Annotated in this window: 55 protein-coding genes, 1 other RNA gene and 1 riboswitch (1 of these 57 only partly in view); of the genes, 32 read left to right on the forward strand and 24 right to left on the reverse strand. The window is 65.3% G+C overall.

Annotated elements, in window-relative coordinates; all coding sequences use genetic code 11:
* On the reverse strand, positions 1–441 hold the 5' portion of the coding sequence (locus OKW26_RS30875; protein ID WP_184050828.1) for a MarR family winged helix-turn-helix transcriptional regulator. It extends 3 nt beyond the left edge of the window; only the first 441 of its 444 coding nucleotides appear in the window; it begins with the start codon at positions 439–441; its stop codon lies beyond the left edge, outside the window.
* Between the two features lie 205 nt (positions 442–646).
* Here OKW26_RS30875 and OKW26_RS30880 point away from each other — a divergent pair, with 205 nt between their 5' ends.
* Positions 647–2,116, forward strand: coding sequence for a DHA2 family efflux MFS transporter permease subunit (locus OKW26_RS30880; RefSeq protein WP_260321050.1), 1,470 nt, complete (start codon positions 647–649; stop codon positions 2,114–2,116).
* 23 nt (positions 2,117–2,139) lie between these two features.
* Here the strand turns inward: OKW26_RS30880 and OKW26_RS30885 are convergent, their stop codons facing one another.
* Positions 2,140–2,853, reverse strand: coding sequence for a FadR/GntR family transcriptional regulator (locus tag OKW26_RS30885; protein WP_429356120.1), 714 nt, complete (start codon positions 2,851–2,853; stop codon positions 2,140–2,142).
* 180 nt (positions 2,854–3,033) lie between these two features.
* Here OKW26_RS30885 and dgoD point away from each other — a divergent pair, with 180 nt between their 5' ends.
* Both dgoD and OKW26_RS30895 read left to right on the forward strand, forming a co-directional pair.
* A complete protein-coding gene (gene dgoD / locus OKW26_RS30890) occupies positions 3,034–4,182 on the forward strand; it encodes a galactonate dehydratase (protein ID WP_090801766.1) in 1,149 nt (382 codons plus the stop codon).
* A 247-nt stretch (positions 4,183–4,429) separates the two neighbouring features.
* The gene (locus OKW26_RS30895) at positions 4,430–4,732 is read left to right on the forward strand and encodes a hypothetical protein (RefSeq protein ID WP_090801767.1); all 303 of its coding nucleotides are present in this window, start codon (positions 4,430–4,432) and stop codon (positions 4,730–4,732) included.
* A gap of 135 nt (positions 4,733–4,867) precedes the next feature.
* On the opposite strand, the gene OKW26_RS30900 is transcribed toward OKW26_RS30895, so the two are convergent.
* On the reverse strand, positions 4,868–5,797 hold the full coding sequence (locus OKW26_RS30900) for a CopD family protein (protein WP_090801769.1): 930 nt from the start codon (positions 5,795–5,797) through the stop codon (positions 4,868–4,870).
* Positions 5,794–6,171 carry a copper homeostasis periplasmic binding protein CopC gene (gene copC / locus OKW26_RS30905; protein WP_090801770.1) on the reverse strand — a complete coding sequence of 126 codons (378 nt, stop codon included), beginning with the start codon at positions 6,169–6,171 and terminating at the stop codon, positions 5,794–5,796. Before copC ends, OKW26_RS30900 begins: the two co-directional genes overlap by 4 nt.
* 394 nt (positions 6,172–6,565) lie before the next feature.
* On the opposite strand from copC, the gene OKW26_RS30910 reads away from it, so the two are divergent.
* The 4 genes from OKW26_RS30910 to OKW26_RS30925 all read left to right on the forward strand — a co-directional run bounded on the left by OKW26_RS30910 (position 6,566) and on the right by OKW26_RS30925 (position 11,178).
* A complete protein-coding gene (locus OKW26_RS30910; protein WP_429356121.1) occupies positions 6,566–7,297 on the forward strand; it encodes a c-type cytochrome in 732 nt (243 codons plus the stop codon).
* Between the two features lie 21 nt (positions 7,298–7,318).
* Positions 7,319–8,620 carry a c-type cytochrome gene (locus OKW26_RS30915; protein WP_429356122.1) on the forward strand — a complete coding sequence of 434 codons (1,302 nt, stop codon included), beginning with the start codon at positions 7,319–7,321 and terminating at the stop codon, positions 8,618–8,620.
* 132 nt (positions 8,621–8,752) lie between these two features.
* Positions 8,753–9,373, forward strand: a complete 621-nt coding sequence (gene trhA / locus OKW26_RS30920) for a PAQR family membrane homeostasis protein TrhA (RefSeq protein WP_035471054.1) — start codon at positions 8,753–8,755, stop codon at positions 9,371–9,373.
* A 224-nt stretch (positions 9,374–9,597) separates the two neighbouring features.
* Positions 9,598–11,178: a DEAD/DEAH box helicase gene (locus OKW26_RS30925; protein WP_429356123.1), complete on the forward strand. Its 1,581-nt coding sequence runs from the start codon at positions 9,598–9,600 to the stop codon at positions 11,176–11,178.
* A 59-nt stretch (positions 11,179–11,237) separates the two neighbouring features.
* Here the strand turns inward: OKW26_RS30925 and OKW26_RS30930 are convergent, their stop codons facing one another.
* The 4 genes from OKW26_RS30930 to ggt form a co-directional block, all read right to left on the reverse strand.
* Positions 11,238–11,771, reverse strand: a complete 534-nt coding sequence (locus tag OKW26_RS30930; protein ID WP_090801778.1) for a hypothetical protein — start codon at positions 11,769–11,771, stop codon at positions 11,238–11,240.
* 138 nt (positions 11,772–11,909) lie between these two features.
* The gene (locus OKW26_RS30935; protein WP_026226031.1) at positions 11,910–12,737 is read right to left on the reverse strand and encodes a ferritin-like domain-containing protein; all 828 of its coding nucleotides are present in this window, start codon (positions 12,735–12,737) and stop codon (positions 11,910–11,912) included.
* A gap of 363 nt (positions 12,738–13,100) precedes the next feature.
* Positions 13,101–14,471: an MFS transporter gene (locus tag OKW26_RS30940; protein ID WP_429356124.1), complete on the reverse strand. Its 1,371-nt coding sequence runs from the start codon at positions 14,469–14,471 to the stop codon at positions 13,101–13,103.
* Positions 14,472–14,645: 174 nt separating this feature from the next.
* A complete protein-coding gene (gene ggt, locus OKW26_RS30945) occupies positions 14,646–16,286 on the reverse strand; it encodes a gamma-glutamyltransferase (RefSeq protein WP_429356125.1) in 1,641 nt (546 codons plus the stop codon).
* A 319-nt stretch (positions 16,287–16,605) separates the two neighbouring features.
* On the opposite strand from ggt, the gene OKW26_RS30950 reads away from it, so the two are divergent.
* From OKW26_RS30950 to OKW26_RS30960, 3 genes are all read left to right on the forward strand, one after another.
* A complete protein-coding gene (locus tag OKW26_RS30950; RefSeq protein WP_184022964.1) occupies positions 16,606–17,385 on the forward strand; it encodes a DeoR/GlpR family DNA-binding transcription regulator in 780 nt (259 codons plus the stop codon).
* Positions 17,386–17,691: 306 nt separating this feature from the next.
* Positions 17,692–17,889 carry a hypothetical protein gene (locus tag OKW26_RS30955; protein ID WP_167368606.1) on the forward strand — a complete coding sequence of 66 codons (198 nt, stop codon included), beginning with the start codon at positions 17,692–17,694 and terminating at the stop codon, positions 17,887–17,889.
* 195 nt (positions 17,890–18,084) lie between these two features.
* Positions 18,085–18,738, forward strand: coding sequence for a TetR/AcrR family transcriptional regulator (locus OKW26_RS30960; protein WP_429356126.1), 654 nt, complete (start codon positions 18,085–18,087; stop codon positions 18,736–18,738).
* 28 nt (positions 18,739–18,766) lie between these two features.
* Here OKW26_RS30960 and OKW26_RS30965 read toward each other — a convergent pair whose 3' ends face one another.
* A complete protein-coding gene (locus tag OKW26_RS30965) occupies positions 18,767–19,141 on the reverse strand; it encodes a hypothetical protein (protein WP_184050855.1) in 375 nt (124 codons plus the stop codon).
* Between the two features lie 198 nt (positions 19,142–19,339).
* Here OKW26_RS30965 and glpD point away from each other — a divergent pair, with 198 nt between their 5' ends.
* The 3 genes from glpD to OKW26_RS30980 all read left to right on the forward strand — a co-directional run bounded on the left by glpD (position 19,340) and on the right by OKW26_RS30980 (position 23,412).
* Positions 19,340–20,869 (forward strand): glycerol-3-phosphate dehydrogenase, encoded by a 1,530-nt coding sequence (glpD, locus tag OKW26_RS30970; RefSeq protein ID WP_429356127.1) that lies wholly within the window; start codon positions 19,340–19,342, stop codon positions 20,867–20,869.
* Positions 20,870–21,128: 259 nt separating this feature from the next.
* Complete coding sequence (gene glpK, locus OKW26_RS30975; protein WP_429356128.1) at positions 21,129–22,628, forward strand: glycerol kinase GlpK; 1,500 nt, start codon at positions 21,129–21,131, stop codon at positions 22,626–22,628.
* A 97-nt stretch (positions 22,629–22,725) separates the two neighbouring features.
* Positions 22,726–23,412: an HAD family hydrolase gene (locus OKW26_RS30980; protein WP_184058398.1), complete on the forward strand. Its 687-nt coding sequence runs from the start codon at positions 22,726–22,728 to the stop codon at positions 23,410–23,412.
* Positions 23,413–23,506: 94 nt separating this feature from the next.
* On the opposite strand, the gene ribB is transcribed toward OKW26_RS30980, so the two are convergent.
* The 4 genes from ribB to OKW26_RS31000 form a co-directional block, all read right to left on the reverse strand.
* A complete protein-coding gene (ribB, locus tag OKW26_RS30985) occupies positions 23,507–24,226 on the reverse strand; it encodes a 3,4-dihydroxy-2-butanone-4-phosphate synthase (RefSeq protein ID WP_429356129.1) in 720 nt (239 codons plus the stop codon).
* Between the two features lie 147 nt (positions 24,227–24,373).
* Positions 24,374–24,557: riboswitch (FMN riboswitch) on the reverse strand.
* Between the two features lie 142 nt (positions 24,558–24,699).
* Complete coding sequence (locus OKW26_RS30990; protein ID WP_429356130.1) at positions 24,700–25,404, reverse strand: helix-turn-helix domain-containing protein; 705 nt, start codon at positions 25,402–25,404, stop codon at positions 24,700–24,702.
* Between the two features lie 130 nt (positions 25,405–25,534).
* Positions 25,535–26,701, reverse strand: coding sequence for an MFS transporter (locus tag OKW26_RS30995; RefSeq protein ID WP_429356131.1), 1,167 nt, complete (start codon positions 26,699–26,701; stop codon positions 25,535–25,537).
* Positions 26,702–26,727: 26 nt separating this feature from the next.
* Positions 26,728–27,135 carry a VOC family protein gene (locus OKW26_RS31000; protein WP_429357144.1) on the reverse strand — a complete coding sequence of 136 codons (408 nt, stop codon included), beginning with the start codon at positions 27,133–27,135 and terminating at the stop codon, positions 26,728–26,730.
* Positions 27,136–27,245: 110 nt separating this feature from the next.
* Between OKW26_RS31000 and OKW26_RS31005 the strand changes: the two genes are divergently transcribed.
* The 7 genes from OKW26_RS31005 to lnt all read left to right on the forward strand — a co-directional run bounded on the left by OKW26_RS31005 (position 27,246) and on the right by lnt (position 35,102).
* Positions 27,246–28,211: a LysR family transcriptional regulator gene (locus OKW26_RS31005; RefSeq protein WP_184058406.1), complete on the forward strand. Its 966-nt coding sequence runs from the start codon at positions 27,246–27,248 to the stop codon at positions 28,209–28,211.
* A 131-nt stretch (positions 28,212–28,342) separates the two neighbouring features.
* Positions 28,343–29,728: a tRNA (N6-isopentenyl adenosine(37)-C2)-methylthiotransferase MiaB gene (gene miaB, locus OKW26_RS31010; protein WP_184058408.1), complete on the forward strand. Its 1,386-nt coding sequence runs from the start codon at positions 28,343–28,345 to the stop codon at positions 29,726–29,728.
* A gap of 43 nt (positions 29,729–29,771) precedes the next feature.
* Positions 29,772–30,854, forward strand: a complete 1,083-nt coding sequence (locus tag OKW26_RS31015) for a PhoH family protein (protein WP_429356132.1) — start codon at positions 29,772–29,774, stop codon at positions 30,852–30,854.
* A gap of 84 nt (positions 30,855–30,938) precedes the next feature.
* Entirely contained in the window at positions 30,939–31,400 is a 462-nt protein-coding gene (gene ybeY / locus OKW26_RS31020) for an rRNA maturation RNase YbeY (protein ID WP_184022954.1), read from the forward strand.
* A 41-nt stretch (positions 31,401–31,441) separates the two neighbouring features.
* Positions 31,442–32,101, forward strand: a complete 660-nt coding sequence (locus tag OKW26_RS31025; RefSeq protein ID WP_090801802.1) for a gamma-glutamylcyclotransferase — start codon at positions 31,442–31,444, stop codon at positions 32,099–32,101.
* 219 nt (positions 32,102–32,320) lie between these two features.
* Positions 32,321–33,226 carry an HlyC/CorC family transporter gene (locus OKW26_RS31030; RefSeq protein ID WP_184058413.1) on the forward strand — a complete coding sequence of 302 codons (906 nt, stop codon included), beginning with the start codon at positions 32,321–32,323 and terminating at the stop codon, positions 33,224–33,226.
* Between the two features lie 118 nt (positions 33,227–33,344).
* Entirely contained in the window at positions 33,345–35,102 is a 1,758-nt protein-coding gene (gene lnt, locus OKW26_RS31035) for an apolipoprotein N-acyltransferase (RefSeq protein ID WP_429356133.1), read from the forward strand.
* A gap of 82 nt (positions 35,103–35,184) precedes the next feature.
* Here the strand turns inward: lnt and OKW26_RS31040 are convergent, their stop codons facing one another.
* Positions 35,185–35,799 (reverse strand): glutathione S-transferase C-terminal domain-containing protein, encoded by a 615-nt coding sequence (locus tag OKW26_RS31040; protein ID WP_018421769.1) that lies wholly within the window; start codon positions 35,797–35,799, stop codon positions 35,185–35,187.
* 211 nt (positions 35,800–36,010) lie between these two features.
* Between OKW26_RS31040 and OKW26_RS31045 the strand changes: the two genes are divergently transcribed.
* From OKW26_RS31045 to purH, 5 genes are all read left to right on the forward strand, one after another.
* Positions 36,011–37,420, forward strand: coding sequence for an aminopeptidase P N-terminal domain-containing protein (locus OKW26_RS31045; RefSeq protein ID WP_429356134.1), 1,410 nt, complete (start codon positions 36,011–36,013; stop codon positions 37,418–37,420).
* A gap of 15 nt (positions 37,421–37,435) precedes the next feature.
* Positions 37,436–38,707 (forward strand): UbiH/UbiF/VisC/COQ6 family ubiquinone biosynthesis hydroxylase, encoded by a 1,272-nt coding sequence (locus tag OKW26_RS31050; protein WP_429356135.1) that lies wholly within the window; start codon positions 37,436–37,438, stop codon positions 38,705–38,707.
* A 188-nt stretch (positions 38,708–38,895) separates the two neighbouring features.
* Positions 38,896–39,972, forward strand: coding sequence for a tRNA dihydrouridine synthase DusB (gene dusB, locus OKW26_RS31055; protein WP_090801809.1), 1,077 nt, complete (start codon positions 38,896–38,898; stop codon positions 39,970–39,972).
* Positions 39,969–40,202 (forward strand): Fis family transcriptional regulator, encoded by a 234-nt coding sequence (locus tag OKW26_RS31060; RefSeq protein WP_008919619.1) that lies wholly within the window; start codon positions 39,969–39,971, stop codon positions 40,200–40,202. The genes dusB and OKW26_RS31060 overlap by 4 nt, the downstream gene beginning before the upstream one ends.
* A 55-nt stretch (positions 40,203–40,257) precedes the next feature.
* Positions 40,258–41,823 (forward strand): bifunctional phosphoribosylaminoimidazolecarboxamide formyltransferase/IMP cyclohydrolase, encoded by a 1,566-nt coding sequence (purH, locus tag OKW26_RS31065; protein ID WP_429356136.1) that lies wholly within the window; start codon positions 40,258–40,260, stop codon positions 41,821–41,823.
* 75 nt (positions 41,824–41,898) lie between these two features.
* Here purH and OKW26_RS31070 read toward each other — a convergent pair whose 3' ends face one another.
* Complete coding sequence (locus OKW26_RS31070) at positions 41,899–42,138, reverse strand: hypothetical protein (RefSeq protein WP_429356137.1); 240 nt, start codon at positions 42,136–42,138, stop codon at positions 41,899–41,901.
* A gap of 130 nt (positions 42,139–42,268) precedes the next feature.
* Here OKW26_RS31070 and ruvC point away from each other — a divergent pair, with 130 nt between their 5' ends.
* The 4 genes from ruvC to OKW26_RS31090 all read left to right on the forward strand — a co-directional run bounded on the left by ruvC (position 42,269) and on the right by OKW26_RS31090 (position 45,562).
* The gene (gene ruvC, locus OKW26_RS31075) at positions 42,269–42,811 is read left to right on the forward strand and encodes a crossover junction endodeoxyribonuclease RuvC (protein WP_090801813.1); all 543 of its coding nucleotides are present in this window, start codon (positions 42,269–42,271) and stop codon (positions 42,809–42,811) included.
* Positions 42,812–42,887: 76 nt separating this feature from the next.
* Complete coding sequence (ruvA, locus tag OKW26_RS31080) at positions 42,888–43,469, forward strand: Holliday junction branch migration protein RuvA (RefSeq protein ID WP_184022945.1); 582 nt, start codon at positions 42,888–42,890, stop codon at positions 43,467–43,469.
* A gap of 30 nt (positions 43,470–43,499) precedes the next feature.
* Positions 43,500–44,561, forward strand: a complete 1,062-nt coding sequence (gene ruvB / locus OKW26_RS31085; protein ID WP_090801816.1) for a Holliday junction branch migration DNA helicase RuvB — start codon at positions 43,500–43,502, stop codon at positions 44,559–44,561.
* Positions 44,562–44,584: 23 nt separating this feature from the next.
* Complete coding sequence (locus OKW26_RS31090; protein WP_429356138.1) at positions 44,585–45,562, forward strand: oxygenase MpaB family protein; 978 nt, start codon at positions 44,585–44,587, stop codon at positions 45,560–45,562.
* A 36-nt stretch (positions 45,563–45,598) separates the two neighbouring features.
* Here OKW26_RS31090 and OKW26_RS31095 read toward each other — a convergent pair whose 3' ends face one another.
* The 3 genes from OKW26_RS31095 to tyrS form a co-directional block, all read right to left on the reverse strand.
* Positions 45,599–46,267, reverse strand: a complete 669-nt coding sequence (locus OKW26_RS31095) for a histidine phosphatase family protein (RefSeq protein ID WP_184022942.1) — start codon at positions 46,265–46,267, stop codon at positions 45,599–45,601.
* A 102-nt stretch (positions 46,268–46,369) separates the two neighbouring features.
* The gene (gene dtd, locus OKW26_RS31100; RefSeq protein WP_184022941.1) at positions 46,370–46,828 is read right to left on the reverse strand and encodes a D-aminoacyl-tRNA deacylase; all 459 of its coding nucleotides are present in this window, start codon (positions 46,826–46,828) and stop codon (positions 46,370–46,372) included.
* Entirely contained in the window at positions 46,825–48,075 is a 1,251-nt protein-coding gene (gene tyrS, locus OKW26_RS31105; RefSeq protein ID WP_184058432.1) for a tyrosine--tRNA ligase, read from the reverse strand. Before tyrS ends, dtd begins: the two co-directional genes overlap by 4 nt.
* Positions 48,076–48,254: 179 nt before the next feature.
* Between tyrS and OKW26_RS31110 the strand changes: the two genes are divergently transcribed.
* Complete coding sequence (locus OKW26_RS31110; RefSeq protein WP_429356139.1) at positions 48,255–49,385, forward strand: anhydro-N-acetylmuramic acid kinase; 1,131 nt, start codon at positions 48,255–48,257, stop codon at positions 49,383–49,385.
* A gap of 122 nt (positions 49,386–49,507) precedes the next feature.
* On the opposite strand, the gene erpA is transcribed toward OKW26_RS31110, so the two are convergent.
* From erpA to rplM, 3 genes are all read right to left on the reverse strand, one after another.
* The gene (gene erpA / locus OKW26_RS31115) at positions 49,508–49,873 is read right to left on the reverse strand and encodes an iron-sulfur cluster insertion protein ErpA (protein ID WP_027198818.1); all 366 of its coding nucleotides are present in this window, start codon (positions 49,871–49,873) and stop codon (positions 49,508–49,510) included.
* Positions 49,874–50,107: 234 nt separating this feature from the next.
* The gene (gene rpsI, locus OKW26_RS31120; protein ID WP_011489810.1) at positions 50,108–50,500 is read right to left on the reverse strand and encodes a 30S ribosomal protein S9; all 393 of its coding nucleotides are present in this window, start codon (positions 50,498–50,500) and stop codon (positions 50,108–50,110) included.
* Between the two features lie 11 nt (positions 50,501–50,511).
* The gene (gene rplM / locus OKW26_RS31125) at positions 50,512–50,946 is read right to left on the reverse strand and encodes a 50S ribosomal protein L13 (RefSeq protein ID WP_090801822.1); all 435 of its coding nucleotides are present in this window, start codon (positions 50,944–50,946) and stop codon (positions 50,512–50,514) included.
* 637 nt (positions 50,947–51,583) lie between these two features.
* Here rplM and OKW26_RS31130 point away from each other — a divergent pair.
* Entirely contained in the window at positions 51,584–52,006 is a 423-nt protein-coding gene (locus OKW26_RS31130; RefSeq protein ID WP_026226035.1) for an OsmC family protein, read from the forward strand.
* Between the two features lie 86 nt (positions 52,007–52,092).
* Here the strand turns inward: OKW26_RS31130 and rnpB are convergent.
* The 3 genes from rnpB to pyrC all read right to left on the reverse strand — a co-directional run bounded on the left by rnpB (position 52,093) and on the right by pyrC (position 54,544).
* An RNA gene (rnpB, locus tag OKW26_RS31135) (RNase P RNA component class A) lies at positions 52,093–52,506 on the reverse strand.
* 35 nt (positions 52,507–52,541) lie between these two features.
* Positions 52,542–53,471: a DUF3025 domain-containing protein gene (locus OKW26_RS31140; RefSeq protein ID WP_429356140.1), complete on the reverse strand. Its 930-nt coding sequence runs from the start codon at positions 53,469–53,471 to the stop codon at positions 52,542–52,544.
* Positions 53,472–53,482: 11 nt separating this feature from the next.
* Positions 53,483–54,544 carry a dihydroorotase gene (gene pyrC / locus OKW26_RS31145; RefSeq protein WP_429356141.1) on the reverse strand — a complete coding sequence of 354 codons (1,062 nt, stop codon included), beginning with the start codon at positions 54,542–54,544 and terminating at the stop codon, positions 53,483–53,485.
* Positions 54,545–54,707: 163 nt separating this feature from the next.
* Between pyrC and OKW26_RS31150 the strand changes: the two genes are divergently transcribed.
* A complete protein-coding gene (locus OKW26_RS31150) occupies positions 54,708–55,667 on the forward strand; it encodes a class II glutamine amidotransferase (RefSeq protein WP_184050901.1) in 960 nt (319 codons plus the stop codon).
* Positions 55,668–55,726: the final 59 nt, after the last annotated feature.

A 55,726-nucleotide genomic window follows, 5' to 3' on the forward strand; every position in this document is an offset into this window, starting at 1 on the left:
GCGATCCACCAGCCGGCTCAGATTGCCGCGCACCCGCTGCAGCAGCGCGATCAACTGCGCCGCTTCTTCATCGCTGAAACCATTGAGCGCTTCGAGCGCGACCTCGTCGCCGACCTTGCGCGCCTTGCCGAGCGTGCGCTCAGCCTTCGGCGTCATGCGCACCTGGCGCTCGCGGCGATCCTGCGGATTCGCGGTCCGCTCGATCCAGCCGCCCTCCTCCATCCGGTCGAGCAGCCGGCCCGCCGAGATCGGCGCGACCTCGAGCAGATCCGCCAGCCGGGCCTGATTGATGTCGCCGTAGTGGCCGAGATAGGCCAGCACGCGACACTGCGCGCGCGTCAGATCGACCGACGACCTCGCGAGATCGTCGAACCGCTTGCCCGCCAGCCGGCCGACGTCGTAGATCAGAAAGCCGAAGCGCTCTTCGAATTGGGTTTTCATGCGCGGATTATACGGAAGCACTTCGGCGTACAGCGCGACTGCGTATGCGTTCTATCCTCAGCACAACTCCCGATAGCGCCAACCCGTATTGACGATATACTAAGCATGCTTACTATTTCGACCCTCCCCACCATTCATGTCTTCCGCCTCCACGTCGACGAGCGCCACTGAGCTGCTCAACCGGCCGATGATCACGATCTCGATCATGCTCGCGACGCTGATCCAGACGCTCGACAGCACGATCGCCAACGTGGCGCTGCCGCATATGCAAGGCACGCTGTCCGCGTCGCAGGACGAGATCACGTGGGTGCTGACCTCCTATATCGTCGCCGCCGCGATCGCCACGCCGCTCACCGGCTGGCTGGCGGATCGCCTCAGCGTGAAGCGGCTGCTGCTGATCGCGATCGGCGGCTTCACCGTGTCTTCCGCGTTGTGCGGACTCTCCGAGACGCTGTCGCAGATCGTCGTGTCGCGTCTGTTGCAAGGGATCTTCGGCGCGTCGCTGGTGCCGCTGTCGCAGTCGATCCTGCTCGACATCAACCCGCGCGAAAAGCAGGGCCAGGCGATGGCCGTGTGGGGCATGGGCGTGATGGTCGGGCCGATCCTCGGTCCGACGCTCGGCGGCTGGCTCACCGATAGCTACAACTGGCGCTGGGTGTTCTTCATCAACGTGCCGATCGGCGCGATCGCGCTGTTCGGCGTCGCGAGCTTCCTGCCGACGCGCGAGCCGAAACACGACGTGAAGTTCGACGCGTTCGGCTTCATCACGCTCGGCCTCGCGATCGGCGCATTGCAGGCGATGCTCGATCGCGGCGAGCAGCTCGACTGGTTTTCGTCGACCGAGATCGTGATCGAGGCGCTCGTCGCGGCAATCAGCTTCGCGTTTTTTCTCGTGCACACGGCGACGATCGGCGAGCGCTCGTTTTTCAAGTACAAGTTGCTGAAAGACCCGAACTTCGCGACCGGCACGTTGTTCATCTTCGTGATCGGCGCGGTGATGTACGCGACCCGTGCGCTGCTGCCGCCGATGCTGCAAAACCTGATGGGCTATCCGGTCGCGACCACGGGCCTCGTCACCGCACCGAGCGGCGCCGGCACGATGGTCGCGATGCTGATCGCCGGCCGGCTGCTCAAGCGCGTCGACGCGCGGCTGCTGCTGCTCTGCGGTTTCCTGATATCAGCGTTCGCGCTGTGGCAGATGATGCAGTACACAATCGTGCTATCGGCATCGGACATCGTGTGGCCCGGCGTGATCCAGGGCTTTGGACTCGGCCTCGTGTTCGTGCCGCTGTCCACGCTGACGTTCTCGACGCTGTCGCCGGAGCTGCGCGCGGACGGCACCGCGACTTATAGCCTGATGCGCAACATCGGCAGCAGTATCGGCATTTCGATCGTGCAGACGCTGATGACGCGCAACACGCAGATCTCGCACGCGGACCTCGCTGCGAACGTCACCGCGTTCAATCCGGCGCTCCAGTCGATGCTCAACAGCGGCTCGAACTATGACATCGCGGCGCTGAACGCGTCGATCACGCAGCAGGCGGCGATGGTCGCGTATCTGAACGACTTCAAGCTGATGTTCGTGGCGACGCTGCTGGTCATCCCGCTGTTGCTGCTGATCCGGCCGTCGCACAAGGCACCGGATGCGTCGATCGCGCATGCGGCGATGGATTGAGACCGAATGCGCCGACGTCCACCTCAGCCTTCGATTCGCCCGCGCGTCACGCCGAGCAATGACGCCATCGCCGCGTACGCCGCGGCGGCATCGCGCGCGCGGATCGCCTCGAACACCGCCGTGTGTTCGGCGAGCGACGCGTTGAACACATCGGCGCGTTTCGCATTGAGCCGCAATTGTGCCTCGAGCGTGCGCTCGATCAGCGCGCCAAGCGGGATCAGCAGTTCGTTGCTGCACGCGGTGAGCACGCGCAGGTGGAACTGCAGATCCGCGCGCACCCATTCGTCGACGTTGCGCGCCGCCACCATCGCGGTATGCGCGGCCGCAAGCGCACCCAACGTGTCGTCGGTGTGCGCGGCGGCCGCGAGGCCGGCGGCATAAGGCTCGACCATCTCGCGCATTTCCTGCAGCTTGAGCGCGAACGCCATCGGCTCGGCGACGCGTGAATACCAGTCGAGCAGATCGGCATCGAGCAGATTCCACGCGGACTTGACCCGCACGCGCGTGCCCACGCGCGGCCGCGATTCGATCAGCCCTTTCGACGTCAACGTGCGCAGCGCCTCGCGCAGCACCGTGCGGCTCACGCCGAACATCTCCATTAACTCGGCTTCACGAGGCAGGATCGACTCCGGCGCATAGTCGCCGCGGAGAATCGCGGTCGCCAGCAGTTGGGCGACTCGCCCGTGCAGATCGTGCGTAATGGTTTTCTCCTCGCGGTTGATGATCCCGTCGCGCAACGTGGCGGTAAGTCGGCAGATCTCACCACTATGTGACAAATAGTACTATTAATAGTATTTTAATGCAGTTTTGTTGTAGCATGGAATTCCCCGAAATTTTGCATGCCCGCAGACCTGCTTTGCATGGGTTCGGAGTAAGCGCCAAAGTGCCAACTCCGATCGACACCGGAGACACACACCATGAAAATCACCAAGCTCGAAACCTTCATCGTCCCGCCGCGCTGGTGCTTCCTCAAGATCGAGACCGACGAGGGCATCGTCGGTTGGGGCGAGCCGGTGGTGGAAGGCCGCGCGCATACGGTCGCCGCGGCCGTCGAGGAGCTGTCCGATTATCTGATCGGCAAGGACCCGCTGTTGATCGAGGATCACTGGCAGGTGATGTACCGCGCGGGCTTCTATCGCGGCGGCCCGATCACGATGAGCGCGATCGCCGGCGTCGATCAGGCGCTGTGGGACATCAAGGGCAAGCATCACGGCGTACCGGTGCATGCGCTGCTCGGCGGCCAGGTGCGCGACAAAATCAAGGTGTACTCGTGGATCGGCGGCGACCGTCCGAGCGATGTCGCGAACAACGCACGCGCGGTGGTCGAGCGCGGCTTCAAGGCCGTCAAGATGAACGGCTCGGAAGAGCTGCAGATCATCGACACCTTCGACAAGGTGCAAGGCGTGATCAACAACGTCGCGGCGGTGCGCGAGGCGGTCGGGCCGAACATCGGAATCGGCGTGGACTTCCACGGCCGCGTGCATAAGCCGATGGCGAAGGTGCTCGCCAAGGAACTCGACCCGTACAAGCTGCTGTTCATCGAAGAGCCGGTGCTGTCGGAAAACGCCGAGGCGCTGCGCGACATCGTCAATCAGACCAACACGCCGATCGCGCTCGGCGAGCGTCTCTATTCGCGCTGGGACTTCAAGCACATCCTGTCGGGCGGCTACGTCGACATCATCCAGCCGGACGCGTCGCACGCTGGCGGCATCACCGAGTGCCGCAAGATCGCCGCGATGGCGGAAGCCTACGACGTCGCGCTCGCGCTGCATTGCCCGCTCGGCCCGATCGCGCTCGCAACCTGTCTGCAGATCGACGCGGTCAGCTACAACGCGTTCATCCAGGAACAGAGCCTCGGCATCCACTACAACCAGGGCAATGACCTGCTCGATTACATCAAGAATCCGCAAGTCTTCAAGTACGAAGACGGCTTCGTGTCGATTCCGCAGGGCCCCGGACTCGGCATCGAGGTCAACGAAGAGAAAGTGCGCGAGATGGCGAAGGTCGGTCACCGCTGGCGCAATCCGGTGTGGCGTCACGCGGACGGCAGCGTCGCCGAATGGTGATCTGAACACCTGAGCGAAGCAGGCGGAACGCCGCCGGCGGGCCACGGGACGCGCGGGCCGTCGCAGTAACGTAACTTCCCGGACCAGCCGGCTCGAACCGGCGTTCGAGCGCTGCCGCCCCGACCTGCATCACTCCCCGCCGAGCCTTATCCCGCCTGGCTTTCGCGACGTTTGTTCGGTATCGGACATACGTATGGCCTGCTCCTTGCTGAAATGCATGCCAACAACGCATGCAGCGAGGAGCACCATGGGCGAATTCGTTCCTGACTATCTGATCCGCGAACAGGCGGCGGTCGGCGCGCTGGTTGCGTTTGGCGTGCTGCGCATCATCGGCGCGATGCTCGCGTACGAGCGCGGATGGAACATCTCGGTAGTCGGCAAATGCTTTATCGCCGCGGCGGTGCTGTACTGCCTGCCGCAGGTCTTCGATCTGCTCACGCAGATGGTCGGCTCGCACGCGGCCGGCGCCGAACTCGAAGGCAAGGCCGCGGGCTGCGCGATCGCGTTGTTCTGCGCGCCGATTCTCGGTCATCGCCTCGGCTTCGAGTAAGCGGGCTTCGCAGTGCGGCGCTTTTTTACGCGGCGCGCATCCGCGGGTGCTGTCGTAGAACTGACGCACGATGGACGCGCGCGGCCGTCGCGCATCCATCGCCGATTGGTCAATCGCCTATGCCGCGCCGCGCGTTCAACCGAGCGCAGCGAACGCCGGCACGGTGTGTGACAACGCGGCCGCGACGACGAACACGCCGATCATCACGAGCGCTTCCAGATACATCACGTTGACGAAGGTGTGCGCATCCATCGTCGATGCGGTGCGACGCAGGCGTGGCAGCGCCGATGTGCGGTTCAGCGCGCCGAGCACCAGCGCGAGCGCGACCAGCACGAGCTTCAACGTCAGCACATGACCCCACGTGCTCGCCTGAATCGCTTCGAACGAACTGCCCGAGTCGCGCACCGCATTGAAGACGCCCGACAGCAACACCAACGCGACCGCGACGATCGACACGTTCGACACCTGGGTCGCCGTGCGGATCAGCATGCCCCGCGCGGTGGATGCCCCGAGCGCCGGCAGCACCGCCAGGCCGGAGGCCATCGCGAGTCCGCCCCATACGCTCGTTGCGAGCACATGCAGCGTCTGCATGCCGATCGCGGCCGAGACCACGCCGGCATCGGCCGCGTGACCGAGCGACGCCTTACCCGCCGCGATCGCGAGCACCGCGAGCCACAGCAGCGTATTGCGCAGCATGCCCGTGCCATGGCTCAGCGCGGTGCCGAGCAGCACCAGCGCGCCGCCGAACGCGACGCTCCAGCCATAGCCGACATGCGTTTGCGTCAGCACCGTCGGCACCACGCCGAACGCCGCGGACAACCCGACGCCGCTCATCGAGGCCGCCTGATACAGGAGCCAGCCGAGATCCGCGAGCACCAGCACGATGGTGGCCGCGAGCATCGAGCGTTGCGCGCGCATCCAGCCCGGACGCGCCGGTGAAGTGCGCTGGAGCCCGTCCCTCGCGAGCCATGCGCCGAGCAGCGCCGAGCCGACGGCGAAGCCGAACGAGACGTTCATGAGCGTGGCCATTGCGACCTGCCCGATCCACAGTCCGTCGAAGTTCATTTGACGTTGAACGCGAAGTCGCCATGGGTACGATGGCCGTCGGTGGCCACCGCGATCCAGTGCACCGCATAGCGGCCGCTCGTCAACTGAGGCAGCGCGAGGTGCATCACGCGGGCGTCCGCGCTATCGACCGTCGACGCGCCCGGCGTCGCGGGCTTGCCGCTTGCATCGGCGAGTGTGATCTTGCTGAATGCGGGCTCGAGCGGCTCGGTGAAATGGATCGTCAGGTCGGTAGGCGCGACGGCGTCGGCGTTCGCGGCCGGCACGCTCGAGATCAGATGCGCATGCGCGAACGCGGTGGACGACATGGCCAGCGCCACCGCGCCGGACATCAACGCTCGCAGCGTCGACGAGGAGAAATCGAATAGCTTCATGTAAGGCCGATAGCGGATGAGAACGAACGGAACATAGGCGGGCCGGCGAGGCGCATCGTCTGCACGACGGCCGGCGAGCCCGGAAGTGTACGCTTCGATGGCGCGCGCGGGGATCGGTTCAACCTGGCTTGATCGAATGCGTCACGCGGCATCACGCTTGCAGCGACGGCGCCGTGATTATTTTTGAGGCAAAGACGTCGACCACGATCCGTGACGCAACCAAAGTCCGAAACCGGCATAACGCGACATACTGTCGCATGGCGGTCACACCTGGAACCGTCTCTAATGCGGCAAATAGTCACGATTACCCTTCGATGATAGAATGCTGCGTCGCCGCAGCGACGGCTGTCCTTCACACCGAGCCGCCCGAAGTTCGGTCAGGTCCCCGATTCCGATGGAGTTACGCGTGTCTTCAAGACGCCTCTTCCGCCCGTTGCTTGCCCTTCTGTTGATCGGCACCGCGGGTGTCTATAGCGCAGCGAAAGCGCAGACTCAACCGAAGGCCCCCGACACGATGGAAGCGCGCGTGCAAGGCTGCACGGCCTGCCATGGCTCGCATGGGCAAGGTACCGACAACGACTACTTCCCGCGCCTCGCCGGCAAGCCGGCGGAATATCTGTTCAATCAGTTGCAGAACTTCCGTGAAGGGCGCCGCAGGTACCCGCCGATGAACTACCTCGTCACGTATCTCTCCGACGACTACCTGCATCAGATCGCCACCTTCTTCTCGCAACAACGCCCGCCGTATCCGACGCCGGCCAAGCCGACGGTCTCGGCCGCCACGCTCGCGCGCGGTGAGCAGATCGTGCTGCACGGTGATGCATCGAAGCAGGTGCCCGCTTGCGCGGCTTGCCACGGCAAGGCACTGACCGGTATGGAACCGGCAATTCCGGGTCTCGTCGGCCTGCACGCCGACTACATCAGCGCGCAGCTCGGTTCATGGCGCTCGGGCACGCGTCACGCGATCGCGCCGGACTGCATGCACACCATCGCCACGCGCCTCAGCGACGAAGACGTGAACGCCGTCGCGGCCTGGCTTTCCACGCAGCAGGCTCCGCAAAACCCCGTGCCGGCTCCGGCCCGCTCCTTGAAGACTCCGCTTGCCTGCGGCAGCGAACCGCAATAAGGCGCCGGGAGAGACATTCAAATGAAACACAAGTCTTTGTTCGCCCTCTCGGCAGTCGTCGTGGTCGCGGCCGCCGCACTCATTCCCGTCCTGTGGTCGGGCGGCGACAATCTGCATAGCAGCGGCGCAGCCGTGGCGGCAACGCCCGCGGACCAGGCCGACCTGATCAAGAAGGGCGAGTACCTCGCCCGCGCCGGCGACTGTATCGCCTGCCACACGGTGCGCGGCGGGCTGCCGTTCGCGGGCGGCCTGCCGATGGCCACGCCGTTCGGCACGATGTTCACGCCGAACATCACGCCGGACGACCAGTACGGCATCGGCAAGTGGACCCAGGACGACTTCTATCGCGCGATGCACACCGGCCGCTCGAAAGATGGCAGCCTGCTCTATCCGGGCTTCCCGTTCACGAGCTACACGAAGGTCACGCGCGCCGACTCCGACGCGATCTACGCATATCTGCGCTCGGTCGCGCCGGTCAACGTGCCGAGCCGTCCGCACGAACTGAAATTCCCGTTCAACCAGCGCAACATGCTGATCGGCTGGCGCACGCTGTTCTTCCGTGAAGGCGAGTTCAAGCCGGATCCGACCAAGTCGGTCGAATGGAACCGCGGTGCGTATCTGGTCGAAGGCCTTGGTCACTGCGGCATGTGCCACACGTCGATCAATGCGATGGGCGCCCCGGTCAACTCGGCCGCGTTCGCGGGCGGCCTGATTCCGCTGCAGAACTGGTATGCGCCGTCGCTGACGTCGAACCGCGAAGCCGGGCTCGGCGACTGGGACCTCAAGGACATCGCCGACCTGCTCAAGACCGGCGTGTCGAGCCGCGGTGCGGTGTTCGGTCCGATGGCCGAAGTGGTTCACAACAGCCTGCAGTATCTGTCGACCGAAGACATCAACGCGATGGCGACGTACCTGAAGACGATTCCGCAGAAGAGCGAAGCACCGGAACCGCTGCAGCTCGAAACCTCGGAAAAGTTCGGCGGCGAACTGTTGAAGCAAGGTCAGAAGATCTACGCTGACAACTGCGCGAAGTGCCACGAGGATAACGGTCTCGGCCGGCCGCCGGCATTCCCGCCGCTCGCGAACAACCAGTCGATCCAGATGCCGTCCGCGGTCAACCCGATCCGCATGGTGCTGAACGGTGGTTATCCGCCGAGCACGGAAGGGAACCCGCATCCGTATGGCATGCCGCCGTTCGCGCAGGCTCTGTCGAATCAGGAAGTCGCAGCAGTCGTGACGTACATCCGTATGTCCTGGGGCAACCACGGCACGGCCGTGTCGCCGCAGCAAGTGGCCGACTTGCGTTCGGCGCCGCTCGACTAAGCAGGGTTCGACGCACCCCGGGCGCGGCCTGCGAAATTCGCGGCCGCGCCCTTCGTTTTTTCAGGACCGGTATCATGTAGGGCTATTTGTGTTGGAGGTTGCCCTCGTGGGACCGTGCAGGAGGAAAGAGTTGTGCCCTTCGGTGAGCGTTTGAACAGCATCACCCATCTCGTCGGCGCCGTGCTGTCGGTGGTGGGGCTGGCGGCGCTCGTCACGATGGGCGCGCTCGCCGGCGACGCGTACAAGGTCGTCAGCTTCGCCGTATATGGTGCGATGCTGTTCGTGCTGTATGCGATCTCGACGCTGTATCACAGCGTCAGCCATCCGCGTCTGAAGGCGATTCTGCAGAAATGCGATCATTCGGCGATCTACCTGCTGATCGCCGGCAGCTACACGCCGTTCACGCTCGTCACGTTGCGTGGACCGTGGGGCTGGTCGTTATTCGGCGTGAGCTGGGGGCTCGCTGCCCTCGGCATCGTGCAGGAACTCACGCTCGGGCGACGCACCCGCAGCGTGTCGATGGTGCTGTATGTGTTGATGGGATGGCTCGCGCTCGTAGCCGTCCACCCGCTGGTGCAGGCGTTGCCGGCCGCGGGGACCGCGTGGCTCGTGGCCGGCGGCGTCATCTATAGCGTCGGCATCTATTTCTTCATCAACGACGAGCGCATCCGCCACGGACATGGTATCTGGCACCTGTTCGTACTGGCGGGCAGTCTGTGTCAATTCGTCAGTGTCGCGCGCTATGTCGCGTGACATTCCACGGCGACGAATTGCAACTTAAGGCCAGTCGACGTGTCTGCATAGCGCGTTGAAACATTCGGCACATCTGTGAGCGTGCCGCCGATTTCTCCGTGAACGGAACCGGGCCTCGGCCTCGAACACCCATGCGGGCGTGTCGATGCCGCGCTGGTTTTTCCGCGTTGGGGTCCTTTGGGCCCAGCGGGGCCGTTCGCGACACTGCATTGCAAAGAGCTTTTATGTCTTTTGATTCCCTCGGCTTGTCCGAACCGCTGGTCCGCGCTGTCAATGAACTCGGCTACACCAGCCCGACTCCGATCCAGACTCAGGCGATCCCGGCCGTGCTCAACGGCGGCGATCTGCTCGCCGGCGCGCAAACCGGCACCGGCAAGACCGCCGGCTTCACGCTGCCGATCCTGCAGCGCCTGAATTCGATGCCGCCGGCCGCCGGCGGCAAGCGCGTGGTGCGCGCGCTGATCCTCACGCCGACGCGCGAACTTGCCGCGCAGGTCGAAGAAAGCGTGCGCGCCTACGGCAAGTATCTGAAGCTGAAGTCGACCGTGATGTTCGGCGGCGTCGGCATCAATCCGCAGATCGATGCGCTCAGGCGCGGCATCGATATCGTCGTCGCGACGCCGGGCCGTCTGCTCGATCACATGCAGCAGAAGACCATCGACCTGTCGCATCTCGAGATCCTCGTGCTCGACGAAGCCGACCGCATGCTCGACATGGGCTTCATCCACGACATCAAGCGCGTGCTCGCGAAGCTGCCGCCGAAGCGCCAGAACCTGCTGTTCTCGGCGACCTTCTCCGACGAGATCAAGACACTCGCCGATGGCCTGCTCGACTCGCCGGCGCTGATCGAAGTCGCGCGCCGCAACACGACGGCCGAAACGGTCGCGCAGAAGATTCACCCGGTCGATCGCGACCGCAAGCGCGAGTTGCTCACGCATCTGATCCGTCAGCACAGCTGGTTCCAGGTGCTCGTGTTCACGCGCACCAAGCACGGCGCGAATCGCCTCGCCGAGCAACTGGCGAAGGACGGCATCAGCGCGCTCGCGATTCACGGCAACAAGAGCCAGTCGGCACGCACGCGCGCGCTCGCCGAGTTCAAGGACGGTACGCTGCAGGTGCTGGTGGCGACCGACATCGCCGCACGCGGCATCGATATCGATCAGTTGCCGCACGTGGTCAACTTCGATCTGCCGAACGTGCCGGAAGACTACGTGCACCGCATCGGCCGCACGGGTCGCGCGGGTGCGACCGGCGAGGCAGTGTCGCTCGTGTGCGTCGATGAACTGCAGTTGCTGAAGGACATCGAGAAGCTGATCAAGCGTCCGGTCCCGCAGGAAGTGATCGCCGGTTTCGAGCCGGACCCGACCGCGAAGCCGGAGCCGATCCTGCGACGCGGGCAGGGCGGCGGCGGGCGCTCGCCGCGTCAGGGACAAGGCGCGGTGCGTCGTGACGGCGGTGCTGGTGGTGGCGCACCGGCCAAGCCGGCTCAAGGCTCCGGTCAGCGTTCGGGACAAGGCACGGGTCAGCGTTCGGGCCAGCCTGCGTCGAACGCTCAGCCCACGCCGCGGCCACAAGGTGCGAAGCCGGCCGGCAATGGCAATCAGCCGCGTCGCGATACGCAGCGTCACGACGATCGGCCGCGTACCGCCGCGCATGATGGCGCTCCCGCGCACCATGCGCCGCGCAAGCCGCAGGGCAATCGTTCGCACAACGGCAATCCGGGCGCGTTGCTCGGCGGCGGCGCGAAGCGCAACGATGCGCCGCGTGGTGCGCAACCGTCGCGCAACGGCGCCCGTGGCCGTTAAGCGTCGCGCGGCCTGAAGGCTGCCCGCGCATCAGCCGTTAGCGCTTCCCTGCTCGAAGACTAACGGCTGCTCGCGGCGGCAGCCTGCTTCAAATGCTCGACCTGCCGTTCCCATCGCTCGAGCACCACACTCCCCTCTCCTTGCAATTCGAACGTGATGCCGCCCGTGAGGCGCGCATAACGGACGCTTTGCGCTTCCGCTGTGTCGATCGAGCCGAGCAGATAGACGAGGCCGCTGTCGTCGCCAGCAACACCGGGCAGCGGCGCGACACGCAACTGCACCTGATAGAACGCCGCATCGCAGACGAAGCTCAGCGCCGCGCGCCCGCTTTGCGCGATCGCGCGCGTCGCGCGCGCCTGCGGCCATAGCGCGATGCACAGCGTGCGCGAGTCGGGCGCATAGAGTTCGCCGACGCTCAGCAGAGATGTGCGCACGTGGCCGTTCGCATCGACGCTCAGTAGCGACGCGGTGAAGCCCAGCTTGTCCGCAAGCGACGAACCGTCGAACAACGCGCGCACGTTGGCCGGCCATTCGTCGAACACGATCTGTTCGAGCGGACGCGCGGACGTAGATGCGGAGGAGGAAGCGCTCATGCCATCGATCCAGTCGAAGTAGTCGGTAAAGCTCCATCATGCCTCGGAAAAACCAAAGCCCGCATGAGCGGGCTGCGGTTCGCTTCGTCAGGTCGTTGCAGCTGCATTCAGCCGATGCCTCGCGCAATGATCGATAGCTCAGCGAAAGAATACGTGCTGCGTGATCTTCGCGAGCGGATAATGCACGCCCGGCTGAATGCGCGCCGGCAGATCGAGCGGCTTGAGCAGCATCTTCACGCACATGTCGGCGGACAGATTGCGGCGCACCAGCTTGTTGATGCGCGCCGCGCGCTCGCGGTTATACGCGGAGTCGTGCACGCGCTCCGGATAGCGAATCGCGAACACGTGCCGCAACGCGATCTCCGAATCTTCGTTCTTGATTTCCATCACGCGACGCATCAACGCGCCCAGCACCGCGAGCCGACCGTTGCCCTCGATCCGGTTGTACTTCTTGAAGTACCTGAAAAAGTGCTTGTAGTGACGGACTTCGTCGGTGCGGATGTTGTCGGTGATCTGCTTGAGGACCGCTTCGTCCGAGCACTCGTTGATCGCGCGGTACAGCGTCGCGGTACCCGTTTCGACTACGCAACGCGCGACCATCTCCAGCGCGCGGGTCTTTTCGAAATCCTCGACCGAGCACGTGAGCGAATACTCGCCCATGAAATTGCGGAACGCGGTGTCCCAGTCGAACTCGGGCCATACATACGCGATATAGGTCTTCAGCGCCCGGCCGTGCTGCATTTCCTCGGGCTCCCACTCGTGGTTGAGCCAGGCCGAGACCTCGGGGTCGTCGTTGAAAAACGTACTCAGATTGCTGGTGTAGAGATCGGTGCCGCTTTCGATGAACGAAGCCGCGCACAGCAACAGCAGCAGGTCCTCGTTGGCCGCGGCCTTCTGACGGTCAATGCGCGTCAGATCGATGTCTTCGATCCGCCAGGGCATGACATGGTTCAGCTCTGTGTGCATCGTGTCTTGCTCCCATGCTGTACCGACCCGTGGAGTTCTTCGCAACTGCCACCGCGCTCGCCGTGATGTTTCTGCGTGTCGGATACAACGCCGTGAATTAGAGTTGGGCCCTTGTACTCTGCATCTTAGCCGGAGATATCCGACCATGCAGATCACACAGCACAGACCATGCCGCATCGACGCAGTTCCGATTTCAAGATAGTCGAAATCTTCCAACGTGTTAAAACGATGTGCGCAAGGCATAAAAAGCCAGCCCAAAAGGCTGGCTTTTCGGACAGACATCAGACCCGGCGGGGTTGGGGCACGGGCGGGCGCCCTACGCGGGCCCCTTGGGAGGCCCCCCTTGGGCGGGCCCCCTCTTCCTCAGGCAGGTTGGACGTCGCCCGGGATGGGACGCACGCGACGCATGCGCAGCGCGACGATGATCAGCGATACGCCCGAAAGCACCGCCGCAAGCAGGACGTAATAACTTGGCGCGAGTTTGTCGCCGGTCAAATGAATGAAGGTTTCGACGATGGTCGGCGCGAAGCCGCCGAAGATCGTCACACCGATGCTGTAACCGATTGAAAGGCCAGTCGAGCGCACCTGGGTCGGGAAGATCTCCGACATCAGCGCGGGCATCGGCCCCGAGTACGAGGCCTTGAAAATACCGGCGACGCCTTGCAGCACGAGCAGCCAGCCAATCGTCGGATGTGTCTGCAGCCATGCGAACATCGGATAGATCAGCAGGCCCATCAGGATCGACGTGCTCAGCATGATGCGAATTCGGCCGATGCGATCGGACAGCGCGCCCATGATCGGCGAGAAGATGAACTGCATGCCGCCGTTCAGCACGACGACGCCGAACGACGCAGCCGCCGCCATATGCAGCTGCTTGACCGCGTAAAGCGGCATGTAGAGCTGCAGCACGTACACGCCGACCGTCGACTGCGCAACCATGCCGATCGCGAGCAGCAGGTTGACCCACTGATTCGAGAACGACGCGTCCTTCGTTCCGCTGACGACCTTGTGCTCGCCAGCCGCCTCGCGAGCCGCGCGTTCTTCACGCAATGCGAGGAATTCGGGCGTCTCGTCGAGATGCGAGCGGATGTAGTAGCCGACCGGCCCGACCAGCAGACCGAACACGAACGGCACACGCCAGCCCCAGTTGTTCAGATGCTCGGCCGGCAGCCACGCGGTCAGCAGCGAACCGAAGGCCGCCGCGGTGATCGCCGCGAGACCCTGGCTCGCGAACTGCCAGCTCGCGTAGTAGCCGCGCCGAGTCGCGCTGTGCTCGACCATGAACGCGGTCGCGCTGCCGAACTCGCCGCCGACCGCGAAGCCCTGCACGAGCCGCGCCAGCAGCACCAGCAGCGGCGCCGCGAGACCGATCGTCGAAAACGGCGGCATCACGGCCATCGTGAAAGTACCGACCATCATCAGCGCGATCGCGAGCGTGAGCGCCGCCTTGCGGCCCTTGCGGTCGCCGTACACGCCGAGCACGATCGCGCCGAGCGGGCGCATCAGGAACGAGAGGCCGAAAGTGGCGATCGCGAGCAGCGTCGACAGCCACTCGTCCTGCATCGGGAAGAACTGTTTCGCGATGATCGTCGCGAAGTAGCCGTAGACCAGGAAGTCGAACCACTCGAGCGCGTTACCGATCGACGACGAGAAAACGATCCGCCGCACCATCGCTTTCGAAAGCGGCGCGGCGTGGGGGGAAGCGGTCGTCGAGTGCGACGCGGGGGTATTCATGATGGTCTGCTGCATGATAGCTGTGGTAGGTGCGCCACCGCCTGGGTCAGCGAGGCGGCTGGCGGGCGCGCAATAGCGCGGCATACGCCATGCCGCGCGTTCGTTACGTGTTACCCGGGTGTCGGACCTGAGTCCCGCTGCGAACCTCGGCCCCGGGCGTTGCCTCGTCGTGGCCTAGAAGCCGGCGGCGAGACCGTCGCGGCGGCTGTCGCTGGCCGCCACGTAGCCGCGCTCCGGCTCGTTGCGATCGAGTTTCCAGATGAACTGGCCGGAGCCGAAGTCCATGTACGGATCGTCGACCGACTTGATCGTGTGGCCGAGCTTCTGCAGGCCCTCGGTGGTCTTCGGATCGAGCGTCGACTCGATATCGACCGTGAAGTCGCGGTTGACCTTCCAGCGCGGCGCGTCGCACGCGGCCTGCGGCTGCTGAGCGTAATCGAGCATGCGCACCACCGTTTGCAGATGGCCTTGCGGCTGCATGTCGCCGCCCATCACGCCGAAGCTCATCACCGCTTCCTGCTGACCGTTCACCTGCTGCGTGAGGAACGCCGGGATGATCGTGTGGAACGGCCGCTTGCCGCCCTCGACGACGTTCGGCGACTTCGGATCCATCGAGAAGCCGCAGCCGCGGTTCTGCAGCGCGATGCCGCTGTCCGGCACCACCACACCCGAGCCGAAGCCCATGTAGTTCGACTGGATGAAACTGACCATCATGCCGCTCTCGTCCGCGGCCGACATGTAGATCGTGCCGCCCGCCTTCGGCATGCCGAAGTCGAAGTGCGTCGCCCGCTTCGGATCGATCAGCTTCGCGCGCGAGCTCAGGTACGCGTCGTCGAGCATCTGCTCGGGTGTGACTTCCATCGACCGCGGATCGGCCACATAGCGATACAGGTCGGCAAACGCGAGCTTCATCGCTTCGATCTGCAGATGCTGCGACTCGACGCTGTCGACCTTCAGCGACTTCACGTCGAACTTCTCGAGGATGCCGAGCGCAACCAGCGCCGCGATGCCCTGGCCGTTCGGCGGAATCTCATGCACGGTGTAGCCGCGATAGTCCTTGCCGATCGGCTCGACCCAGTCCGCGCGGTAGTTGCGCAGATCGTCGGCGCTCAGCGCGGCGCCGCCTTCGCGTGCGAACGCGGCGATCCGCTCGGCGATCTCGCCTTCGTAGTACGCGCGCGGGCCCTGCTCGGCGATCAGGCGCAGCGTCTTCGCGTGACCGGGCAAGCGCACCAGCTCGCTGACCTCAGGCGCGCGGCCGCGCGGCATGAAGGTCTGCGCGAAGCCCGGCTGATCCTTCAGTTCCGGCACCGCGGCCGCCCATTTGTACGCGACGATGCTCGCCACCGCGTGACCGCGCTCGGCGATCTCGATGGCCGGCTCCATCAGGTCGGCGAACGGCAGCTTGCCGAACTTCTGGTGCAGCGCTTCCCAACCGGCGATCACGCCCGGCACCGTGACGGCGTCCCAGCCACGCTTCGGCTGTTTCGCGAAGCCGTTTTCCTCGCCGTATTTGCGCTTGAAGTAATCGACGTTCCACGCAGCCGGCGACACGCCCGACGCGTTCAGACCATGCAGCTTCTTGCCGTCCCACACGAGCGCGAACGCGTCGCCGCCGAGGCCGCACGACACCGGCTCGACCACTGTGATCGCTGCGGCGGCCGCGATGGCCGCGTCGACGGCGTTGCCGCCCTTCCACAACATGCGCAGCCCAGCCTGCGCCGCGAGCGGATGCGAGGTCGAAACGATATTGCGTGCGAATACGGGCAGACGTTGGGTCGGATAAGGGTTTTGCCAGTTGCTGAAGCCAGTCATGTCGAACACTCTCGAAAGCGCGGGCCGGCACGAAAAAGTCGCCGGACATCATGGGAAAGGTTGTAAGGCAGGTAAATCGCGGAACGCAGGATTGCATCGCGAAGCGCACCAAAAAACAAATTCATTTATCAAATGAATAAATGCGTATTGCACCTGAATGAAGGTTCGGGCAGGTCCGGAGCGTTCGCGGCCAGTTGGCGGACAAGGGGCGCGATGGTTTTACAATAGCCGCAATCGCGTTCGTCGACGGCGGGCTTTCTGCCAGCCGCTCGATGATCGCGACGGACCACGCCGACACGACAGCCACCACCCAAGACACATGACACGAGACCCCCGCCTGACTCTCAACGCCCGGCAACAGGAATTGCTGGAGTGGGTGCAACGCGACGGCTTCGTGACCGTGGACGACCTCGCGAGCCACTTCGACGTCACCCCGCAGACGATCCGCCGCGACGTCAACTGGCTCGCCGATATGAATCTGCTGCGCCGCTATCACGGCGGCGCCAGTCTGCCGACCAGTTCCGAGAACGTCTCCTACACCGCGCGCCAGCGCATGTTTCATGAAGAGAAAAGACGCATCGCGGCGCTAGTCGCCACTCACATTCCCGATCAGGCATCGCTCTTCATCAATCTCGGCACGACCACCGAGGAAGTGGCACGCGCGCTGAACCGCCACCGTGGACTGCGCGTGATCACGAACAATCTGAACGTCGCAAGCATGATGAGCGGCTACCCGGATTGCGAAGTGCTGGTGACGGGGGGCATCGTGCGGCCGTGGGATAAGGGCATCGTCGGTGAACTGGCGATCGATTTCATCCGGCAGTTCAAAGTCGATTTCGCGATCATCGGCACGTCGAGCATCGAAACGGACGGTACGCTGCGCGATTTCGACACGCGCGAAGTGCGTGTCGCCGAGGCGATCATCGAGCACGCACGCACCGTGTTCCTCGCCGCCGATCACTCCAAGTTTGGCCGCCCGGCGCTAGTTCGCCAGGGACATCTGGAGCAGATCGACGCATTGTTCACCGACGCCGCGCCGGCCGCCGACATGGCCGAGGCGCTGAACGCCGCGAATTGTCAAATCTATATCGCCGGATAATTCCAGGCGATCTCCGCCATGCTGCGGTGCACGCAAAACCTCGCGTGAAATCAAGAATCTGGCTGCGGGGCCGGACCGCCTATCGCGCGACCAATTGTCAAATGGAAAATTTACGGGGACCAGGTTGGCGTTTCATCGGTGCTCGCCTACACTCCAGTTCCCCAACGTGCGTTGCGAGTTTCGCACGGCGTCGGTTTGTGAATCTGTCGTGTAAGCCGTACCTCCCGCCCTGATCCTTAGCGGACCCCGCCCCGGCCTGTCGGTCGACTGCAAGGCTGTCCGCAATTTGCTGACATGGAGAGAACGATGCTGAGTCCGCATGAATTCGCCACGTTGTTACTCGTCAAGGACGCCCCCAACCAGGTCGAAATGGACCGAGAAGAACTCGATGCGTTGCTCGAACGCCAACTGGTGCAACTCGAACGCCTCGCATCGGGCAACGAAGAATGGCGCGTGACCGAAACCGGCGACACCGCATTGCGGGCCATCAAACGTTTTTCCTGAGATTCCCTGTCGTTCGATTCGAGAGCCGTTGGCGGCGTATCCGCGCCGCCCTGGCGGATGCGCCGCGCGCTTCGCTCGAGACTACCGGTCTCGTATCGTTCAACTCCCCTGACAGCGGGCCGCCTTCGCGGCCCTTTGTTGTGCGCATCTCATTTACACAGTAAATTCACGCGACGGACTTCCCCGCCCTCGCGCATGCCCAAGACGCTCTCCGCCGACGACATCCAGCAGTTTCGCGAAGCCATGCGACGCGTCGCCGAAAACGCATTTGCGACCCGCGGCGCGCAAGGCGTGACGATGCGCGAGCTGGCGAAGGAGCTCGGCTGCAGCGCGATGACACCGTATCGCTATTTCCGCGACAAGGAAGAAATTCTGGCGATGGTTCGCGCCGCCGCGTTCAACCGCTTCGCCGCGCGCCTCGAAGCGGCCGCGCGCGGCATTCCCGCGAACGCCCCCGCCATCGATCACAGCGCCGTCGGCCGGGCCTACGTCGACTTCGCGCTCGATGAACCGCACGCCTACCGTTTGATGTTCGATCAGACGCCGCAACAGCGAGGCGCTTACCCTGAACTGGCCGCGGCGTCGCAGCGCGCGTGGCGTCTGCTGGAAGCGCACTTCGAGCGGCTCGTCGAGGCGGGTATTCTCGAAGGCGATCCGCGCCTGATCGGCTATGCGTACTGGACGAGCCTGCATGGCTTCACGATGCTTGCGCTCGCGAACCAGCTACCGCCGTCGGCCGCGCAACAGGCGGATTCCGCCGGCGACGGAGCGCGGCAGCCATCACGTGAAGCCGTGTTCGCGCAGCTTTTGCGCATGCTGTGGCGCGGAGCGTTGGCGCCGCAAAAGTGAACCGGCTCGCCGGTCAACCCGTTGCTGCTTACCCGTTACGCAAGGTCGGATCGGCACTCGCACGCCAGCTGATCGCCCTTGCGCGCTGCTCGTTGAAGAACTCGACCCACTGGTTGCGCACCTTCGGATCGCTGCTCGTCGCCTCGCTCGCATGGCGCTGCGCGATCGATGCCTGGAACGCGCAGAAGTCGTCGTTCGACAGCCGGCCGCGCCGGTTCGCCACATAGGCATCGAAGAACGTCTCATAGACGTTCTGCGCGTCGCTGCCGTAGTCGACGGTTTGCGGCGAGCACATCTTCTGTAACGCCTCGAACGACGTTGCGCCCCTCGTCCCTTCCAGACTCGGCGTACTCACGCATCCCGCCAGCAGCGCCGCCGCGCCGATCATCAAAAGTCCACGCATACATCACCTCGAAATGGCTGCTACCGAGAGTATCGTCCGCGGTCGCGCGTTGCGCCACTCCGTGCCATTCGACCCAGGCTCGCTCGGGTCGAAGCGAACTTTACTTTTTCGAATATGTTCATTAAAGTTCGAAAACGAACATGATTCGTTCAATCAGCTTTCCAACTTACTCCCAGATTCGATGCAGAGGCTCACCAGGTGACGCAAGGCACGAAATACGATTTGCTCGTCGTCGGTGGCGGGATCAACGGCGCCGGCATCGCCCGCGACGCGGCCGGCCGCGGCCTGACGGTGCTGCTGTGCGAGCAGGACGATCTGGCCGCGCACACCTCGTCGGCAAGTACCAAGCTGATCCACGGCGGCCTGCGCTACCTCGAGTACCGCGAGTTCGGGCTCGTGCGCAAGGCGCTGCAGGAGCGCGAGACGCTGCTGCGCGCGGCGCCGCACATCATCTGGCCGCTGCGCTTCGTGATGCCGCATATGCCGGATCTGCGCCCCGCCTGGCTGATTCGCGCGGGTCTGTTCCTGTACGACCATCTGGCCAAACGTGAGCTGCTGCCGGGCTCGCGCGGCATCGTGATGAGCCGGCATCCGGCCGGCGCGCCGCTCGTCGAAACGATCAAGCGCGGCTTCGTTTATTCGGACGGCTGGGTCAACGACGCGCGCCTCGTCGTCCTGAACGCGCTCGACGCGCACGAGCGCGGCGCGACGATCCTCACGCGCACGAAGCTGGTCAACGCAGAGCGCGCCGGCGGCGAGTGGCGCGCGCAACTGCAACGCGCGGACGGCACGACGCTCGACGTGCGCGCCGCCGCGATCGCGAACGCGGCGGGCCCGTGGGTCGGCGAGCTGCTGAAGGGCGCGCTCGGCCGGCCATCGGCGCATAGCGTGCGGCTCGTCAAGGGCAGCCACATCGTCACGCGGCGCCTATTCGAGCACGACCACGCGTACATCTTCCAGAACGCCGATAAGCGGATCATCTTCGCGATTCCCTACGAGCACGACTACACGCTGATCGGCACCACCGACCTCGAATATCGCGGCGACCCGTCGCAAGTCGCGATCGACGCCAACGAAACGCAATATCTGTGCGATTCGATCAACCGCTACTTCAGGCAGAAGATCTCGCCGGCCGACGTGCGCTGGAGCTATTCGGGCGTGCGCCCGCTGCTGGAGGACGAGAACGCGGACAATCCGTCGGCGGTCACGCGCGACTACTCGCTCGAACTCGACGCGCCCGCGGAACAGGCGCCGCTGCTGTCGGTGTTCGGCGGCAAGATCACGACGTTTCGCAAGCTCGCCGAGCAGGCCGTCGATACGCTCACCGACGCGCTGCGCCACGGCGGGTCCGCGTGGACCGTCGACGCGCCGCTGCCGGGCGGCGACATCGCACAGGCGAACTTCAATCGCTTCCTCGGTGAGTTCTCGCGCGAGCACGCATGGCTGCCGGCGTCGCTCGCGCATCGGCTCGCGCGCGCGTATGGCACGCGCGCGAATCGCGTGATCGGCCTCGCGCGCTCGCGCGCCGAGCTCGGTCCCGAGTTCGCGCCGGGACTGCACGAAGCCGAGCTGGTTTATCTGCGCGATACCGAATGGGCGCGCACCGCGCAGGACGTGCTGTGGCGGCGCTCGAAGCTCGGCCTGCACGTCGAGCCGGGCACGCTCGATGAGGTTACGCGCGATATCGACGCGTGGTTCGCGCGCGAACCGGCCCGGCAGAGCGCGTAGGCGGCCCGGCCGGGCAAACTGGCATGCCCCGACAAAAGCGGCGGCAAACACAACGCGGCGCCAATGCCGGGTGAAGCAAACGGCGCGAGCCCGTAGAAACGGCGCACACCATGCGCGCGTCCCCGCCCGGCCCCACCGCAGCTTCGGCTGGACGACACCGGCACGCGCCCTCACACTATGGCGGCCCGCTCACAACAACACGCCGCTCGCATCGCCGGCCAGCAAACCGGCGATCCGTAACATGCATGGAGAAGAGACAATGCTGGATCAGTACGTTCTCGCGCTTGACCAAGGCACCACCAGCTCGCGCGCGATGCTGTTCGACCGGCGCGGCAGCGTCGTGTCGACCGCACAAAAGGAATTCCAGCAGATCTACCCGCACCCGGGCTGGGTCGAGCACGATCCGCAGGAAATCTGGTCGACGCAGGCCGGCGTCGCCGCCGAGGCGGTCACGCGAGCCGGCATGAACGGCACGTCGATCGCGGCGATCGGCATCACGAACCAGCGCGAAACCACGATCGTGTGGGATCGCGAAACCGGCCACCCGATCTACAACGCGATCGTCTGGCAGGACCGCCGCACCGCCGACTTCTGCGACGACCTGAAAGCGCAGGGTCTCGAAGCGAGCGTGCGCGCGAAGACCGGCTTGCCGATCGACTCGTATTTCTCGGCGACCAAAATCCGCTGGATTCTCGACAACGTCGAAGGCGCGCGCGAAAAAGCGCGTCAGGGCCGGCTCGCGTTCGGCACCGTCGACAGCTGGCTGATGTGGAATTTCACGAAGGGCGCGCTGCACGTCACCGACGTGACCAACGCGTCGCGCACGATGCTGTTCAACATCCACACCCTGAAGTGGGACGACGAACTGCTCGCCGCGCTCGACATTCCGCGCAGCATGCTGCCGCAAGTACGGCCGTCGTCGGAGGTGTACGGGCCGACGGTGACCACCGTGTTCGCGTCGAAGATTCCACTCGCGGGCATCGCCGGCGATCAGCACGCCGCGCTGTTCGGCCAGATGTGCACCGAGTCCGGCATGGTCAAGAACACCTACGGCACCGGCTGCTTCCTCGTGATGAACACGGGCGCCAAACCGATCGAATCGAACAACAATCTCGTCACGACGATCGCCTGGCAGATCGGCGAGCGTATCGACTACGCGCTCGAAGGCAGCATCTTCATCGGCGGCGCCGTGGTGCAGTGGCTGCGCGACGGCCTCGGCATCATCAGGAACGCGGCGGAAATCGAAACGCTCGCGCGCGGCGTGCCGCATTGCGACGGCGTGTATCTCGTGCCCGCGTTCGCCGGCCTCGGCGCGCCGCACTGGAACGCGCATGCGCGCGGCACGCTGTTCGGCGTCACGCGCGGCACGACCTCCGCGCATCTCGCGCGCGCGGCGCTCGATTCGATCGCCTATCAATCGCTCGATGTGCTGAAGGCGATGGAAGCCGACTCGGGCATTCGCATCGGCGAGTTGCGCGTGGACGGCGGCGCCTGCGCGAACAATCTGCTGATGCAGTTCCAGGCCGACATCCTCGGCGTCGACACGGTGCGCCCCCAGGTGTCCGAGACCACCGCACTCGGCGCCGCCTATCTGGCCGGTCTTGCGGTGGGCTACTGGAAGGACATCGACGAGTTGAAAAGCCAGTGGAAGCTCGAGCACCGCTTCACGCCGGCACTACCGCCTGCGGAGGTCAGGACCTGCCTCGATGGCTGGCAGCGCGCGATCCGCGCGGCGAAGGCCTGGGCCGATACGCCGTAAGGCCGCGGTCCGAAAGTACGTATGATGACGCTTTTCATCCCGGCGCGCGGGCCCGCAACCCGCCGCCCGCGCGCTTTGCGCTTACCGTTTTTCAGGCATGATCGACCACCTCATCTGTGACTGCGACGGCGTGCTCGTCGACAGTGAAGTCATCGCCGATCGCGTGATGTTCGACACGCTGACGGCCACCTTCCCCGGCATCGATTTCGCCCCCGTCGTCAAAACCGCGTTCGGCCAGCAAACCTCGCGCTTTCTCGCCGGCCTCGAAACGCGGTTCGACATCACGCTGCCTGTGAACTTCCTCGACACGATCGAGCACCATGTCGAGCTCGCGCTCGCCGCGTCGCTCGGTCCGATCCACGGCGTGCGCGACGCGCTGCAGCGCGTGACGCTGCCGGCTGCGGTCGTGTCGAACAGCCGTATGTCGCGCGTCGCCGCATCGGTACGGCGCGCGGGTCTGCAGCAGATTTTCGGCGAGCGCGTGTTCAGCGCCGAGCAGGTCGCGCGGCCGAAGCCGTATCCGGACGTCTATCTGTTCGCGGCCACGACGCTTGGCGTCGTGCCGGCGCGTTGCCTCGTCGTCGAGGACAGCGTCGCGGGTTTGAACGCGGCGCGCGCGGCCGGCATGAAGACGATCGCGTTCGTCGGCGCGAGCCATATTCCGGACGGCTACGCGGATGCGCTGCGCGCGATGGGTATCACGCGAATCATCAAGCATATGGATGAACTGCCGGCGCTCATCGAGGCGGGCGTGCGCGGCGAATTCGGCGACGTGCAGTCGTAGCGGTTTTGCGCAACGCCGATAAAAAAGCCGGTTCTTCGGAAGAAGAACCGGCTTTTTGCGTCATGGCGTCGCGTGCCGCTCGATGGACGGCCCGTCAAGCCTCGGCAATCGCGCCCTCGCGCACCTGCGCGAGCGACTCGCGAAACTCGACCAGCTCGGCGATCGTCAGCATCGGCAGATCATGTTGCGCGGCGAAGCGCTCGACGTCCGCGCCGCGCGTCATCGTGCCGTCGGCGTTCATCAGTTCGCACAGCACGCCGGCCGGCTTCAGGCCCGCGAGAATCGCCAGATCGACGGTGCCTTCGGTGTGGCCGCGCCGCGCCAGCACGCCGCCCGGCATCGCGCGCAGCGGGAACACGTGGCCGGGGCGCACGATGTCGGCGGGTTTGGCCGTATCGGCGATCGCGGCGCGGATCGTGGTCACGCGATCCTGCGCGGACACGCCGGTGCTGACGCCTTCGCGCGCTTCGATCGACACCGTGAACGCGGTGCCGTGACGGCTTTCGTTGTTGACGGCCATCGGCGGCAGTTCGAGCGCGCGGATCTTGTCGTCGGGCAGGCACAGGCAGACGATGCCGCTGCATTCCCGGATCAGCAGCGCCATCGTTTCGACCGACAGGCGCTCGGCCGCGACGATCAGATCGGCTTCGTTCTCGCGGTCGTGGTCGTCCTGCAGCACCACGGCACGGCCCTCGCGCAGCGCCTGCAAGGCGGCGGCGATACGCGGCGGAACGGCTTCGGTGGCAAGCAGCGGGAGATCGGCGAAGGCATCGTCTGCAATCGTCGACGGAGCAGGAAAAGTAGCAAAGGACATGGTTGAAACGCTCATCGCAAAAGTTGGGCGAGAAACGTTTCAGGGCATTGCAAACAGACTGACACGCGCCGCCCAGGCGCCGCGCGGAAGCGGACGCTGATACGCCACCCGGCTACAGGCGGCGTCGCGGAACGCACATGACTATCTGCACATCTTCTTCCATCCGGACTATGACCGTCGGCTCTGGCTTCTGACCAGATCTGCTGACCCCGCTCCTGTCTGCGCTATGCCGAAGGCTAAGCGATGCGGGCGCTCGCGGGCTTGCCGGCTCACGCTGTCGCGCTGCCGGCCCACCGCCGGTGGGGAATTTCACCCCGCCCTGAAGACGCACTGATTGCCGGTTCGACCGGCGGGCGAAGCATACAACAGTCGCGCGAGCGCTGCAGCGCGACGAACAAAGACCCTACTCATTGCATTGGACCTGCCCTGCATCGACGCCCTGACCCGCGCTTGAACCTCGACGCCGTCGATTCTCAACCCGGCACACCTTTGCGTGCGGCTTCGTCGCGTGCGGCGCCCGCGGCCGGCACTTCCCAGCGCGGCGGCGTCTCAGCCCGCAGCGTCACGCGAAACGCGCGCGCCTCGGTGTCGCCGGGATTGCGCAGGCTGTGCGGCTGGTCGGCGTCGAACACGATCGCGTCGCCGGTCGCGAGCAGTTGACGCTGGTCGTGCACGCTGACTTCGAGCGTACCGTCGCTGACCACCAGATTCACCGTCGTGCCAGGCGCGCGGCGCACGCCCGCTTCGGTATGCAGCGGGGCGATCCGCAGTTCGTGAAACTCGGCGGCGATCGACTCGTCGTCGGGATAGAGCGGCCGCACCGAGTAGCGACCGTTCGCGCTGACCACGCGAGCCGAGCGCTCGGCCGGCAGATGCTCGAAGCCGTTGGTCGCGTGACGCCGCAGGAACGCCGCCACCGACACCTTCAGCGCCGCCGCCACCTTGCACAGCACCTTGATCGACGGCACGCTGCGCGCCGATTCGATCTGCGCGAGCATGGCGCGCGACACGCCTGACGCGCGCGCCAGCGCATCGAGCGAAAGCTGCCGTTCGGCGCGCAGCCGCGCCAGATTCACGCCGACCAGCTGTTCGAGCGCGAAGGGTTCGGCGGAGCGCGGCGCCGCGTCGGTGTCGGCATCGGCAGAGGGATCGCGGACCAGCGCGAGCGGGGAATGCATATTGGCCTCCAGAGCGCCGCCAGGCGGGGCAAGAGCAGTAAGTGGAAGCAAGATAGCATCGGCTTTGGCCGCGCCCAACGAAGTTATCTTCACACTGTTATCAGCATGGCGGAGGCAAGCAACTGACGATTCACGCGCTTTGCGCGAGCGCGCGCGCCGGCGCATCCATGCGCGCCGCGAACCACGTCAGCAGCAGCGCGGCGACGCTGACCGCGGCCGCGACCCACGGCAAGGTATCGAGCGCGTGACCGTGATTGATCACGAGACCGCCGAGCCACGCACCCGCCGCATTGCCGACGTTGAACGCGCCGATGTTCAGCGTCGACGCGAGATTCGGCGCGGCGGCCGCCTTCTCGACCACGCGCATCTGCAACGGGGGCACCGTCGCGAACGCCGCGATGCCCCACACGAACACCGTGATCGCGGCAGCCGCTTGCGAATGGCTGGTGCGCGCGAAGATCGCCATCACGACCGCGAGCGCGGCGAGAATGCCCATCAGCGACGGCATCAGCGCGCGGTCCGCAAGCTTGCCGCCAACCGTGTTGCCGATCGTCAGGCCCACGCCGAACAGCACGAGGATCAGCGTCACGCCGCGCGGCGAAAAACCGCTCACCTGCTCGAGGATCGGCGCGATATAGGTGAACACGACGAACACGCCCCCGAAGCCGAGCACCGTCATCGCGAGGGCGGTCCACACTTGTGGGTCCTTCAGCACGCGCACTTCGCGGGCGAGGCCGGCGGGGCCGGTGTCGTGGCGGTTCGGCACCAGCGCGCTGATGCCCGCGAGCGACAGCACGCCGAAGCCGCTGACGATCCAGAACGCCGCGCGCCAGCCGAACTGCTGGCCGATGAAGGTGCCGAACGGCACGCCGAGCACGTTCGCGAGCGTGAGGCCCGTGAACATCAGCGCGATCGCGCTCGCGCGCTTTTCGGCCGGCACGAGCGAGGCCGCGACCACCGCGCCGATGCCGAAGAACGAGCCGTGCGCGAACGAGGTCACGACGCGCGCGATCATCAGCACCGAATAGCCCGGCGCCACCGCGCACAACACATTGCCGACGATGAACACGCCCATCAGCAGCTGCAGCGCGAACTTGCGCGACATCCTGCTCGTGACTACCGCGAGCAGTGGCGCGCCGACCGCGACGCCTAGCGCATAGCCGCTGACGAGCAGGCCCGCGGACGGGATCGACACGGCCAGATCGCGCGCCACTTCGGGCAACAGGCCCATGATGACGAATTCGGTGGTACCGATGGCGAAGGCGCTAATCGCGAGCGCGAGTAATGGCATGGGCATTTTTCCGCTCCGGGAATGAGGTGGGATCAGGGTTTGGGTTGAAGGGCCTGGCGCGCCGCCGTCACGAATTCGATGACGACGCCCGGCGCGAGCGCGACGAACAGCTGCCGCTGCTCCTGTTGCACGGCGCTCGCCGGCACCTGCGCGGTCTGATAGCCGATGTCGTGCGCGCCGAGCCGCTCGAGCAACGCTTGCCATTCGCCGGCGCTATCGAGCCGACAGGCGATGTGATCGATGCGCGGCATGACGCGGCCCGCCGCGCCGGAAGCCGGCGCGGCGATCAGATGCACTACCGGGCGGCCGCTTGCGTACAGCCAGTAGCCGTCGACGGAAAACGGCGGGCGCGCGCCTTCGGTGAGCCCGACGATGTCGACGAAGAAACGTCGGGCGGAATCGAGGTCGGCGGTGACGATGGTCGCGTGACCGAGTTGCATGACGAAGGACAGCAGCGGAGGTTTCGACGGCTGCATTGTCGCGGCGTGACGCCAATTTGATAATTGGCGTAGCATTTGAAGCATTTTCAAATTCCGCTTGAAAGCCAGCGATGGATAACCTCGGCGACATCCGCCTCTTCGTCGAAGCGGCGCAGCAAGGCAGCCTGTCGGCGGCGGGCCGCAAGATGGGCCTGACACCCGCCGCGGCGAGCGCGCGGCTCGCGAAACTGGAAGCGAGGCTCAAAGCGCGCCTGTTCGAGCGCACCACGCGGCAGCTACGGCTCACCGACGAAGGCCGCCTCTACCTGAACTGCTGCCGCCAGGCGCTGCAATCGCTAGACGACGCCGAAGCCGCGCTGCAAGCGGGCCAGGGCGTCGTGCGCGGCAAGGTGCGGGTGTCGGCGACCTCGGACTTCGGCCGCAACCTGCTGATGCACTGGCTCGACGAATTCAACGCGCTGTACCCGGACGTGACGTTCGCGTTGACGCTGTCGGATGCGCTGGCCAATCTCGTGCAGGAGGACATCGATCTGGCGATCCGCTTCGGCGTGCCGCAGGACAGCTCGCTGGTCGCGCGCCGGCTCGCGCCGAACCGGCGGGTGCTGTGCGCATCACCGGAATACGTCGGGCGTCGCGGCGAGCCGAAGGACCCGCTCGACCTCGCCAATTTCGACTGCATCGTGCTCGGCACCGCATCGGGGCCGGCCAGCGAATGGCGCTTCACGCGCGGTGACGAGGTGCAGCACTACAGCGTGCCGTTCGAAGCGGCGCGCGAAACCAACGACGGCGCGGTCGCGCGCGAATGGGCGCTGCGCGGCTACGGCATCGCGATCAAATCGATGTGGGACGTGGAAGCGGACCTGCGCGCCGGTCGCCTGAAGATCCTGCTGCCGGAATGGCGCTACCCCGATGCCCCGCTGCACGCGCTGTATCACCGCAATCGCTTCATGGCGCCGCGCGTGCGCGTGCTGCTCGATTTCCTCGCCGAGCGCTTCGCGCAGGTGTCGGATGAACTGGAAAGCCTGCTGGGACTGCCGCCGGACCGGCCAATGAGCGCCGAAACCCCCGTTGCGTGAAGGGCTATAATATGCAGTTACGCTGCAAAGACACGCGCAAGCCGGCCATCACGCGCCGCGCTGCCCCGCGCCGCGGCCTCCTTCACCTTTTACGACGCCCCCAGGTTAACCACTGCGACCGGCGAAATTCGATGACCAAGAAAGTTTATGTAAAGACCTTTGGCTGCCAGATGAACGAGTACGACTCCGACAAGATGGTCGACGTGCTCGGTGCCGCTGAAGGACTCGTCAAGACCGACACGCCGGAAGACGCCGACGTGATCCTGTTCAACACCTGCTCGGTGCGCGAAAAAGCGCAGGAAAAAGTCTTCTCCGACCTCGGCCGCGTACGCGAGCTGAAGGACGCGAATCCGAATCTGATCATTGGCGTGGGTGGCTGCGTCGCGAGTCAGGAAGGCGCATCGATCGTCGCGCGCGCGCCGTACGTCGATATCGTGTTCGGTCCGCAAACGCTGCACCGCCTGCCGCAGATGATCGACGAGCGCCGCGCGAGCGGCCGCGCGCAGGTCGATATTTCATTTCCCGAAATCGAGAAGTTCGATCACCTGCCGCCGGCGCGCGTCGAAGGTCCGAGCGCGTTCGTGTCGATCATGGAAGGCTGCAGCAAGTACTGCAGCTACTGCGTCGTGCCGTACACGCGCGGCGAGGAAGTGTCGCGTCCGCTCGACGACGTGCTGACCGAAATCGCCGGCCTCGCCGACCAGGGCGTGCGCGAAGTCACGCTGCTGGGCCAGAACGTGAACGCTTATCGTGGAAAATTCGGCGGCGCGCTGACCGTGGGTTCGACCGAGATCGCCGACTTCGCGACGCTGATCGAATACGTCGCGGACCTCCCCGGCATCGAACGGATCCGCTACACGACGTCGCATCCGAAGGAGTTCACACAGCGCCTGATCGACACCTACGCGAAGGTGCCGAAGCTCGTCAGCCACCTGCATCTGCCTGTGCAGCACGGCTCCGACCGCATCCTGATGGCGATGAAGCGCGGCTACACCGTGCTCGAGTACAAGTCGGTGATCCGCAAGCTGCGCGCGATCCGCCCCGACCTGTCGCTGTCGACGGACATGATCGTCGGCTTCCCCGGCGAGACCGAGGAAGACTTCGCGAAGATGATGGCGCTCGTCGAAGAGATGAAGTACGACACGAGCTTCTCGTTCATCTACAGCCCGCGTCCCGGTACGCCGGCCGCGAACCTGCACGACGACACGCCGCGCGAGGTGAAGCTCAAGCGCCTGCAACATCTGCAGGCCACGATCGAAGAGAACGTGCAGCGCATCAGCCACGCGATGGTCGGCAAGGTCGAACGCATTCTGGTCGAGCGCCCGGCGCGCAAGGACCCGAACGAGCTCGCGGGCCGCACCGGGAACAACCGCGTCGTCAATTTCCCGGCGCCGGTCGCGTCGCATGCACGGCTGATCGGTCAGATGGTCGACGTGAAGATCGTGCACGCGTATCCGCACTCGCTGCGTGGTGAACTCGTGATGGTTCACGACGACAGCGCCGCGACGACGCATTGAACGACATTCTGAGTACCGCAACCGACAGGATCGACTCACCGCCTTGAAGACCACTCAGCAGCCTCTGGAATTCACCGCACCGCGCGAAGATAATGCGCGGCTCGCCAACCTCTGCGGACCGCTCGACGAAAATCTGCGGCAGATCGAGCAGGCGCTCGACGTGACCCTGCAGCGCCGCGGCCACCGCATCGCGATCCGCGGGCGCGGCGCGAAGCTCGCGCTCACCGCGCTCGAAAACTTCTACAACAACGCGCGCGAGCCTTTGTCGGTCGACGACATCCAGCTCGCGCTCGTCGAAGTGCGTCATCCGGTGCGTCATCGTTCGAATGGCAACGGCAATGGCAATGGCGACACCGTCGACGCGCACTTCGCCGGCAATCCCGACCACCCTTTCGACCAGCCCGCCGACGCCACTGCGAGCGAGGACGACTTCGAGGAATACGGCCCGAAGCTGTACACGCGACGCGCGGATCTGCGCGGCCGCACGCCGGCGCAGCGCGAGTACCTGAAGCAGATCGTGTCGCACGACGTCACGTTCGGCGTCGGCCCCGCCGGCACCGGCAAGACCTATCTCGCGGTGGCCTGCGCGGTCGACGCGCTCGAGCGCGACCAGGTCAAACGCATCGTGCTGACGCGCCCGGCCGTCGAGGCGGGCGAGCGGCTCGGCTTTTTGCCGGGCGATCTCGCGCAGAAAGTCGATCCGTATCTGCGCCCGCTCTACGACGCGCTGTACGACCTGCTCGGCTTCGACAAAACCGCGAAGATGTTCGAGCGGCAGATGATCGAAATCGCGCCGCTCGCATACATGCGCGGCCGCACGCTGAATCACGCGTTCATCATCCTCGACGAGGCGCAGAACACCACGCCCGAGCAGATGAAGATGTTCCTCACGCGAATCGGCTTCGGCTCGAAGGCGGTCGTCACCGGTGACACGACCCAGGTCGATCTGCCGCGCGGCCAGAAGAGCGGGCTGATCGAAGCGCAACAGGTGCTCGCGAACGTGCGCGGCATCGCGCTCACGCGTTTCACGAGCGCGGACGTGGTGCGGCATCCGCTGGTCGCGCGAATTGTGGAGGCGTACGATGCGCATGCGCAGAAGTCGCCGGCCGCGGTCGATCCGCGCTAAAGCGATGCGCTTAGCAGCGCGAGGCCCGCGTCGCCTCGCCGCAAAAAAAAAGACTGAGCCAGGAATGCCACGCATAGAAACCGCATGAGCCGCACCCCGAAACTGACGTTGAGCCTGCAATTCCCCGCCGCCAAAGCCTGGCCGGAACACAAGGTGCTGCTGCCGCGCGCGACGGTGGCCGGCTGGATCAAGGCGGCACTGTTCGCGGACGGCGAACTGACGGTTCGGTTCGTCGACGCCGAAGAAGGCCGCACGCTGAATCGCACCTATCGCGGCAAGGATTACGCGACCAACGTGCTGACCTTCGCCTATGCCGAATCGGAAGATGATCCGGTCACGGGCGATCTGATTCTGTGCTGCCCGGTGGTCGAGAAGGAAGCCGCCGAGCAGGGCAAGCCGCTCGCCGCGCATTACGCGCACCTGCTCGTGCACGGCACGCTGCATGCACAGGGCTACGACCACGAGGTCGAAGAAGAAGCCGAGGAAATGGAAGCGATCGAAACCGAAATCCTCGGCAAGCTCGGCTTTCCGGACCCTTACCAATAGGCGTTCCGCCCCTCCTCGACGCCAGCCCGCCCGAACCCACCGTGAGCACTCCGTCCCCCGAAGCCGATATCCCCGTGCGCTGTCCGGACTACCCGCCGGTGCTCGGCGACTCGCGGCTCCTGACGGACGACGAACTGCGCGCGTCGCTCGAATCCACGTTGCGCGGCTGGGACCGCCAAAGCGATCTGTGGCTGTTCGGCTATGGCTCGCTGATCTGGAACCCGGGCCTGCCGACCGTCGAGGCGATGCGCTCGAAGGTGCACGGCTATCACCGCGGCCTCTATCTGTGGTCGCGAGTCAATCGCGGCACGCCAGAGCAGCCCGGCCTCGTGCTCGCGCTCGATCGCGGCGGCTCGTGCACCGGCATGGCCTTCCGGCTCGCGGCCGATGGCTCGAGGCCGCATCTCGAAGCACTGTGGCGCCGCGAAATGCCGATGGGCTCGTACCGTCCCGCGTGGCTGCCGTGCGTGCTCGCGGACGGCCGGCGCGTCGACGCGCTCGCATTCGTGATGCGCCGCGACGTGCCGAGCTACACCGGCAAGCTGCGCGACGACATCATCCAGACCGTGCTGGGCTGCGCGAGCGGCCGCTACGGCACGACCTTCGATTACGTGAGCCGCACCGTGCACGCGCTGCGCGAAAGCGGCATGCCGGACCGCGCGCTCGAAGCGCTGCTCGCGCGCTGCAAGCCGGCCGTGTGACCGCGGCATCTCGGCGAAAACCCCACCCGCGACTTTTTTGCCGGCGAGCACTTTTGCCCGCGTAATCGGTTAGGATGATTCCACGCTCCGCCGTCGCGGCGGGGCCGTTTCACCCTGGCTTCGCTCATCGCCGGGCCCGGCGGGACACGGTTCCGCCATGCGCCTGGTGTATCCTTAACGCTCTGCAACAGCGCGCCCAGTCTCGCCGGGCGCACTACCATGAACGACACGTATCCCAGTCGACGCCATACCGGACGTCAACTCGACAAACCGCAGGAAAAGCGCTCGCTGCTCGAGCGCCTGACCGACTTCATCTCGCCCGAGCCCGACTCGCGCGCCGAACTTCTGGAAATTCTGCAGGACGCGCACGAGCGCAACCTGATCGACGCCGACTCGCTGTCGATGATCGAAGGCGTGTTCCAGGTGTCGGAACTGAGCGCACGCGACATCATGGTGCCGCGCGCGCAAATGGACGCGATCAACATCGCGGACAATCCCGCTGAATTCATCCCCTACGTGCTGGACAAGGCGCATTCGCGCTATCCGGTCTACGAGGGCAATCGCGACAACATCATCGGCGTGCTGCTCGCGAAAGATCTGCTGCGCTACTACGCCGAAGAAGAGTTCGACGTGCGCGGCATGCTGCGCCCTGCCGTGTTCATCCCCGAGTCGAAGCGGCTGAACGTGCTGCTGCACGACTTTCGCGTGAACCGCAACCACCTCGCGGTGGTCGTCGACGAGTACGGCGGCGTCGCGGGCCTGATCACGATCGAAGACGTACTGGAGCAGATCGTCGGCGACATCGAGGACGAATACGATTTCGACGAGGAGAGCGGCAACATCATCGCTTCGCCGGACGGACGCTTCCGCGTGCGCGCGCTGACCGAGATCGAGCAGTTCAACGACACCTTCGGCACGCATTATTCGGACGACGAGGTCGACACGATCGGCGGGCTGGTCACGCATCACTTCGGCCGGGTGCCGCATCGGGGCGAGACAGTCCGCCTCGACGACCTGATCTTCGAGATCCTGCGCGGCGACGCCCGCCAGATCCACATGCTGCTGGTGCGCCGCGACCCGCTCGCGGGCCAGCGCGAGCGCGAGTCACAGCACGTGCAGACCTGAGCCGGCGGCTCGGGCCGATGCACGGCCTGAGCGCCCGCGCGCTTTCATTGCCGGCGCATTTGCCAACTCGTTTGCCTACTGAGTTGCCCTTTCAACTACCGACGCCGACCGCGCAACAATGGCCGACCCGATCACTTCCCGTTCGCACCGCGGCGTGAGCGCCCCCGCCCCCGCTCCCACCGAAGACGGCACGCGCAGCCGCGCGCTGCCGCGCTGGCACTACCTCGTCGCACTGGCCGCGGGCGCGGCCAATACGCTGTCGTTCGCGCCAACGCCGCATGGCGGCTGGCTGCAACTCGCGATCTTCGTGTTCTTCTTCGCGTGGCTCACGCGCAGCACCGGCTGGAAAAGCGCCGCGCTGACGGGCGGCGCGTTCGGCTTCGGCAACTTCGTGAGCGGGGTCTGGTGGCTGTATGTGAGCATGCACTTCTACGGCGGCATGCCGGCACCGCTCGCCGGCACGGCGCTCGTGCTGTTCTGCCTGTATCTCGCGGTCTATCCGGCGCTCGCCGCGGGGGTGTGGTCGTTCTGCGCGGGCCATGCGCGCAACGGCGCGGCCGACGAGCGCGCGCCATTCTCGCCGACCTGGCACGGCGCGCTCGCCTTTGCGAGCGCGTGGGCGATCGGCGAATGGCTGCGCGGCACGGTGTTCACCGGCTTTCCGTGGCTCGCCACCGGTTATGCGCAGGTCGACGGCCCGTTGGCGGGGTTTGCGCCGGTGGTCGGCGTATATGGCGTCGGTTGGATGGTTGCGCTGACGGCCGCGTTGATCGTGCAGGCGTTGCTGGCACTGCTGCCGTCGTGGCGCTCCGGGCGGGCGAATGAATCGCTCGAGCCGAACGCCAGCGCCGCTGATGACGCCGGCGGTCGCGCCGCGCGGGGCCGCGGCACGCGCATCGCCCCCATCGTCGTGCCTGCTGGCGTCGCGCTCGCGCTGCTCGTGATCGGCCTGCTGCTGCCGCTCGTGCAGTGGACCACGCCCGCCAACGCGGCGCTGTCGGTGCGGCTGTTGCAAGGCAACGTGAAGCAGGAGATGAAGTTCGAGGAAGCCGGCTTGCGCGCGGCGGTCGACGAGTATCAGCGGATGATCACGTCGAAGCCGGCCGATCTGATCGTCACGCCGGAAACCGCGATCCCCGTGCTCGCGCAGCAGCTTCCGCCGAACTTCGCGGCCGCGATCCGCCAGTTCACGGATTCGACCGGCAGCGCGCTGCTGTTCGGCGCGATCGGCGGCACGATCACGCCGGACGGCCGGGTGGTCGACTACACCAACAGCCTGTTCGGCGTCACGCCCGGCTCGCATGAGATTTATCGCTACGACAAGCACCATCTGGTACCGTTCGGCGAATTCGTGCCGTGGGGCTTCCGCTGGTTCGTGAACCTGATGAACATTCCGCTCGGCGATTTCTTCCGCGGCCCGCCGGTACAAAAGCCGTTCATGGTGCATAACCAGCCGGTCGCGGTGAACATCTGCTACGAGGACATCTTCGGCGAGGAGATCGCGCGCACGCTGCGCGAGAATGCGACGCCCGCCGGCGTGCTGATCAACTCGACCAATCTCGCGTGGTTCGGCGACACGATCGCGCTCGACCAGCATCTGCAGATCGCGCGCATGCGCTCGCTCGAAACCGGCCGGCCGATGCTGCGCGCAACCAACACCGGCATCACCGCCGCGATCGACGCGAACGGCCGCGTGATCGGGCGCCTGACGCCCTACACGGTCGGTTCGCTCGACGTGCGCGTGCAAGGCACCTCAGGCTACACGCCTTACGTGACGAGCGGCAACAACACGGTGCTCGCGGTGTCGGCGCTGCTGCTCGCGTTCGGTTTCGCGTTCGGACCGGGGCTCGCGCGGCGACGCAACGGCAAGCGGTAACGCCGACGCCAAAGGCACGACACCCGCAAAAAAAATGCGCCTGACATGCAGGCGCATTTTTTTCATGCTCGTTCGAGCTTCATCAATCCTTCGGCACCGTATCGATGAACGACTGCCGCAGCGACAGCTTCTGGAAGTGCTTGTCCAGGTTCGGATGCGATTCGCGCCAGTTCAGTTCCGGCATACGGAAGTCCAGATAGCCGAGCGCGCAGCCCACCGCGATGTCGGCCAGCGTGTAGTGGTTGCTCGCGCACCACGGCTTGCTGCCGAGCCCTTGGGACATCGCGATCAGCGCTTCGTCGATCTTGCGCTGCTGCCGCGCGAGCCACGCGTCCACGCGCTGCTCGGGCGCGCGCTGCGTGCCTTCGAGACGGATCAGCACGGCCGCGTCGAGCATGCCGTCGGCGAGCGCTTCCCAGCAGCGCACTGCGACGCGCTCGCGCCCCGACGGCGGAATCAGCTTGCCGACCGGCGACAGCGTATCGACGTACTCGCAGATCACGCGCGAATCGAACACGGCCTCGCCGTCTTCCATCACGAGGCACGGCACCTTGCCGAGCGGATTGAAGGTGTGAATCCGGGTATCCGGCGCCCAGACGTTCTCGGGCACCAGTTCGTAGTCGATCTTCTTATCGGCGAGCACGATGCGTGCTTTGCGCACGAACGGGCTGCCGAACGAACCGATGAGTTTCATCATGACCTTCTGCCTTTTTCTGAATCCGGCGAAAGTATAAGTGGTCCAAGGCTTCCGCGAGCGTGCTGGCGCCATCTTCGCGAACCGCCCGCCGAGCCGCTGTGGACGGATTGCAACATGACGGCGGCCGCCGCGCCGTCCGGAGCCGCACAAAGCGAGTCAATGTCCTGCGCGGAGAATGGGGCCAGGAGAATCGCGGCGCTACAATCGCACGATGAACCAGCCGACCGAACCCACCATCGCCATCGACGTCTACCGCACGCGCCGCGAGCGCGTTCTCGCCGCGCTGCGCGCGGCAGGCGGCGGCGTCGCCATCGTCCCGACCGCGCCGGAAGCGCTGCGCAACCGCGACACTGACTACCCGTACCGCCACGACAGCTACTTCTATTATCTGACCGGCTTCACCGAGCCCGAAGCGCTGCTGGTGCTCGATGCCAGCGCCGCGCCCGGCGCGCCCGCGTCGATGCTGTTCTGCCGCGAGAAAAGCGTCGAGCGCGAGACATGGGAAGGCTTCCGCTTCGGCCCCGACGGCGCGCGCGAAGCATTCGGGCTCGACGCCGCGTTCCCGATCGGCGAACTCGACACGCAGCTGCCGCGCATCATCGCCGACAAGCCGGCGCTGCACTACGCGTTCGGCACCTCGGCGCATTTCGACGAGCAGGTACGCGGCTGGCTCGACGCGGTGCGCGCGCAAAGCCGCGGCGGCACCGTTGCGCCCACGGTCGCGCGCGACCTGCTGCCGTTGCTCGACGAGATGCGGCTCGTCAAGGACGACCACGAACTCGCGATCATGCGCCGGGCAGGGCAGATTTCGGCGGCCGCGCATCGTCGCGCTATGGCGCTGTGCCGGCCCGGTATCCGCGAGTACGAACTCGAGGCCGAACTGCTCTACACGTTCCGCAAGTTTGGCGCGCAGGCGCCGGCCTATACGTCGATCGTCGCGGCTGGCGCGAACGCGTGCGTGCTGCACTACCCGGCCGGCAACGCGATCGCGCGCGACGGCGAGCTGATCCTGATCGACGCGGCCTGCGAACTCGACGGCTACGCGTCCGACATCACGCGCACGTTTCCGGCAAGCGGGCGTTTCACGCCGGCGCAGCGCGAGCTGTACGACATCGTGCTGGCAGCGCAGCAGGCCGCCGTCGACGCGACGCGCGCCGGTGCGAGCTTCGACGATCCGCATCAGGCCGCGCTGCGCGTGCTGTCGCAGGGGCTGCTCGACACCGGCATCGTGCCGCGCGCGAAGTTCGCCTCGGTCGACGACGTGATCGCCGAGCGCGCCTACGTGCCGTTCTACATGCACCGCACCGGCCACTGGCTCGGCATGGACGTGCACGACTGCGGCGACTACCGCGAGCGCGGCGCGCCGCGCGACGAAGCGGGCGTGCTGCCGTGGCGCACGCTGCGCGCGTCGATGACGCTGACGATCGAGCCGGGCTTGTACGTCCGCCCGGCCGAGGGTGTGCCCGAACGCTACTGGAACATCGGCATCCGCATCGAGGACGACGCGATCGTGACGCCGGCCGGCTGCGAGCTGATCACGCGCGACGTGCCGGTCGCCGCCGACGAGATCGAGGCGCTGATGCAGGAAGCACGAGCCCTCCATCAAGCGTCGCATCAATAGAGGACCTGATCCGCGATGAACGAAGCATCTCCCTCGGCGGTGATCCTGAGGCCCGCCTCCCACCAGCAGGGGTTCGATTTCGACGTGACGATCGTCGGCGCCGGGCCGGTCGGCCTCGCGCTCGCCGGCTGGCTCGCGCGCCGCAGCGTGACGCGCGAGCTGAAGATCGCGCTCGTCGACGCGCGCGAGCCGGAAGACTCGATCGCCGATCCGCGCGCGATCGCGGTCTCGCACGGCAGCCGGATGATCCTCGAGCCGCTGTGCTGGCCCGCCGACGCCACCGCGATCGAGCGCATCCACGTGTCGCAACGCGGTCATTTCGGCCGCACGCTGATCGATCATCGCGAGCACGGCCTGCCCGCGCTCGGCTACGTGCTGCGCTATGGCTCGATCGTGCACGGCCTCGCCGACGCCGTGCATGCGACGCCGGTCCACTGGTTCCGCTCGACCTCGGCCGGCGCGCCGGTTCAGGAGCTCGACGGCGTCACGCTGCCGATCGAAACCGCGGGCGTCGCGCGCCAGTTGCGCACGCGGATTCTGGTCAACGCCGAGGGCGGCCTGTTCGGCGACCAGAAGCACGCGAAAAATCCGAGCCGCGCCACGGACGAATACGCCGGCGCACGCGACATCGGTAAAAACAGCGCCGGCTCGCGCGACTACGGCCAGACCGCGCTGGTCGGCACGGTCACCGTGTCCGCGCCGCAGCCGCACGTCGCATGGGAGCGCTTCACGTCGCAAGGTCCGATCGCGCTACTGCCGATGGGTGGCGTGCGTGGTGCCGACTACGCGCTCGTCTGGTGCTGCGCGCCCGACGAAGCCGCGCGCCGCGCGCGGCTTTCCGACGAAGCGTTCCTGCGCGAGCTCGACGCCGCGTTCGGCAACCGCATGGGCCGCTTTACGCACATCAAGGGTCGCGCGTCGTTCCCGCTCGGTCTCAACACGGTCGACACGCTGGTGAACGGCCACATCGTCGCGATCGGCAATGCGGCGCAGACGTTGCATCCAGTGGCGGGCCAGGGCCTCAATCTGGGCTTGCGCGATGCGCATGCGCTCGTCGACGCGCTATCGGCCGAAGGCCCGACCCCGCTCGCGCTCGCCACCTTCGCGCAACGCCGCGCGCTCGACCGGCGCCTGACGATCGGCTCGACCGACACGCTCGCGCGCCTCTTTACCATCGACTTCGCGCCGCTCGCGGTACTGCGCGGCCTCGCCCTGACCGCACTCGAATTCGTGCCGCCGGTCAAAACCGCGCTCGCCCGGCAGATGATGTTCGGCCAGCGCCGTTAAGCGCGAGAAATCGCTGCGCGGTTCTATGAGCCGGGCGACTTTCATAGAAGATTTAACGGGTTACGAGACTCGGTTCGCGAGTCCCGGCAACCCGTTAACGCTAAAATAGCGGTTTTCCCTCGCATTTCGCGCTGCGCCGGTTGTCACGATTGTCAAATCCTGGCCCGTCGTCGGCGCGCGCTCACGCCATGCCCCCTCTCGGCCCCCACAATCTGCGTAACAACCTGTTCGTCGCCCCGATGGCCGGCGTGACCGACCGACCGTTCCGCCAGCTGTGCAAACGGCTCGGCGCGGGCTATGCGGTGTCGGAAATGGTCGCGTCGAACGCGCAGCTGTGGAAGAGCGAAAAGACCATGCGCCGCGCGAACCACGAAGGCGAGGTCGAGCCGATCGCGGTGCAGATCGCCGGCGCGGACCCGGAGATGATGGCCGAAGCCGCCCGCTACAACGTCGCGAACGGCGCGCAGATCATCGACATCAACATGGGCTGCCCCGCCAAGAAGGTCTGCAACGTCGCGGCCGGCTCGGCGCTGCTGCAAAACGAACCGCTCGTGCAGCGCATCGTCGAGGCCGTCGTGAACGCGGTCGGCGTCGGGCCCGACGCGGTGCCCGTCACGCTGAAAATCCGCACCGGCTGGAATCGCGAGAACAAAAACGCGCTGAACGTCGCGCGTCTCGCGCAAGCAGCGGGCATTTCGATGCTGACCGTGCACGGCCGCACGCGCGCGGACCTGTACCACGGCGACGCCGAGTACGAAACCATCGCCGCGGTAAAGGCGGCGGTGCGCATTCCGGTCGTCGCGAACGGCGACATCACGTCGCCGCAAAAGGCGCGCGAGGTGCTCGCCGCGACCGGCGCGGACGCGATCATGATCGGGCGCGCCGCGCAGGGGCGTCCGTGGCTCTTTCGCGAGATCGAGCATTTCCTGCAAACGGGCGAGTTGCTGCCGCCGCCGCGCATCGACGAAATCCAGCAGGTGATGAACGAACATCTCGAAGATCACTACGCTTTTTACGGGGAATTTACCGGTGTCCGCACTGCGCGCAAGCACATCGGCTGGTACACTCGCGGCCTTTCCGGCGCCAACCTGTTCCGGCATCGCATGAATACGCTGGACACCACGCGCGAACAACTCCTCGCCGTCAACGAGTTCTTTGACGCGCAAAAGGCGATCTCAGACCGCCTCGTCTACGTCGACGAAGCGCCCGGCAACCCCGGGCTCGACAGCGAGAGCGAGGACAACTCCGACCGACTGGCAGCATGAGCAAGAACAACATCGAACAATCTGTCCGCGACAGCCTGGACGTGTATTTCCAGGATCTCGACGGCTCCAATCCGCACGACGTCTACGACATGGTCATTTCATGCGTGGAAAAACCCTTGCTCGAAGTGGTGCTCGAGCAGGCCGGCGGCAACCAGTCGCTGGCCGCCGAGTATCTCGGCATCAACCGCAATACGCTGCGCAAGAAGCTGCAACAACACGGTTTGCTGTAGCGCGTCGTAGTTTCTCGCGCCCTGCCACGTTTCCCTTCGGCTTTTCGTCTTCATCATGATCAAGCAAGCGCTCATCTCCGTTTCCGACAAGTCCGGCATCGTCGACTTCGCCACATCGCTGTCGGACCTCGGCATTAAGATCCTGTCGACCGGCGGCACCGCGAAACTGCTCGCGGACGCGGGCCTGTCCGTCACCGAAGTCGCCGACTACACGGGTTTCCCGGAAATGCTCGACGGGCGCGTGAAAACGCTGCATCCGAAGGTGCACGGCGGCATCCTCGCGCGCCGCGACCTGCCCGAGCACATGGCCGCGCTCGAGAAGCACGACATTCCGACCATCGACCTGCTGGTCGTGAACCTGTACCCGTTCGTGCAGACCGTGTCGAAGGAAGAGTGCTCGCTCGAGGACGCGATCGAGAACATCGACATCGGCGGCCCGACGATGCTGCGCTCGGCCGCGAAGAATCACCGCGACGTGACGGTGGTGGTCGATCCGGCCGACTACGCGGTCGTGCTCGACGAAATGCGCTCGAACGGCAACACGGTGTCGTACAAGACGAACTTCCGCCTCGCGACCAAGGTGTACGCGCACACCGCGCAATACGACGGCGCGATCACGAACTACCTGACGAGCCTGACCGACGAATTGAAGCATTCGTCGCGCAACGAGTACCCGGCCACCTTCAACATGGCGTTCGACAAGGTGCAGGACCTGCGCTACGGCGAAAACCCGCATCAGAGCGCGGCGTTCTACCGCGACCTGGCGGTGCCGGCCGGCGCGCTCGCGAATTACAACCAGTTGCAGGGCAAGGAACTGTCGTACAACAACATCGCCGACTCCGACGCGGCGTGGGAATGCGTGAAGACCTTCGACGTGCCGGCCTGCGTGATCGTCAAACACGCGAATCCGTGCGGCGTCGCGCTCGGCGCGGACGCTCACGAAGCGTATTCGAAAGCATTCCAGACCGATCCGACCTCGGCGTTCGGCGGCATCATCGCGTTCAACCGTGAAGTCGACGAAGCGAGCGCGCAAGCGGTGGCGAAGCAGTTCGTCGAAGTGCTGATCGCGCCGTCGTTCAGCGCCGAAGCGCGTCAGGTGTTCGCGGCGAAGCAGAACGTGCGTCTGCTCGAAATCACGTTGGGCGAAGGCCATAACACGTTCGATCTGAAGCGCGTCGGCGGCGGACTGCTCGTGCAGTCGCTCGACTCGAAGAACGTGCAGCCGCGCGAGTTGCGCGTCGTCACGAAGCGTCATCCGACGCCGAAGGAAATGGACGACCTGCTGTTCGCATGGCGAGTCGCGAAGTACGTGAAGTCGAACGCAATCGTGTTCTGCGCGAACGGTATGACGCTCGGCGTCGGCGCGGGCCAGATGAGCCGCGTGGACTCGGCGCGCATCGCGAGCATCAAGGCGCAGAACGCCGGTCTGACGCTGGCCGGTTCGGCGGTCGCATCGGACGCGTTCTTCCCGTTCCGCGACGGTCTCGACGTGGTCGTCGCGGCAGGCGCGACCTGCGTGATCCAGCCGGGCGGCTCGGTGCGCGACGACGAAGTGGTCAGCGCCGCCGACGAGCACAACATCGCGATGGTGCTGACTGGCGTGCGTCACTTCCGTCATTGATCGGCTGAAGTTCGGTAGCCGCAAGACAGGCCCGGCGGGTTGTCCCGCCGGGCCTTTTGTTTCGCGGCGACGCGTTCAATCGTCAGGCTTTTTGCGCGCGTAACCGTCCCGCACCTGCGCATGCTGGCTGATGTACGTGCCCAAACCCCGGCCCCGCCGCGCGAGACGCTTAAGCACCGCGACATGTTCGGCGCCGACACTCGCCTCTGTGTACCAATACACGACGCCCGGCCGAAAGCGCACCTTGATGAAATCGTCGCCGATTTCGTAAGCGTCGACACCCGAGTCGCCGCTGAGATTGCGGTAGCGCTCCATTCTCGATTGCCCTCCTTTGCAAAGCCTTTAGCAGCTTTTATTCCGCTAAGCATGCTGCCAGCGGGCCGCCGCGCGCCGCATTCGATGTAGTATCGCAGGCACCTGGTTTTTATCGCTTGTGCGGCACCTCATGAGAATTCTCGGCATCGACCCCGGCCTGCGCGTGACCGGCTTCGGCGTGATCGAACAACACGGCCACACACTGAGCTACGTCGCGAGCGGCGTGATCCGCACCGCCGACGCCGATCTGCCGTCGCGGCTCGGCACCATCTTCGCGGGCATCTCGACGCTGATCCGCGAGCACGCGCCGGATCAGGCGGCCATCGAAAAAGTCTTCGTCAACGTCAATCCGCAGTCGACGCTGCTGCTCGGCCAGGCGCGCGGCGCCGCGATCTGCGGGCTCGTCGCGGGCGGCGTGCCGGTCGCCGAATACACCGCGCTGCAGCTGAAGCAGTCGGTGGTCGGCTATGGCCGCGCGACCAAGGAGCAAATGCAGCAGATGGTCGTGCGGCTGCTGAGCCTGGCGGGCGTGCCCGGCACCGACGCCGCCGACGCGCTCGGCATGGCCATCTGCCACGCGCACGGCGGCTCGACGCTGAGCACGCTCGGCGGCATCGCACCGGCGCTCGCGAAGAAGGGCTTGCGAGTGCGGCGCGGGCGTCTGGTGGGCTAGCGCAACTATGCCCCGCGCCGCCGATCCGCTGCGCTACACTCGCGCTTTCCCATCCGACTCTGAAAACTAATCCGCCATGATCGGTCGCATTGCCGGCGTTCTGCTGGAAAAAAATCCGCCGCATCTGCTCGTCGACTGCAACGGCGTCGGCTATGAAGTGGACGTGCCGATGAGCACCTTCTACAACCTGCCGTCGACCGGCGAGCGCATCGTGCTGCTCACGCAGATGATCGTTCGCGAGGACGCGCATCTGCTGTACGGCTTCGGCACCGCGCAGGAACGCTCGACGTTCCGCGAGCTGCTGAAGATTTCCGGCATCGGCGCGCGCATGGCGCTCGCGGTGCTGTCGGGCATGAGCGTCGCGGAGCTCGCGCAGACCGTCACGATGCAGGACGCCGCGCGCCTCACGCGTGTACCGGGCATCGGCAAGAAGACCGCCGAGCGGCTGCTGCTCGAACTGAAGGGCAAGCTCGGCGCCGACCTCGGCGCGATGGCGGGCGCCGCGTCGCCATCCGACCACGCGTCCGACATCCTCAATGCGCTGCTCGCGCTCGGCTACTCGGAAAAAGAAGCGCTCGCGGCAATCAAGAACGTGCCGGCCGGTACGGGCGTGTCCGAGGGCATCAAGCTCGCGTTGAAGGCGCTGTCGAAGGGCTAAGCGCCAAGCCACGCGCGGTACAATGACCGCATGATCGAAACCGACAAACTCGCCGCCGAGCGCATCATCGCGGCCACGCCCGTGTCGCCGAACGAAGAAGCGTTCGAGCGCGCGCTGCGCCCGCGTCAGCTCGACGAATATGTCGGGCAGGAGAAAGTGCGCGGCCAGCTCGAAATCTTCATCGAGGCCGCGAAGCGCCGTTCCGAATCGCTGGACCACGTGCTGCTGTTCGGGCCGCCGGGCCTCGGCAAGACCACGCTCGCGCACATCATCGCGCGCGAGATGGGCGTCAATCTGCGGCAAACGTCGGGGCCGGTGCTCGAACGCGCCGGCGACCTCGCCGCGCTGCTGACCAATCTCGAAGCCAACGACGTGCTGTTCATCGACGAAATCCACCGGCTCTCGCCGGTCGTCGAGGAAATCCTGTATCCAGCGCTCGAGGATTATCAGATCGACATCATGATCGGCGAAGGGCCGGCCGCGCGCAGCGTGAAGCTCGATCTGCAGCCGTTCACGCTGGTCGGCGCGACCACGCGCGCGGGTATGCTGACCAATCCGCTGCGCGACCGCTTCGGCATCGTCGCGCGACTCGAGTTCTATAACGCCGAGGAGCTCGCGCGCATCGTCACGCGTTCGGCCGCGCTGCTCGGCGCGCAGATCCATCCGGACGGCGCGGTCGAAATCGCCCGTCGCGCGCGCGGCACGCCGCGTATCGCGAACCGCCTGCTACGGCGCGTACGCGACTTCGCCGAAGTGAAGGCCGACGGCAACATCACCGCGCAGGTGGCCGACGCCGCGCTCAGGATGCTCGACGTCGACGCGGTCGGCTTCGACCTGATGGACCGCAAGCTGCTCGAAGCGATCCTGCACAAGTTCGACGGCGGCCCGGTTGGCGTCGACAATCTCGCGGCGGCAATCGGCGAGGAGCGCGACACGATCGAAGACGTGCTCGAGCCGTATCTGATCCAGCAGGGCTTCCTGCAGCGCACGCCACGCGGCCGCATCGCCACGCTGCTCACGTACCGGCATTTCGGGCTGGCCGCGCCGGATTCGGCGAGCGCGCGGCCGGGTCTGTGGGATTCCACGAACTGAGTCACGCGACGAGGCCGACCAGGATGTCAGACCAGACCCAGCAACCCGGCCCTTCCAACCGTTCACCTGTCAATCCCGCCGGCGACCCGTCCGGCAATGTCACGCAGCGCCTCACCCACCGCCTGCGCTCGAAGCTCGCCGCCGGCGTCACGCATCTGACGACCGGCAGCGGACCGGTGCTCGACTACTCGTCGCCGCCGGGCGACCCCGGTCTGTTCGGGCCGGACTCCGTCTGCTGGAAGGTCCACGCCGACTTCACGTCGATGATGACCGGCGGCATCAGCGCGCTGCTGCTTCAGGCGCTGCATCCGCTCGCGCTCGCGGGCGTCTGGGATCACTCGAGCTTTCGCACCGACATCCTGGGCCGGCTGCGTCGCACGGCGACGTTCATCGCCGGCACAACGTACGGCAGCAAGAACGATGCGCTCGCGCTGATCGAGCGCGTGAAGCGCATTCATCTCGACGTGACCGGCGTCGCACCGGACGGCCAGTCGTATCGCGCGAGCGAGCCCGCGCTGCTGACGTGGGTGCACGTCGCGGAAGTGTCGAGCTTCATGACCGCGCATCTGCGCTATGTGAATCCGGTGCTGTCCGTCGCGGCGCAGGATCAATACTTCGCGGAAACCGCGCGCATCGCGGAAATGCTCGGCGCCGTCGATATTCCGCGCTCGCGCGCCGAGATCGAGGCGTACCTGCTCGCGATGCGGCCCGCGCTCGTCGCGAGCGAGCGCACGCGCGAAGTCGTGAGTATTCTGATGAACGCGCCGGCACCGAGCTTCGCGATGCGGCCCGCTGGCACGCTAATGCTCAACGCGGGGGTCGATCTGTTGCCCGACTGGGCGCAGACGATGCTCGGCTTGAATCGCCACGCGGCGCTGCGTCGAACCTTCGCGCGGCCTGGCGTGCGGGTCGTCGCGCCGGTGATCCGCTGGGCGCTGGTCAATGGAGTATCGAAGCGGGCTCGGCGCCGCGCGGCGGCGGCGGTGCGGGAGCAGGATTGATTGCGGCACGCGTCTCGGGCCATTGCCCGCCTTCGCTTACCGCCCCGGTCCCTTCCTGAAACCATCATCGTCGGCGCTGCCCGCGTCGAGATGCGTTACGTCCGCCCACGACACGATCGTCGCGCGACCGTCCCCGTAATCCACGACGTTCAGGCTGGTGTTCAGCAGCGGGTAGTCGCGCGGTGCGTCGAGCCGCATGCCGGTTGCAAAGCGGCGCACGCAGTCGAGCACGCCGCCATGCGTGACACAGGCGATGCGCCCGCCCGGATGCGCGGCGACGAGCGGCTCGATCGCATGCACGATGCGGTGGTAGAACACGCGGTGCGACTCGCCCTCGGGCGGCGCAAAGCCGGGATCGCGGGTTTGCCACTGCGCGTATTCGTCGGGGAAACGCAGCGCGATCTCGTCGCTGTCATGGCCCTGGAACGCGCCGTACGAGCGCTCGCGCAAGTTCTCGCGCGACTGCAGCGGCAGGCCGAGCGCCTCGCCGATCGGCTGCGCGGTCTGCTGCGCGCGCTGCAAGTCGCTCGAATAGATCGCGTCGAGCCGCGCGCCCTGCTTCGCCTCGTCGGCGAGGCGCTGCGCGAGACGTCGCGCCTGCGCGACGCCGGTCGTCGCGAGCGGAATGTCGATGTGGCCTTGAATGCGCTTGATGCGGTTCCAGTCGGTCTCGCCGTGCCGGATAAACAGGATCTGCGTCGTCATGAGAGAGAGGTGCCGTTCGCGGTTGTGTCGAGCGACTATTGTGGCAAAAAGCAGCGGCACGGCTCGCCTGCGGCGACGGCGTGCTCGAACGTTTGCGTTCTTTTACGCGTTGGTCTGCAACCAGAACGTGACCGGCCCGTCGTTGACGAGCGACACCTGCATATCCGCGCCGAACTCGCCAGTCTCGACGATCGGATGCTTCGCGCGCGCGGCCGCGACGAAGTAGTCGAACAGGCGCTTGCCCTCGTCGGGCGGCGCGGCCGGCGTGAAGCTCGGGCGCAGGCCGCTGTTGGTATCGGCCGCGAGCGTGAACTGCGACACGAGCAGCAGGCCGCCCGCGCGTCCGGCGCCGTCGAGATTCTGCACCGACAGGTTCATCTTGCCGGCCGCGTCGCTGAACACGCGGTAACCGAGCACCTTGGCGAGCAGCTTGTCGGCCGTGGCCTCGGTGTCGCCGCGCTCCGCGCAGACGAGCGCGAGCAGGCCCGCGTCGATCGCGCCGGTCACGCGATCGGCGACGCGCACTTCGGCGCGCCGCACGCGTTGGATCAGCGCGATCACGCCGTCAGCGTCACGCGCGCGAAACGGCGCTTGCCGACCTGCACGACGTACTCGCCCGCTTCGACCTTCAGGCCCTTGTCGGACACCGCTGCGCCGTCGATCTTCACGCCGCCTTGCTCGATGTTGCGCAGCGCCTCGCTCGTCGACGGTACGAGGTTCGCCTGCTTCAGCAACTGGCCGATCGCGAGCGGTGCGCCCGCGAGCGTCACGGCCGGGATGTCGTCGGGCACGCCGCCCTTCGCGCGATGGTTGAAGTCCTCGAGCGCGCGTTCGGCGTCCGCCTGCGAGTGGAAACGCGCGACGATTTCCTGGCCGAGCATCACCTTGAAATCGCGCGGATTACGGCCCGCGTCGGCTTCACTCTTGAAGCCGGCGATCTCATCCATCGGACGGAACGACAGCAGTTCGAAGTAACGCCACATCAGCGTGTCGGAGATGCTCATCAGCTTGCCGAACATGTCGGTCGGCTTTTCGCTGATGCCGATGTAGTTGTTCTTCGACTTCGACATCTTCTCGACGCCGTCGAGCCCTTCGAGCAGCGGCATCGTCAGGATGCACTGCTGCTCCTGGCCGTACTGCTTCTGCAACTCGCGACCCACCAGCAGGTTGAACTTCTGATCCGTGCCACCGAGCTCCAGGTCCGCGTTCAGCGCGACCGAGTCGTAGCCCTGCATCAGCGGGTACAGGAATTCGTGGATCGAGATCGGCACGCCGCCCTGGAAGCGCTTCGTGAAGTCCTCGCGCTCGAGAATGCGTGCGACCGTGTAGCGCGACGCAAGCTTGATCATGCCGTCGGCGCCTAGCGGCATCGACCATTCGCTGTTGTAGCGAATCTCGGTCTTGTCGCGATCGAGCACCAGCGCGGCTTGCTCGAAATAGGTCTTCGCGTTCGATTCGATCTGCTCGCGCGTAAGCGGCGGGCGGGTCGCGTTACGCCCGGACGGATCGCCGATCAGCGACGTGAAGTCGCCGATCAGGAAAATCACCGTGTGGCCGAGGTCCTGCAACTGGCGCATCTTGTTCAGCACGACCGTGTGGCCGATGTGGATGTCGGGTGCAGTCGGATCGAGCCCGAGCTTGATGCGCAGCGGCTTGGCCGTCGCCGCGCTGCGCGCGAGCTTTTGCGCGAATTCGTCTTCGATCAGCAGTTCGTCGACGCCGCGCCTGGTCACGGCGAGCGCGTGACGGACTTCGTCGGTGATCGGGAAGGCGGAAGCGGGATTGGGCTGGGTGGACTCGGTGCTCATGCTGGAAACGTGAAGTCGCGAAAAAACAGGATTGTCCCATAGATGCGCGCCGCCGCGCCCTCTCACGCGCCCCGCACGGCCCCGCGACGGGCCAATTCGTTGCGGCTCGCGTCGCCTTCGCCGTTTGCGCCGATAATCTGCTACAACAAATCGGAATGAACATCGACAGGAGCAGCGACGTGGCGCAAGATCCCGCAGACGGCATCTATTTCGGACTGATGTCGGGAACCAGCATGGACGGTGTGGACGGCGTGGCCGTCCGGTTTGCCAATGGGAAGCCGCCCGAGGTGCTGGCCGAAGCGTTCGTCGGCTTTTCGGCCGGCATCCGCGAAGCGCTGTTCGCGCTGCAACAGCCGGGGGACAACGAGATCGAGCGCGAGGCGCTCGCCGCCAACGCGCTCGCGACGCGCTACACGGTGTGCTGCCACGATCTGCTGCGCGACAGCCGCGTATCGGCCGATGACGTCCGTGCGATCGGCGTGCATGGGCAGACCGTGCGGCATCGGCCGGAAAAGGGGTATACGCGACAGATCAACAACCCGGCGCTGCTCGCGGAAATGCTGCATATCGACGTGGTCGCCGATTTCCGCAGCCGCGATGTCGCGGCAGGCGGCCAGGGCGCGCCGCTCGTGCCCGCTTTTCACGCGACGATCTTCGGTGCGAAGGACGAAACGCGCGTCGTCTGCAATCTTGGCGGAATCAGCAACATCACGATCCTGAACGCGACCGGCGGCGTGCGCGGCTTCGACTGCGGCCCGGCGAACGCGCTGCTCGACGCATGGGCCGAGCGCCAGCTCGGCAAGCCATTCGACGAAAACGGTCATTTCGCGGCGAGTGGCCAGGTCGATCGCAAGCTGCTGAACGCGTTGCTCGACGAACCATTCTTCGCAGAGCAGCCGCCCAAGAGCACCGGCCGCGATCTGTTCAACACCGCATGGCTCGATGCGAAGCTCGAGCCGTTCTCCGCGCTCGCACCAGCCGACGTACAGGCGACGCTCGTCGCGCTGACCGCGGTGACGGTCGCGCGCGAGATTGAGCGGCATGCATCCGATGCGCGGGCCGTGTACCTGTGCGGCGGCGGCGCGCGCAATCCGGAGATCATGAAGGCGTTGCAGCAGGCGCTCGAAGACAGTGGTGTAAGCGGCGTGCCCGTGATGACGACCGACGCGCTCGGCGTGCCGCCGAGCCAGGTCGAGCCGCTCGCGTTCGCGTGGCTCGCGATGCGCTGCATCGCGCGTCTGCCGGGCAGTCTGCCAAGCGTGACCGGGGCATCCGCGGAGCGGGTGTTGGGGGCTATTTACCCGCGCTGAGAAAAGGCAGATGCGAACAAACCCACGCCTCTTGATGTCGCGGGTTGCCTCTGCGGCGCGAAAACAATAAAAAAAACGGCGCCGAGGCGCCGTTTTCACTGTGGCACGAAGAGCCTGTCCGCTCAGACCGAGAACGACGAACCGCAACCGCAGGTCGTGCTCGCGTTCGGGTTTTTGATGACGAACTGCGCGCCGTTGATGTCGTCCTTGTAGTCGATCTCTGCGCCGACCAGGTACTGGTAGCTCATCGAGTCGATCAGCAGCTGGACGCCGCTCTTGTTCATCACGGTGTCGTCTTCGTTGATCGCTTCATCAAACGTGAAGCCGTACTGGAAGCCCGAGCAGCCGCCGCCCTGCACGAACACGCGCAGCTTGAGCTCCGGGTTGCCTTCCTCATCGATCAGTTGCTTGACCTTGTCAGCCGCTGCGTCGGTGAAGACGAAGGGGGCCGGCATCTCGGTCACGGGGGTGTCGGTGACTGCGTTCATTCGAACTCTCCAAATAGCTTTAGCCGATATTGTAGGGCTGTTCCGGATATCGTGCTGAAGCCCACAAAATCAATGGGTTCTTGCTGCAAGGTCGATGCAAGGCGAGCCGATGCCGCTTGAGCGAACGAGGCCGGCCGGCGAACCCCGGCAAACCATAAAAAAAGCCGCCTTCGCGCGTGGCGTTGGCGGCTTTTGCTGCAAACCGGCGCGAGGGCCGGTTCACGCCCGAAACGATTAACGCTTCGAGAACTGCTTGCGGCGACGCGCCTTGTGGAAGCCGACCTTCTTACGTTCGACTTCACGAGCGTCACGCGTGACGAAGCCAGCCTTCGACAGTTCCGGCTTCAGCGTTGCGTCATAGTCCATCAGCGCGCGGGTGATGCCGTGGCGAACCGCACCTGCTTGACCCGTTTCACCGCCGCCGGTCACGTTGACCTTGATGTCGAACGTGACACCGTGGTTCGTGAGTTCCAGCGGCTGACGCACGATCATCAGCGACGTTTCGCGCGAGAAGTAGTCGGCGATGGGCTTGCCGTTCACAACGATGTCGCCCTTGCCTGCCTTGATGAACACGCGAGCGACGGCACTCTTGCGGCGGCCCGTGCCGTAATTCCAGTTACCGATCATGTGGGCTCCCTTTAGATCTCGATCTCGAGCGCCTTCGGCTGTTGTGCCGAATGCGGATGCGTTGCGTCAGCGTAGACCTTCAGCTTCTTGATCATCGCGTAGCCGAGCGGACCCTTCGGCAGCATGCCCTTGACCGCTTTCTCGAGCGCACGGCCCGGGAAGCGTTCCTGCATCTTGCCGAACGTCGTTTCATAGATACCGCCCGGGTAGCCCGAGTGACGGTAGTACTTCTTGTCGGTAACCTTGTTGCCCGTGACCTTCAGCTTGCCGGCGTTGATGACGATGATGAAATCACCGGTGTCGACGTGGGGAGTGAATTCAGGCTTGTGCTTGCCGCGAAGACGGTGTGCCACTTCGCTGGCGACACGCCCGAGAACCTTATCCGTCGCGTCAATCACGTACCATTCGCGCGTCACCTCATGGGCTTTTGCGGAAAACGTCTTCATGATCGATCCAAAAAAATTGCTGCGCCCAATGTGTTCTTTCCTGCTTGTAGTGTGCGCATCGAGGCGCGTGCAGGCTCTCCCTGGTTCTTCTTCCGCGGGCGCGGATGCGGAAAAGCCCTGAATTATAAAGGAATTTGTGCTGGCAAGTCAAAACGTGCGATGCGCTCGCCGCGAGCGGCCAGGAAACGGGGCGAAACGCCTGACAAACGGGGGCGAAAAAAAACCCGAACGAGCGGCTCGGGTTTAATCCACCAAAGGAGGAGGTGGAGGAGACAGCGGAGGTTGCAGAACTGCTGCAACGATGAAGTAAATTATAAGAGTCACCCTTGTGCAACGCAAGAAGATTTGCATTGTGAAATTAGTTTTCACAATGTGACAGATCCGATGCAGGAAGGACATTTGACGAAACTCCTTTTGGCTCAAGCACTAAAGGCCAAAAAATTCGAATCGCATCAGACATGCCTTAGAGTAAGTACCCTAAACTGTCCGAGGAATTCTGGAACCACCCGCCCATTCCGCACCGCAACAAGAAAGCAATCACCGTGCATGGACGCGGGATGCGCTCAGCGTGCGCCAATCGTCAGACACCGGGCTACAATGCCGTCTCGACAAAGCGATGCGCGGTGGGAGTGACAGCATGGAATGCAAAGTAAGCTGGATGGGACAAGACGGGATGGCGTTCGCGGCCGAGACGGGCAGCGGTCATCTGGTCGCGATGGACGGCGCACCCGAGGGTGGCGGACGCAACCTCGCGCCGCGCCCGATGGAAATGGTGCTGCTCGGCACCGGCGGCTGCACCGCCTACGACGTCGTGATGATCCTGAAGAAGAGCCGCCAGGAGATCGCCGGCTGCTCGGTGACGCTGAAGGCCGAGCGCGCGAGCGAAGATCCGAAGGTGTTCACGAAGATCCACTTCCACTTCACGGTGACGGGCAAGAATCTGAACCCGGCGACCGTCGAGCGCGCGATCAACCTCTCGCACGACAAATACTGCTCGGCGTCGATCATGATCGCGAAGACCGCCGAACTCACGCATTCGTTCGACATCGTCGCGCTCTGAGCGCGAAAGCGATGGCGGCCACGGCCGCCACCCCGCCCCAAATGAAAAAGCCGGCGTCCCAACGGACGCCGGCTTTCCTTATTCAGCGGCAAAGCAGGCCGATAAGCCGGATTCTGTGCACGCGCCGCGCCCGAAGACTCGACCCGCGTGGCAGCCATTCCTCTAGGCGCGCCATTACTGACGCGCTCAAGCTTCCTACCCGCAGACGAGACGGGGGCCCCGTCCTGCATCGCGAAGATGCGCGCCTGCCTACTTGGAATTGCTCCGGGTGGAGGTTACCGTGCCGGTCTGCCTTGCGACAGCCGCGGTGCGCTCTTACCGCACCGTTTCACCCTTACCTGATCCCGACTTGCGCCGGGCCATCGGCGGTTTGCTTTCTGTTGCCCTGTTCCGCGTGTCGCCACGGATGGCCGTTAGCCATCACCCTGCCCTGTGGAGTCCGGACTTTCCTCGCCCTCGTTGGCCGAAGCCGTCGAGGCCGCGACTGCCTAGCCTGCTTTGCTGGCGCGAATTTTAACACCGAACTTGGAAGCGCCTAGCGCTTGCGTCGCCCCGTGCGGAACACGGACGTGTCGTCGTAGAACGCCGGCGATTCGTTCTCGGGCCACCAGCCTGGAATGCCGAGCACCGGCAGCGGCGCGAACATCCGGCTCGTCAAAGCGTCGGGGCCGAGCAGCGCCGCGCTGACGGCTTCATCGAGCCATGCGTCGCGCGTCGGGGTGTCCCATTCGAAATACTCTTCCGGAACGTCGACGATCCATGCATGGCCGGTGCAGCCCTTGAACGGCGCGATCAGCTTTTCGAGCAGCGCATGGCCGAAGCACCGCACTTCGCAGCGCCGCCCCCACGCATCGCGCCACGCGGCAAACAGCGTCTGCCACTCGAAGCCGCGTAGCGCGGCGCTCAGCGAAGAATCGGCGCAAGCGAACAGCAGCGCGTTTTCGTCGAAGAGGGTCAGCATGTCGCGCACACCGCCACGCGTCGGGCCGACGCCGAGCACGTCGAGTTCCGCCGACTGGCGCGCGTTCAGCGCCGCCTTGATGCGCGGAAACGCGAACCACATCGAACCGTTGAAGAAGTCGTGCAGATTGTGGCGCGTCGGCACGCAACCGGTCGACGCTATATGCCCCTCGTACGCGGCACCCGGTGGCAGGTCGTCCTGCGCGATGAACGCAAGAGGCTGGCCGCGGCCGGTGGTCTGTTGCATCTGGGCGGCGTCGGCGTTCATCGCGGCGAGAAGGTCCGCGTAGCCGGTCAGCGCGGCTTGCTGCCAACGCTGACCGCGTGTGGCGAATTGCGCGAACCACGGCTTCGACCAGTCGATTGCGGCGAAGCACTGTGGCAGAGGCTCGGGTGCCATGCCGCGCGCAGCTTTGGTCGCCGCGGCTTCATGCGCTACCGCGGAGCCCGCTTTCGCCGCCTTATCAATATTGGCAGCGCGCTGCCCCGCCTCACGCTCCCGCATCTACCGCAGCCTCAAACGAGACGCCAGCCAATCGACTCCCCGCCTCGCAGCGGCACGACCGGCGTATCGCCGGCCGGCAGTTCGGCCGGCAGCGTCCATTCCTCGCGACGCAGCGTGACCTTCTCCGTATTGCGCGGCAGACGGTAGAAGTCCGGACCATGGAAGCTCGCGAAGCCTTCGAGCTTGTCGAGCGCGCCGGCCTTGTCGAATGCTTCGGTATAGAGCTCGAGCGCGTGCAGCGCGGTGTAGCAGCCCGCGCAACCGCACGCGTGTTCCTTCAGCCCCTTCGGATGCGGCGCGCTGTCGGTGCCGAGGAAGAAGCGCGGATCGCCCGAGGTCGCCGCCTCGACCAGCGCGACGCGATGGGTCTCGCGTTTGAGCACCGGCAGGCAGTAGTAATGCGGACGGATGCCGCCCTGGAAAATCGCGTTGCGGTTGTACAGCAGATGGTGCGCGGTGATCGTAGCGCCAAGCAGTTCCGGCGCGACGCCCGCTTCGCGGACGTAGTCGGCCGCGTCCTTCGTCGTGATGTGCTCGAACACGACCTTCAGCGCCGGAAATGCGCGGCGCAGCGGCATCATCACGCGATCGATGAAGACCTTTTCGCGATCGAACAGATCGATGTCCGAATCGGTCACCTCGCCATGCACGAGCAGCGGCATGCCGACTTCCTGCATCACTTCCAGCGTCTTCGCGCACTTCATCAGATCGGTGACGCCCGCGTCGGAGTTCGTCGTCGCGCCCGCCGGGTACAGCTTCACGCCGTGCACGAAGCCGCTCTCGCGCGCGCGGCGGATCTCGTCGGGCGGCGTGTTGTCGGTCAGGTACAGCGTCATCAGCGGCTCGAATTTCGCGCCCTCGGGAATCGCGGCGATGACGCGCTCGCGATATGCCTCCGCCATCGCGGTCGTCGTGACCGGCGGCTTCAGGTTCGGCATGATGATCGCGCGACCGAACTGGCGAGCGGTGTCAGGCAGCACGGCCGCGAGCATCGCGCCGTCGCGCACGTGCAGATGCCAGTCGTCCGGGCGGACCAGTGTGATGGCATGGGGGGAAACGTTGGAAGCAGTCATGGCAGGAATACGAGACTTCGCGCGCCTCGCTGATCGACCGGTCAAACCGCGTTGTAGCGGCCCGAACACATGTCAATTTTGCTATTTGGCGTCTCCGGCTCGGTGATATGCTTGGGAAATCATCATTGTAACGGCTCACTCCGTTCACAGGCTCACCTGCAACATGTGCCAACTTCTCGGAATGAACTGCGCCGCGCCGACGGACGTCACGTTTTCCTTTACCGGCTTTGCGGCGCGTGGCGGCGTCACCGATCACCACGCCGACGGCTGGGGCATCGCTTTCTTTGAAGACAAGGCGTGCCGCTTGTTCATCGATCATCAATCGTCGGCCACGTCGCCGATCGCCGAGATGGTCAAGCGCTACCCGATCAAATCGAAAAACACGATCGCGCACATCCGCAAGGCGACGCAAGGGCACATCCTGCTCGAAAACTGCCACCCGTTCATGCGCGAACTGTGGGGGCGTCACTGGATCTTCGCGCATAACGGCGATCTGCAGGCTTACGCGCCGGAACTGAACGGCGTGTATCAGCCGGTCGGCACGACCGACAGCGAACTCTCGTTCTGCGCGCTACTGGAAGGTTTGCGTAAGGCTTTTCCGGGCGCGCAGCAGCCGCCGCTTCACGAGCTGTTCGCCGCGCTCGAGACGCTCACGCGTGAAATCACGCAGTACGGCGTGTTCAATTTCCTGATGTCTAACGGCCAGGCCCTGTTCGCGCATTGCTCGACGCATCTGCATTACGTCGTGCGTCGCTGGCCGTTTTCGACCGCGCATCTGGTCGACGCGGACGTATCGATCGATTTCGCCAAATACACGACACCCGAAGACCGCGTCGCAGTCATCGCGACCAAGCCGCTGACCGACAACGAAGTGTGGACCGCGTTCAAGCCCGGCGATCTGCTGATGTTCCAGCATGGCGACGTGATCGGCCGCGCCAATATTCCGGTGCCGCAGTCGGTGCTCGAAAAGTTGCGCAATCCGGCACTCGACGCATCGGCGTCGGCCACGACGATCGCGGCGTCGAACGGCGCGCACGCGGTGGGCACGAGCGCAACCACGCTTTCACCCGACAGCGAAACCGATCTCGAAGCCGCCGATGACACGGCAGCGTTCGAGTCGTAAGCCGCCGCGTCACCCTACGCGTGCGAAACAAAAAGCCGCTCCACGGAGCGGCTTTTTTT

The organism is Paraburkholderia sp. 32 (assembly GCF_050435345.1).
GTDB lineage: Bacteria > Pseudomonadota > Gammaproteobacteria > Burkholderiales > Burkholderiaceae > Paraburkholderia > Paraburkholderia tuberum.

Coding starts and splice junctions, on each gene's coding strand:
- purH (WP_429356136.1), top strand. CDS start 40,258: ATGATCAAGCAAGCGCTCATCTCCGTTTCCGACAAGTCCGGCATCGTC.
- OKW26_RS31040 (WP_018421769.1), bottom strand. CDS start 35,799: ATGATGAAACTCATCGGTTCGTTCGGCAGCCCGTTCGTGCGCAAAGCA.
- OKW26_RS30950 (WP_184022964.1), top strand. CDS start 16,606: ATGACACGAGACCCCCGCCTGACTCTCAACGCCCGGCAACAGGAATTG.
- OKW26_RS30925 (WP_429356123.1), top strand. CDS start 9,598: ATGTCTTTTGATTCCCTCGGCTTGTCCGAACCGCTGGTCCGCGCTGTC.
- lnt (WP_429356133.1), top strand. CDS start 33,345: ATGGCCGACCCGATCACTTCCCGTTCGCACCGCGGCGTGAGCGCCCCC.
- OKW26_RS31000 (WP_429357144.1), bottom strand. CDS start 27,135: ATGCAACTCGGTCACGCGACCATCGTCACCGCCGACCTCGATTCCGCC.
- OKW26_RS31140 (WP_429356140.1), bottom strand. CDS start 53,471: ATGCGGGAGCGTGAGGCGGGGCAGCGCGCTGCCAATATTGATAAGGCG.
- OKW26_RS30990 (WP_429356130.1), bottom strand. CDS start 25,404: ATGCATTCCCCGCTCGCGCTGGTCCGCGATCCCTCTGCCGATGCCGAC.
- OKW26_RS31030 (WP_184058413.1), top strand. CDS start 32,321: ATGAACGACACGTATCCCAGTCGACGCCATACCGGACGTCAACTCGAC.
- copC (WP_090801770.1), bottom strand. CDS start 6,171: ATGAAGCTATTCGATTTCTCCTCGTCGACGCTGCGAGCGTTGATGTCC.
- OKW26_RS31130 (WP_026226035.1), top strand. CDS start 51,584: ATGGAATGCAAAGTAAGCTGGATGGGACAAGACGGGATGGCGTTCGCG.
- tyrS (WP_184058432.1), bottom strand. CDS start 48,075: ATGAGCACCGAGTCCACCCAGCCCAATCCCGCTTCCGCCTTCCCGATC.
- OKW26_RS30930 (WP_090801778.1), bottom strand. CDS start 11,771: ATGAGCGCTTCCTCCTCCGCATCTACGTCCGCGCGTCCGCTCGAACAG.
- OKW26_RS30900 (WP_090801769.1), bottom strand. CDS start 5,797: ATGAACTTCGACGGACTGTGGATCGGGCAGGTCGCAATGGCCACGCTC.
- OKW26_RS31050 (WP_429356135.1), top strand. CDS start 37,436: ATGAACGAAGCATCTCCCTCGGCGGTGATCCTGAGGCCCGCCTCCCAC.
- OKW26_RS31095 (WP_184022942.1), bottom strand. CDS start 46,267: ATGACGACGCAGATCCTGTTTATCCGGCACGGCGAGACCGACTGGAAC.
- OKW26_RS30910 (WP_429356121.1), top strand. CDS start 6,566: ATGGAGTTACGCGTGTCTTCAAGACGCCTCTTCCGCCCGTTGCTTGCC.
- dusB (WP_090801809.1), top strand. CDS start 38,896: ATGCCCCCTCTCGGCCCCCACAATCTGCGTAACAACCTGTTCGTCGCC.
- pyrC (WP_429356141.1), bottom strand. CDS start 54,544: ATGACTGCTTCCAACGTTTCCCCCCATGCCATCACACTGGTCCGCCCG.
- OKW26_RS30940 (WP_429356124.1), bottom strand. CDS start 14,471: ATGAATACCCCCGCGTCGCACTCGACGACCGCTTCCCCCCACGCCGCG.
- OKW26_RS31070 (WP_429356137.1), bottom strand. CDS start 42,138: ATGGAGCGCTACCGCAATCTCAGCGGCGACTCGGGTGTCGACGCTTAC.
- OKW26_RS30955 (WP_167368606.1), top strand. CDS start 17,692: ATGCTGAGTCCGCATGAATTCGCCACGTTGTTACTCGTCAAGGACGCC.
- ggt (WP_429356125.1), bottom strand. CDS start 16,286: ATGACTGGCTTCAGCAACTGGCAAAACCCTTATCCGACCCAACGTCTG.
- ruvB (WP_090801816.1), top strand. CDS start 43,500: ATGATCGAAACCGACAAACTCGCCGCCGAGCGCATCATCGCGGCCACG.
- OKW26_RS30980 (WP_184058398.1), top strand. CDS start 22,726: ATGATCGACCACCTCATCTGTGACTGCGACGGCGTGCTCGTCGACAGT.
- ruvA (WP_184022945.1), top strand. CDS start 42,888: ATGATCGGTCGCATTGCCGGCGTTCTGCTGGAAAAAAATCCGCCGCAT.
- rpsI (WP_011489810.1), bottom strand. CDS start 50,500: ATGATCGGTAACTGGAATTACGGCACGGGCCGCCGCAAGAGTGCCGTC.
- ribB (WP_429356129.1), bottom strand. CDS start 24,226: ATGTCCTTTGCTACTTTTCCTGCTCCGTCGACGATTGCAGACGATGCC.
- OKW26_RS31090 (WP_429356138.1), top strand. CDS start 44,585: ATGTCAGACCAGACCCAGCAACCCGGCCCTTCCAACCGTTCACCTGTC.
- OKW26_RS31060 (WP_008919619.1), top strand. CDS start 39,969: ATGAGCAAGAACAACATCGAACAATCTGTCCGCGACAGCCTGGACGTG.
- OKW26_RS30995 (WP_429356131.1), bottom strand. CDS start 26,701: ATGCCCATGCCATTACTCGCGCTCGCGATTAGCGCCTTCGCCATCGGT.
- miaB (WP_184058408.1), top strand. CDS start 28,343: ATGACCAAGAAAGTTTATGTAAAGACCTTTGGCTGCCAGATGAACGAG.
- OKW26_RS31045 (WP_429356134.1), top strand. CDS start 36,011: ATGAACCAGCCGACCGAACCCACCATCGCCATCGACGTCTACCGCACG.
- OKW26_RS30965 (WP_184050855.1), bottom strand. CDS start 19,141: ATGCGTGGACTTTTGATGATCGGCGCGGCGGCGCTGCTGGCGGGATGC.
- OKW26_RS30915 (WP_429356122.1), top strand. CDS start 7,319: ATGAAACACAAGTCTTTGTTCGCCCTCTCGGCAGTCGTCGTGGTCGCG.
- dgoD (WP_090801766.1), top strand. CDS start 3,034: ATGAAAATCACCAAGCTCGAAACCTTCATCGTCCCGCCGCGCTGGTGC.
- erpA (WP_027198818.1), bottom strand. CDS start 49,873: ATGAACGCAGTCACCGACACCCCCGTGACCGAGATGCCGGCCCCCTTC.
- OKW26_RS31150 (WP_184050901.1), top strand. CDS start 54,708: ATGTGCCAACTTCTCGGAATGAACTGCGCCGCGCCGACGGACGTCACG.
- rplM (WP_090801822.1), bottom strand. CDS start 50,946: ATGAAGACGTTTTCCGCAAAAGCCCATGAGGTGACGCGCGAATGGTAC.
- OKW26_RS30960 (WP_429356126.1), top strand. CDS start 18,085: ATGCCCAAGACGCTCTCCGCCGACGACATCCAGCAGTTTCGCGAAGCC.
- OKW26_RS30935 (WP_026226031.1), bottom strand. CDS start 12,737: ATGCACACAGAGCTGAACCATGTCATGCCCTGGCGGATCGAAGACATC.
- ybeY (WP_184022954.1), top strand. CDS start 30,939: ATGAGCCGCACCCCGAAACTGACGTTGAGCCTGCAATTCCCCGCCGCC.
- glpK (WP_429356128.1), top strand. CDS start 21,129: ATGCTGGATCAGTACGTTCTCGCGCTTGACCAAGGCACCACCAGCTCG.
- OKW26_RS30895 (WP_090801767.1), top strand. CDS start 4,430: ATGGGCGAATTCGTTCCTGACTATCTGATCCGCGAACAGGCGGCGGTC.
- OKW26_RS31005 (WP_184058406.1), top strand. CDS start 27,246: ATGGATAACCTCGGCGACATCCGCCTCTTCGTCGAAGCGGCGCAGCAA.
- ruvC (WP_090801813.1), top strand. CDS start 42,269: ATGAGAATTCTCGGCATCGACCCCGGCCTGCGCGTGACCGGCTTCGGC.
- OKW26_RS30880 (WP_260321050.1), top strand. CDS start 647: ATGCTCGCGACGCTGATCCAGACGCTCGACAGCACGATCGCCAACGTG.